The following is a 57,671-nucleotide window of genomic DNA, read 5'->3' on the forward strand; positions in this document are numbered from 1 at the left end:
CTGCTTTAAAAAGAAAGGTGATTGCTGTGACAAACCGTACGGCATTATCGGAAGACTTAAAGGAATTACTTGCATCTGTTGAATATAAAATGCAGATTAATAAAGGAAGTTATATTTTCCAAGAAGGTGTGGAGGCAAAAGAACTCTATATCGTCCGCTCTGGAAAAGTACAGATTAGTAAAATTAGTGCTGACGGACAAGAGTTAACACTTCGCATTTGTTCAAAACACGATATTATCGGGGAGTTGACATTATTTACGGACAATGCAAAATATTTATTAAATTCGAAATGCCTGGAAGATGTTGAAGTTGGAGTCATTAAACGAGATGCTTTAGAAAAGGCATTGCTTGAAAAACCTGCTCTTGCATTTGAATTTATGAAATGGATTAGTGAACATTTACGAAGAATGCAAACAAAATTCCGTGATTTAGTGTTACATGGAAAAAAAGGAGCTCTTTATTCCACGCTCATTCGCATGACAAACAGTTATGGCATATTAAAAGAGAATGGTATTCTTATCGATCTACCTTTAACAAATCAAGAGCTTGCGAATTTCTGTGCAACCTCACGTGAAAGTGTAAACCGTATGTTAAACGATTTAAAAAAACAAGGAATTATTTCTATCCATAAAGGAAAGATTACCATTCATAATTTACAATTTTTAAAATGTGAAATTGCTTGTGAAGATTGCCCTACCTCTATTTGTAGCATTGAGTAGCCTCTCTATTTGAGATGCTACTCTTTTTTCTTTCTCCTTTACTCTACATAAAAAACTCTCTCTGTACTGTGCAAAATGTCACAACTTTTCGGAATTTTTTTTAATATCAATCTGATTTTTGACAATCTGTTGAACTGTGATAGATATCACATCTCTATTTTGCATGCTCTCTTATAGTGAAAATAAGCAAGAGAGACGCAATAAAGGAGTGAACAGTATGAAAAAGAAACCTTCAGCATTAATGAAACGTTTAAAATATTTTTCTCCGATAGATCGCTATAACGACAATCATACACAAGAAACATATGAAGACCGTGAATGGGAAAACGTGTATAGAAAACGATGGCAACACGATAAAGTAATCCGCTCTACACACGGCGTTAACTGCACTGGTTCTTGCAGCTGGAATATTTATGTGAAAGATGGAATTGTAACTTGGGAAGGTCAAGAACTGAACTATCCTTCTACCGGCCCTGATATGCCAGATTTTGAACCGCGTGGATGTCCGCGTGGAGCAAGTTTTTCTTGGTACATTTATAGTCCACTTCGCGTGAAATATCCATATGTACGTGGTGTCCTTTGGAATATGTGGCAAGAGGAACTTCAAAATCACAAATCACCGCTAGACGCTTGGAAAAGCATTGTGGAAAACCCTGAAAAAGCACGTACTTATAAAGAGGCGCGTGGTAAAGGCGGATTCATTCGTGCTAGTTGGGATGAAGTATTACAACTAGTCGCTGCTTCCTTACTATACACAGTGATCAAATATGGTCCAGACCGAAATGTTGGTTTCTCACCAATTCCAGCTATGTCGATGTTAAGTCACGCTGCTGGTAGCCGCTTTATGCAGCTCATGGGTGGACCTATGCTTAGCTTCTACGATTGGTACGCTGACTTACCACCAGCTTCTCCGCAAATTTGGGGTGATCAAACAGATGTACCTGAAAGTAGTGATTGGTACAACTCTGGTTACATTATGACATGGGGTTCAAACGTACCAATGACAAGAACACCAGATGCCCATTTCTTAGCGGAGGTACGTTATAAAGGAACGAAAGTCGTTTCCGTAAGTCCTGACTTTGCTGAATCCACAAAATTTGCTGATGATTGGATTAGCGTAAAACAAGGTACAGACGGTGCGCTTGCGATGGCAATGGGACACGTCATCTTACAAGAGTTTTACGTAGACAACCAAGTGGAATACTTCACAAATTATGCAAAACAATATACTGATTTTCCGTTCTTTGTCACATTAAAACAACAAGGAGACCAATTTGTTGCAGATCGTTTCTTAAACGCGAATGATATTGGTCGTGAAACAAAGCTTGGCGAATGGAAACCTGTTCTTTGGAACGAAAACACCAATAATTTTGCAACGCCTCATGGCACAATGGGGTCACGCTGGGATAACGAAAAGAAATGGAACTTACGTTTAGAAGACGAGCAAACAGGCGAAAAAATTGATCCACGCCTTTCTTTACTTGGCATGGAAGATGCAGTTGAAACTGTACAAATTCCATACTTCTCCGATGACGGAAACAAAATATTAGAACGAACAATTCCAGTGAAAAAAATTGCAACAAAAAAAGGCGACATTTTCGTTACAACTGTGTACGACTTAACGTTAGCAAACTACGGTGTCAACCGCGGACTTGGCGGGCAAGAACCGAAAGACTTCAATGCTGATGTTCCATTTACACCAGCATGGCAAGAAAAAGTGACCGGAGTAAAACGAGAACTGATTATTCAAATCGCTCGTGAGTTTGCTCAAAATGCTGTTGATACAAATGGACGCTCGATGATTATTGTCGGCGCTGGTATTAACCATTGGTTTAACTCTGATACGATTTATCGCGCGGTTCTAAATCTTGTTCTTCTCGTTGGTGCACAAGGTGTAAACGGTGGCGGTTGGGCGCATTATGTTGGGCAAGAAAAATTACGTCCGGCAGAAGGCTGGCAAACAATTGCAATGGCAAAAGACTGGCAAGGTCCGCCGAAATTACAAAACGGTACATCCTTCTTCTATTTTGTAACAGATCAGTGGCGCTATGAAGATACACCAGTTGGCCATTTAGCATCGCCAGTTGTCGGCAACTCACGCTATCAACATCACGGTGATTACAATGTGTTAGCTGCTCGTCTTGGTTGGTTACCTTCTTATCCAACATTCGAGAAGAATGGAATTGAACTATATAAAGAAGCTGTCGCTAGTGGCGCAACAACGGGAGAAGAAATCGGAAAATATGTTGCGCAAAAGCTAAAAGAAAAAGAACTTAAATTTGCAATTGAAGACCCAGATAACAAAAATAACTTCCCGCGCAATTTATTCGTATGGCGCGCAAACTTAATCTCAAGTTCTGGTAAAGGGCACGAGTATTTCTTAAAACATTTATTAGGTACAACAAACGGATTAATGAATGACGATAGCGATTCATTACGACCAGAAGAAATAAAGTGGCATGAAGAAGCACCTGAAGGAAAGCTTGATCTACTGATCAACTTAGATTTCCGTATGGCTGGAACAGCACTTTATTCTGATATCGTCCTTCCTGCCTCAACTTGGTATGAAAAACACGATTTAAGTAGTACAGATATGCATCCGTTCGTACATCCATTTAATCCGGCAATCGGTTCACCGTGGGAAGCACGCTCTGACTGGGATATTTTCTGTTCCCTTTCTAAAGCAGTCTCTGATTTAGCAACAGAACTTCATCTTGATCCGATGAAAGAAGTTGTGGCAACACCACTTCTTCATGATACACCGCAAGAATTAGCACAGCCGCTTGGCAAGATTAAAGATTGGAGCAAAGGTGAGTGTGAACCAATACCAGGAAAGACAATGCCGCAAATTCATGTTGTAGAACGAGATTATAAAACAATTTATGACAAGATGACAGCGCTTGGACCAAACACTGGGAAGCAGCCAATTGGTACGAAAGGGATTTCTTGGTCTGCAGAAAAAGAATATGAACAATTAAAGAGTCGATTAGGCGTTATTCGCACTGACTCTATCGCCAAAGGATGCCCTGATATAACAGAAGCAATCAATGCTGCTGAAGCGGTGTTAACCCTTTCTTCTACAACGAACGGTCATATGGCTGTAAAAGCATGGGAAGCTCTTGAAAAACAAACAGATTTACATCTGCGCGATTTAGCAGAAGAACGCGAAGAAGAATGCTTTACATTCGAACAAATTACTGCGCAGCCAAAAACGGTGATTACTTCCCCTGCCTTTACTGGTTCTGAAAAAGGGGGACGCCGTTACTCACCATTTACAACAAATGTTGAGCGCCTTATCCCTTGGAGAACGATAACTGGACGACAATCGTTCTACTTAGATCACGATATGATGAAGGAATTCGGTGAAACAATGGCAACATTCAAGCCAATCTTGCAACATAAACCGTTCCGTAAATCACGCCCTGAGGTAGAAGGAAAAGAAATTACACTAAACTATTTAACACCGCATAATAAGTGGTCGATTCATAGTATGTACTTTGATTCCTTACCGATGTTAACGCTGTTCCGTGGTGGTCCAACTGTTTGGATGAACAAAGATGACGCCGCCGAAGCTGGTGTTAGTGATAATGACTGGATCGAATGCTTTAACCGTAACGGCGTTGTCGTAGCACGTGCCGTTGTAACGCACCGCATACCAAGAGGAATGGCCTTTATGCACCACGCACAAGACCGTCATATTAACGTGCCTGGTACAAAATTAACGAGCAACCGCGGAGGAACGCATAATAGCCCAACCCGCATTCATGTAAAACCAACACATATGATTGGTGGATACGGTCAATTAAGCTATGGATTTAACTACTACGGTCCAACTGGTAACCAGCGTGACTTAAACGTCGTGATCCGCAAACTGAAGGAGGTAGATTGGCTTGAAGATTAAAGCGCAAGTCGGAATGGTAATGAACCTAGATAAATGCATCGGCTGCCATACTTGTAGCGTAACGTGCAAAAACACCTGGACGAATCGTCCAGGTGCTGAATATATGTATTTCAACAACGTGGAAACAAAACCTGGGATTGGTTATCCAAAACAGTGGGAAGATCAAGAAAAATATAAAGGCGGCTGGGAATTAAAAAACGGTGAAATCCAGCTAAAATCCGGTTCGAAAATGAAACGTCTCATGAACATTTTTCATAACCCAGATCAACCTACAATCGATGATTACTTTGAACCTTGGAACTATGATTATGAAACATTAACAAATAGTCCGCAGCGAAAACATCAACCGGTAGCTCGCCCAAAATCAGCAATTACTGGAGAGTTTATCGACAAAATTGAATGGGGCCCAAACTGGGAAGACGATTTAGCAGGCGGACATATAACAGGCTTGCAAGATCCGAACGTCAAGAAAATGGAAGAAGATATTAAAACAGATTTCGAGAATGTCTTTATGATGTATCTGCCTCGCATTTGCGAACATTGTATGAATCCATCTTGCGTTTCTTCTTGCCCATCTGGAGCGATGTATAAACGTGAAGAAGACGGGATTGTCCTTGTTGATCAAAATGCATGCCGCGCTTGGCGATTCTGCGTTTCTTCTTGTCCATATAAAAAAGTATATTTTAACTGGCAAACAAATAAAGCAGAAAAATGTACAATGTGCTTCCCGCGTATCGAAGCTGGTATGCCAACGATTTGCTCTGAAACATGCGTAGGACGTATTCGTTATATTGGGGTAATGTTATATGACGCTGACAAAGTAAAGGAAGCCGCTTCTGCACCAAACGAAAAAGATTTATATGAATCTCAGCTTACTGTCTTCTTAGATCCAAATGATCCAGAAGTAGCTGCGGAAGCAAAAAAACAAGGTATTCCTGAAGAATGGATTAAAGCGGCTCAAGAATCACCAATTTATAAAATGATTATTGATTGGAAAATCGCCCTTCCTCTTCACCCAGAGTACCGGACAATGCCGATGGTTTGGTATATTCCACCGCTTAGCCCGATTATGAATATGGTGGAAGGGAAAGGAAGCAACTGGCAAGCAGAAGAAATTTTCCCTGCTATTGATAATATGCGTATTCCAATTCAATATTTAGCTAACTTACTTACTGCAGGAGATGAATCACATATTCGTCTTACATTGAAAAAAATGGCTGTTATGCGAACTCATATGAGAGCACTGCAAATTAATAAAGAACCAGATGAAGCTGTATTAAACGAACTCGGTTTAACGAAAGAAGATGTAGAAGATATGTATCGCCTTCTTGCGATTGCAAAATATAAAGACCGTTTCGTTATCCCTACATCTCACCGTGAACAAGTTGCAGATTTATATAGTGAACAAGGAAGCTGCGGCCTTTCCTTCGCAGGCGGCCCAGGTTCTTGTATGACACTCTCTTAAACTAAGGAGGTAATAGCTATGAAACAAGGTTTACAAACTGCTTTTTCTTGTGCTTCCTTCCTTCTCTCCTATCCTGAAACAGGATGGAGAGAAGCTTTACCAGAACTACAAGAAACAATTGATACGATTACGCATGAAGAAATTCACACGTTGCTTACAGCTTTCATCAAACAAGCTCAAGAAAAAACAAACGATCAACTCATTGATTCTTACGTATATACATTCGACTTTGGAAAGAAAACAAATATGTATCTCACTTACATGAACACAGGTGAACAAAGAGAGCGTGGAATTGAATTATTAGAGCTAAAACAACACTATCAAAAAGCTGGCTTTGCGGTAACCGATAAAGAACTACCTGATTATCTACCGCTTCTACTTGAGTTTCTCGCAAACGCAAATGAAGAAGATAGCGAACCAATTATGAGTAGATACACGAAAGATATACAAGCATTGCACGGACAGTTAAAAGAAGCAAATTGTATGTACCAACCAATTCTTGCTACCATTCTCCTCGCCATCGATGCCTGGGGAGTACAAGCGAATTAGAAAGGAGTGTCGTCAAAATGATGGATCAATTTTTATGGGTGCTGTTCCCCTATATCATTTTCGCAATCTTTATCGGTGGACACATTTTCAGATACAACTATGATCAATTTGGCTGGACATCAAAATCTAGCGAACTATTAGAGAAAAAAATGCTCCGAATCGGAAGTTTACTCTTTCACTTTGGCATTATGTTCGTAATCGGTGGACACATCATGGGAATATTAATACCAGAATCTGTATATACCTCTTTCGGTATTTCTGAGCATATGTATCATATGGTCGCTATCGGCTTCGGTCTTCCTGCAGGAATTGCTTCAATTGTTGGTTTAGTGATTTTAATGTATCGTCGCTTTACAGTAAAACGCATTATCGCAACAAGTACAAAAGGAGATTATGTCGCCCTCGTCCTCTTGTTCATTGTAATGTTAGCAGGTCTATCCTCTACATTTTTCAATATTGATGCAAAAGGATTTGATTATCGAACAACAATTGGCCCATGGTTCCGCAGCCTCTTTGTTTTCCAGCCGAAAGCAGAATATATGGCAGAAGTACCTATTTGGTTTAAAATCCATATCATTGCAGCGATGGGGCTCTTTGCAACATGGCCATTTACAAGACTTGTACATGTCTTTAGCGTTCCAGTGAAATATTTACGCCGTAGCTATGTTATTTATCGAAAAAGACAACCTATTGAATCTGAAAAAGCAAAAATCCAATAAAAAATAGCACCTATCTTATAAAAATAAGATAGGTGCTATTTTATTTTTCCGTTAATCTTCCATATTCAATTTACTATTTATTCGGATTCCAAGCACCATTACTTTCGAAATAGTACTTTACTCCTTTAATGAGTTGCCAACCTTTTTGCATTGCCCCACTTCCGTTGAAGTAGTACCATTTTCCATCAATTGCTTGCCAACCTGTTTGCATTGCTCCGCTTCCGTTGAAGTAGTACCATGTGCCGCTAATTGCTTGCCAGCCTGTTTGCATTGCTCCGCTTCCGTTGAAGTAGTACCATGTGCCGCTAATTGCTTGCCAGCCTGTTTGCATTGCTCCGCTTCCGTTGAAGTAGTACCATGTGCCGCTAATTGCTTGCCAGCCTGTTTGCATTGCTCCATTTCCGTTAAAGTAATACCATGTCGTACCTACTTGTTGCCAACCTTTCGCTTTCGTTCCATTTTGATCATAGAAATACCACTTTCCATTTTCTTGTTTCCAATTGTTATGATAATGGTATTCTCCTGTTTCAAGCCCATATTTCCCACAGTTTGTTCGGCAAGTATGTCCACCGTTTTTATCCAATCCACCAGGGCTTGCATAAGCAGCTGTCGTTGATCCCATAATTGTTAGACCAACTGCCATCGCTAAAACTTTCATATTCTTTTTCATAGATTCACTTTCCCCTTCTCTTTATCTATTTATCTACCAAGCATTATTATATGATAACCGAATGATATTAATAAAGAATTGTGTTTTTTACATATTATAAAAATATAAATTCCTAGACTTCTAATATTCTCTATCTACTAAAATAATGCGCTTCCTTTTATAAATCGTTTTACTACGGCAGTATCTGGCACTAACCCAAATAAATAGTGATTTTATATTATTACTAGGTGAACCTCTTGTTTCTATTACAACAAAGGTATTGAACATCCAATTTATCCCGCTATCTGCAGGCAGCAAGCCCCCACCTTTTCCCTCTCCTTGTTCTCCTTGACAACCATATGTACGAAAAAGACGTAAACAATGAAAAAATAAGAAAATCCCCTACTTTTAGTAGAGGACTCTTTCTATAAACCTGGTACAGAATCCAAGCTATCCGCATTCGGAACAGCTTGCATAGTACCTGACGTGTTGGCACTTGGAGAGGTATTCGTGCTCATACTTGTTCCAATCGCTGAACCTTTCGTATACGTCGTTGTCACTACATCCCCTGGGTTCAAGCAAAGATTTGTTGCCGTTCCTATTACAGTCACAACATCAATACAAGTTGGCCCTGTTGCTCCACTATATGTCTTTGATGCAACAAATGAAGTATCCCGCAAGTTATCCCCCGTAAATAAATTCCCATAGTTATTTACAATCACAAACTCTTTAATATTTGCCGGCATGACCAGTCAACCTTTCTGTTATGAACCTAATGTTAATTCACTTGTTTCTAGTGGTGGAAGGAATTCTGGCGTCCTAGGAGTAACTGACGGCATCCGTTTTCCATTCAAAAAAGTAGCGATGCTCGATCCACCAGAACCAGCATATATTTTCAAAGCAGCAAATGGTTCAATAGTATAACAATCACCTACATTAACAGCTCCTGTGTTATTAACAATCTTTATTTTACGAATTCGCGCACTCACCATCCTCCCTCCTTTCTATATAAATCGATTATAATCGCAGGAATTGTTGCTCACTCATATGCGAAAAACAATTCTTGTATACACTGTATGCAAAAGAAAAAAACTTGAAACAGACGCGTTTCAAGTTTTAAAAATGAATTATTGAATTTCACCTTCATATTGCAGCATACCGCCGACCATATTCACTGTTTTAAACCCTTGTTCATTTAAATAATGACATACATTTTCACTGCGCATTCCTGATCGACAAATAAAAATATACTCATTTTCTTTATCAAAGAATTCCACTTTATTTGGAATATCACCCATTTTAATATGTACAGCTTCTGGAATTTTCCCTTGTGCTACTTCCTCATCTTCACGTACATCTACTAAAAATAACGTTTCCCCGTTTTCTAAGCGCTCTTGCACTTCTTCTGTTGTAATTGTTTTTACTTCTGTCATATGTCGTTCCTCCTTAATATAATTAAAACTTTAACGTATTTCCGAAAGAAGTCCCCACTTCAAAACGTGTTCGTATTTAAGTGAGGGGTAGTTGACGTAGTAAATTTTTTCTCTACTCATCTATTCATCACCAATTTTAGCATGGAAAATTACGAACGCAAAGAAGTGAAACTTCCCTCATTTGCATTATTCCTCAACTTAATTGTAAATTTATTACATTTACAAATCTACCTCTCACATTGTATCCTCAATATACTTGTTTTACGAAAGGAGTCGATCGACATGACACTTTTTCTTTTCATTATGGGTCTCATTTTATTAATTCTCGCTATCATTTCACTCGGTATATTTAACAAAAGAAGACCCACACGATCCTCTCAAGAACGAGCATTCTTTTATTTATTACTTAGTATCGCTTGCCTTGGATTGTGCATTGCTACATACGTCTTCCGTTTAAAAATCATCTAAAAAAAGGTGCCTGCTTAGCGACTTGCACCTTTTCTTTTACACATTTCTATATATCCACTTTGGTTTACCGGTACCCACCTGCACTCGTTTTCTCCTTTTGGTTTCACTCGGCATGGGGCTAAAACAGGCACTGACCGCTTCTATCCACGGCCGGACGCTCTCTCCCACCCCTTAAAGATTAGGTTTTTTATTTCAATTTTCACTTACACTTGTCTCTTTAAAAACTCATCCACTTTCTTTTCAAATAAATGAACATCAAATACACCAGCCATATGGCCATTCATACTTTCAATCTCATAAACCTCTGCGTATTTCCCTTGTTTCTGGAGCAGCTCTACCATTTTATAATTATAACGAGAAGGTTGCAGTAAATCTTGTTTACACGGAATCATAAGCACATCTGCCTCTATTTGAGAAAGTGCCCCTTCTAAAGAGGAAAAACCGTGTGCAAGATCATGTAATAACGTTGCTTTCGCTGTATACATCCATGAATTCGCATCCACAAAAGTAATATTTTGAAGTGTCAATGCATTTATATTTTGTTCAAATGAAGTTCGTGCTGAGAAATTCTCATAAGGTAGCGTTTCCGCACTATTACGCGGAAATGTCATTTCATAATAGTGAGCATCAAACCCATTTATAAACATCATTTTCCCTGCTAAATGCAGCCCTTTCGTTGGCTGTTCATCCCCATAATTTCCATCATTCCATTTCGAATCTAACTGAATAGCTTCAATTGCATTTTGCAGAACATTAACCGATGTCACAACCGGATTTTGCGGGTTCGTAATGACACCAATCATTCGCTCTACCATATGGGGATAACGAACAGCCCATTGCTGCGCAATCATTCCACCAGCTGATGGTCCGATTACCGCATGTAACCTTGTAATTCCCATTGCATTCACTAATTCATATTGCACACGTGCTACATCTAAAAATGTAAATACCGGAAACCCCATCCCATATTCAGATCCCGTTATTGGATTAACTGATTTTGGCCCCGTTGTAATCACGTAAGGATTTTTCACTTGGACATTACAAAGATTATCAGTACATATCACAAAATAGCGATCGGTATCAATTGCTTTACCCGGTCCAATCAGTCCGTCCCACCAACCAGGAATGAGATCTTGCTCCGTATATTTTCCTGCCGCATGGCTTGTTGCACTAAAATAATGACAGACTAAAATCGCATTTGATTTATCCCGGTTTAATTTACCGTACGTCTCATATCCAATCTGAACAGGGATCTTTATGCCATTTTCAAATGTAAACTCTTTTAAATGAAAGCTTTCTTTTTTCACTTGTAGCATAATTCTCTCCTTCATTGTGAATTCGTCATTATATATCAATCTTTCATAACAAATCTATTTCGCTTACAAAAACTATTATACGTCTCCAAAAGAAACCCTTCTTTAAACACAGAGAATTTTCGCTTCTCCCTAAACATGTGCATAATATACAAAATACGCCATAAACTAACATTATCTTACATGAGTTAAAGAGGGAATACGTATGATATGGAAATGGTTTCGAAAGAAAAAAAAATCAAGTAAAACAGATTCAAAAGAGCAAAATCAAACTACTGAACAAGAGGAACAAACACAAAACAAACAACATCAATCTGCCCAAGCTACTAAACAAGACCAGCAAACACAAAACAAACAACATCAATCTGCCCAAGCTACTAAACAAGACCAGCAAACACAAAATAAACAACATCAATCTGCTCAAGGTACTAAACAAGACGCGCAAACACAAAACAAACAACATCAATCTGCTCAAGGTACTAAACAAGACCAGCAAACACAAAACAAACAACATCAATCTGCTCAAGGTACTAAACAAGACCAGCAAACACAAAACAAACAACATCAATCTGCCCAAGCTACTAAACAAGACCAGCAAACACAAAACAAACAACATCAATCTGCCCAAGCTACTAAACAAGACCAGCAAACACAAAACAAACAACATCAATCTGCCCAAGCTACTAAACAAGACCAGCAAACACAAAACAAACAGCATCAATCTGCTCAAGGTACTAAACAAGACGCGCAAACACAAAACAAACAACATCAATCTGCTCAAGCTACTAAACAAGACGCGCAAACACAAGGCAAGCAGCAAAATAATAGTAGCAATAGCATTTATGATTTCAGTAAACCCGAGAAAGAAAAGGTTCACTCTCTTCAAGATTTATTAGAAAACCTAAAAACATCTAGTGATTTTGTAAGTTATCACACATCAGATGATGAAACAATGCCGTACTGGATTTCTTATTACCGGCCATCGCTTGATGGTGAAAAATTACAAAAGTATTTAATGCCAGCTTTATTAGAGCATACATGTTCTACATTAGAAGAATTAAAAGAACATATTCCAATGAGCGGGATTACAATTACAAATGATCTTCAAAAAATTGAAGATATGGTTTTAAAAGGTCACGCTATCGTACAGTTACATGAACAAGATCAAAAATGTATCTTAGCAAATATCACAATTGATAATTATCGAGCGCCATCTATTCCATTAAATGAATCTACAGTTGTTGGTCCACAAGAGGGATTTGTAGAGGATATTGATACGAATCTTAACTTAGTACGTAAACGCCTTCCAGTGTTAGCGCTACAAACAAAAGAAGTTATCATTGGGACATTCTCTAAAACAAAAGTTGTCATGATGTATTTAGAGAACCTTGCTGAAAAAGACAGTGTTGATTATTTAGAAGAATCGCTTCGTACCATTGAATACGATCAAATCAACGACAGTTCCTATATTCAAGAATTGATGGGAGAAAAATCAATCTTCCCACTATTTATTAATACAGAACGTACAGACCGAGTAACGACCGCATTAATTGATGGAAAAATCGCTATTTTTGTAGATGGTTCACCGAGCGTCTTACTCACTCCTGTTTCATACTTTGATTTTTTTGTTTCACCAGAGGATTACAACGTATCTTGGCTTTATGCTACGTTCTCAAGATTTTTACGGCTGATTGCTGTTCTATTTTCCATCTGTGCAACGCCTCTATACGTTGCCATTTTAAGTTATCATTACGAATTAATTCCAAGCGATCTACTCGAAACATTAATTTTATCAAGAGCGCAAGTTCCTTTCCCACCTTTAATAGAAGCTCTCTTTCTAGAGCTTGCTATTGATTTGCTTAGGGAGGCTGGTGCTAGACTGCCAATGAAAGTAGGCCAAACACTTGGTATTGTAGGCGGTATCGTGATCGGACAAGCATCTGTTCAAGCAGGACTAACCAGTAATATTTTATTAATTATTGTTGCTTTATCCGCGTTGGCTTCCTTTATCACTCCCATTTATAAAATGGGCAACGCAGTTCGCTTGCTACGCTTTCCATTCCTTTTATTTGCAGAATTAGGTGGACTATTCGGAATTTCACTAGGCTTTATCTTTTTATTTACTCATCTATTCAGACTTTCTTCTTTACGAAAACCATTTGCACTCTTTTATCCAGCAAGGCGACAATCACTAAAAGACTCTTGGATTCGGTTTCCATTATCTATGATTGATACAAGAGATATTCAAGCAAGGCCGCAACACGTAAAAAAATCAGCAAAGGGGATTTCAACAAAACATACATCTGACTTTGACGAATAAGAAATGAGGTGCATTTATGAGTAAAGTCAAAACAAAATATCAAATATCTCCTATCTTTGTTTTCTTCTTGATTCATAGTGCACAGTTCGGCGCTGGAGTTCTCGGATTTGCACGCATTATCGCAAAAGCGGCTGGATATGATGCCTGGATAGGAGTTGTTATAACTGGAATCATCATTCACATTCTCGTTTGGATGATGTATTACTTATTAAAAAATACAGAAGGCAACCTAATAGATCTTCATCAACAAACCTTTGGAAAGTGGCTCGGTAATGGCGTTAATATTGTATTCATGCTGTATTTTTTGGTTGCGAGTATATCCGTTGTTCGAACGTATGTCGAGATTGTTCAAGTATGGATGTTTCCTACCGGGTCCACTTGGATGTTCACCGCCTTTTTATGTTTATTAAGTTACTACGTCATCTCATCAGGATTCCGCATCATCACTGGCATCTGTGTCGTTTCAATTAGTGGGATACTAGGTTATATTTTTCTTAGCCTGTTTATGTTCAAGTACGCACATTGGGAAAATTTACTTCCTGTTTTTACGCATTCTTTGGGACGTATTTTAAAAGCATCTCAATTGTCAATTTATACTATGACAGGCTTTGAAATTTTTCTTATGGTATACCCATTTGTGAAGAATCCCGAGAAATCTCATAAATTTGCACAATATGGTGTATTATTCTCTAACATTTTATATTTATTTAGCACGATTTTGGCATTCGCTTTTTTTAGCGAAAAACAGTTATCAAAAACAATTTGGTCTCAGCTTTCAATGACACAAGTTATTCAATTACCCTTTATCGAACGACTAGAGTACATTGCCATCTCCGGCTATGCACTTGTAATTCTTACAAGTTTTATTCTTCCATTATGGGCTGCTACAAGAGGAACACATGAAATCTTTCATGTAAAGCAAAAATACATTTTACTTTCTTTCATGTTCATTACAATTATTGTGTCACAACTTTTAACAAACAGGCATGATATCAACGATTTTATTAGTTATACTTCCAAAGTTAGTCTTTGGCTTATATATGTTTACATCCCAATCTTATTTCTTATCGTGTGGGTGAAAAGAAAATGGAAAAAATCAAGAAAAAACTAATTCTTCTTTCATGTATTTGTTTATTCACCATAACAGGCTGTTTGCAAAAAAATATTGTTGATGATGTTCAGTTAATTCAAGGGGTTGTTTTTGATACAGCAAAAAACAATAAAGTACAGGTGACATCGGTTTGTCCGGTGCAGCGAAAAGGAAATAAAGTACAGGTCTACGAAGGAGTAGGAAATGCCGTTAAACAAGTAAAAGCTGATACTTCTTTGGAATCTTCTCAACCATTTGCAAGCGGACAAATGCGCATTGCTTTGTTTACTACAAGAATTGCCAAAAAAGGATTGTCGACCTCCTTTGACACATTGGTTCGTGATGTCAGCATCGGAAACTCAGTGTATGTTGGATTATTAGAAGGAAATGGACCTGAGCTGTTAAAAGGAAAATATACAACTTCTTCTAATGTGGCTATCTATATAAAAAAAATGCTAGAGCATAACATGCAAACTGGCCCCGTACCAACTGATAATTTACATTTAGGTGCATTTCGTTATTATCGTGAAGGCCAAGACTCTTATATGCCTATCCTAAAAAAGAGTAAAGACAAAATCAAAATCACTGGCATTGGACTTTTAAAAAAGGATAAGTATGTCGGAAAAATTGATCGACAAGATATGTTCGTATTTAAGGGGTTATTGGAAAAACATCGGTTAGATTCACACGAATTTAAAAGTAATAATGGATATGTAATGATCAATAATATACGCTCCAAGCCAACGTATACTGTAAATATAAAAGCTGGAAAGCCTTCCTTTTTAATTAAAGTAAAAATAGATGCACGCATCTTAGAACTTTCGAAACAAGTAAACCTAGAAAATAAACAGAACACAAAAAAAATATCACAAGAAGTTGAAAAAAGCTTAAATACTAAAGCCACAAAACTCATCAAAAAATTTAAATCTTTAAATGTTGATCCTCTTGGGCTAGGAGCTAAATTTAGACAACACTATCGACCATTTAAATTAGCAGAATGGAAAAAAATGTACAAAGACGTTCCTATCACAGTAAAATATGAAGTTGATATTACAAACTCCGGTGTAATCGAATAATATGAAATATAGTTTCCTCAAAATGTCAGATAATGATTGAACTCCTCTTCCGGGCATGATACAACGGAGAGAGGAGTTTTTTGATAATACTTACATAAAGAAAAAAGATATTTACGGGGGAGCTTATGTCTAAAAAGTTAGTAAAACCTATTTTAAATGGTATTCTGTTTCTCGGCGTCTTTTTATTTGCTCATACATACTTAAAAAATGTTTCATTTACACGTTATTTACTTGTTGTCGTACCGACACTACTTGTTGGGATGTTCGGGATTGATCTCGCTTTATCATTTTTAATAAAGAAAGAAGAGTAGGGAAAGAACATCTTATTTTATAAGGTGTTTTTTTTATTAAACAATCTCCTTATGTTACAATAAAGTTCGGCACAAAACGTGAAAGGATGAAACAACATGGCTAACGAAAAAGGTTTAGATAAAGGATATGAACTTGTTGCAAAAATGCACGAGGTATTTGGACACCCTGTTACAGATGTACCAACAAAATTAACAGAAGAACGCGCAAAAATTCGCGCAAGCTTTATGCAAGAAGAGTTAGAGGAATTTTTAGAAGCTAATACTGTAGAAGATCAATATGATGCGTTAATTGACCTTATCTATTTCGCATTTGGAACATTTGCAGAAATGGGAGTTCGTCCCGATAAAGGCTTTGAAATTGTAAACAATGCAAATATGGCAAAACTATTCCCTGACGGAAAACCACGTTTCCGCGAAGGCGATGGCAAAATTTTAAAACCAGAAGGCTGGCAAGCACCAGAACCACAGTTACGTGCTGAAATTGAGCGTCAACGCCAAGAAGCATTAGCAAAAGCAGGGAAATAAGATTGAATAGGCTACCATTCGCGGGAAGTTAAGCCCCGCACTTATGTCTTATTTTTTCGAGCGAATGATATGTCGTGTCGAAACGCCGATATATCTGAAAAAGGAGCTCTCTTTATGAAGAGAGCTCCTTTTTGTTTATCCCGCATTAACGGGCAGTAATACCCCCACCTCAAAATTCGGTGAAAGCAAATAAGTTAGGTGAGAGATAAACTGCCCGTAAAAGCCCGATTGGTGAGGGCTTTTAATCAGTGGGGGATGAAGAGAACCCCCACTGATTAAAGTTTCACTTTATTTTTTCTTCTTTTCTGTCGGTTGACTTTGTTTAGCGAAATTAGATGAATCATCGAAATTCGGTTGCTTTTTACCAGCATTATTACTTCTACCTTTTCCCATATGTAATGCACCTCCTCTCCTCCTTACTATTCCCAAAATAAAAAATCCCCTTGCGCACAAGAGAATTTTTTTATGTTTTTTATTTACTCTATTAGTGTCCGTGTCCAGCATGCCCTGCCGCGCCCGCTGTTCCTGCAGTACTTCCTGCACTTCCCGCTCCGCCATACCATATTTGCTGTTGTTGATGTTGTTGACCATGGTGTTGATGCTGGCCATGGTGTTGATGTTGTTGACCATGGTGTTGATGCTGGCCATGGTGTTGATGCTGGCCATGGTGTTGATGTTGTTGACCATGGTGTTGATGCTGACCATGGTGTTGATGCTGGCCATGGTGTTGTGTTTGATATAAAACAGCCTGTGGATGAATTTGATGGTGACCATGATGATGTACTTGTTGCTGATGATGACCGTGTTGCTGGTGGTGACCGTGATGTTGGTGGTGACCATGGTGTTGATGCTGGCCATGGTGTTGTGTTTGATATAAAACAGCCTGTGGATGAATTTGATGGTGACCATGATGATGTACTTGTTGCTGATGATGACCATGATGTTGGTGGTGACCGTGATGTTGGTAATGACCGTGATGTTGGTAATGACCGTGATGTTGGTGATGACCGTGATGGACGTGATGACCATGAATCATTTGTGGACCTACTCCTCCTACTAGAATAGGAGCAACACCACCAAATCCTGGTTGCGGACCAACTGGTGCAGGGAAGCCAGATTGTGCCCCGCCTACAAATGTTGGAAATGTAGTTGATGCCCCTACAGGAACTCCTCCTCCTACAAATGCCGGAAATGTAGTTGGCGCTCCTATAGGAACTCCTCCTTGCGCTCCTCCCACGAATGTTGGCATTCCTGTTTGCGCTCCAGCTACAGATGTAGGAACTCCTTCTGATGATCCGCCCATCCATGTTGGGTTCCCGCCATATCCTTGTTGTCCGGCTCCTCCCATTAGCATTTGTGCATAGCCATCCTCACCTATCATAAAGCCGTGCGATGCGTTATTATCCATCCCTTTCATTTCTTTCACCTCTTTCTCTCAATTTAACCTGCCTTTGTTATCATATTTCGCATACAAGAATAGGTGTTTGTCTATAAGGGAATTCCACTCATTTTTCAGTTGTCTCAAAAAAAGAGCAGCCCTCTCATAAGGACTGCTCTTTCCTATTAATTTGCAACGATATTAACAAGTTTTCCAGGAACAACAATTACTTTACGAACTGTTTTCCCTTCAATTTGTTCTTTCACTACTTCGATAGCAAGTTGTTCCATTTCTTCTTTTGATGCGTCTTTTTTCGTTTTCAGTTTCGCACGAACTTTACCCATAACTTGAACAACGATTTCAACTTCATCTTCTACAAGTTTAGACTCATCAAATGTTGGCCAGCTTGCATATGTGATTGTTTCACTGTGTCCAAGCTTGCTCCAAAGTTCTTCCGCAACGTGCGGTGCAACTGGTGCAATCATTTTCACGAAACCTTCTACATATTCTTTCGGAAGTACTTCTGTTTTATATGCATCGTTAATGAACATCATCATTTGAGAAATTGCAGTGTTAAAGCGAAGCTCTGCATAGTCTTCTGTAACTTTCTTCACTGTTTGATGGTATGCTTTCTCAAGTTCTTGATTAGAGGCATCTGTGATTTTCTCACTTAGTTCACCATTATCTTGAACAAATAGACGCCATACACGATCTAAGAAACGACGAGCTCCGTCAAGACCATTTTCAGACCAAGCAATTGAAGCATCTAATGGTCCCATGAACATTTCGTAAAGACGAAGTGTATCTGCACCATGGCTTGCTACGATATCATCAGGATTTACAACGTTCCCTTTTGATTTACTCATTTTCTCGTTATTTTCACCTAGAATCATACCTTGGTTAAATAATTGTTGGAATGGCTCTTTCGTTGGAACCACACCGATATCATATAATACTTTATGCCAGAAACGAGCATATAGTAAGTGAAGTACAGCGTGCTCTGCACCGCCGATATAAATATCAACTGGAAGCCATTGTTTTACTTTTTCAGGATCTACAGGTGCTTCGCTGTTGTTTGGATCGATGTAACGTAGGTAGTACCAGCAGCTACCAGCCCATTGCGGCATTGTATTTGTTTCACGACGACCTTTTTTACCAGTCTCAGGATCGACAACATTTACCCACTCTTCGATGTTTGCAAGTGGTGATTCACCTGTACCAGATGGACGAATGTTTTCTGTTTTTGGAAGAACTAATGGTAATTCTTCTTCTTTCACAGCTGTCATTGTGCCATCTTCCCAATGGATAACTGGAATCGGCTCACCCCAGTAACGTTGACGACTGAATAACCAATCACGAAGACGATATGTTACTTTTTGATTTCCTGCACTTGTTACTTCAAGCCATTCAATCATTTTAGCAATTGCTTCTTCTTTATTTAGACCATCAAGAAATGCTGAGTTTACGTGTGGACCATCACCTGTATATACTTCTTTCGTGATATCTCCGCCTTTTACAACTTCTTTCATTGGAAGGCTAAATACTTGTGCAAACTCATAATCACGCTCATCGTGAGCTGGAACTGCCATTACAGCACCTGTTCCGTAAGTTGCAAGTACATAGTCAGCAATCCAGATTGGTAATTTCTCACCGTTTACTGGGTTAATTGCATAAGCACCAGTGAATACGCCTGTTTTTTCTTTCGCAAGTTCTGTACGCTCTAAATCACTTTTCGCTTTTACAGAATCAATGTACGCTTCTACTGCTTCTTTTTGATCCGCAGTTGTAATTTCTGTAACAAGCGCATGCTCTGGAGCAAGTACACAGTAAGTTGCACCAAATAGTGTATCAGGACGCGTTGTGAAGACTGTAAACTTCTCATCTGTACCATCGATGTTAAAGTGTACTTCTGCACCTTCAGAACGACCGATCCAGTTACGTTGCATATCTTTTAAGCTTTCCGGCCAATCAAGATCATCTAAATCTTCAAGTAGACGATCTGCATATGCAGTGATTTTTAACATCCATTGTTTCATCGGACGACGCTCAACAGGATGTCCACCGCGCTCACTCTTACCGTCGATAACTTCTTCGTTCGCAAGTACTGTACCAAGTGCTGGGCACCAGTTTACAGGTATTTCATCTACGTAAGCTAATCCTTTTTCAAATAGCTGTAAGAAGATCCATTGTGTCCATTTGTAGTAGTTTGGATCTGTTGTATTTACTTCACGGTCCCAATCATAAGAGAAGCCAAGTGCTTTAATTTGGTTACGGAACGTGTTAATGTTTTTCTCTGTAAATTCTGCTGGGCTATTTCCAGTATCAAGTGCATATTGCTCTGCTGGAAGACCAAATGCATCCCATCCCATTGGATGAAGAACGTTATATCCTTGCATACGTTTCATACGAGATAAAATATCCGTTGCTGTATATCCTTCTGGATGTCCTACGTGTAGCCCAGCTCCTGATGGATATGGGAACATATCTAGTGCATAAAATTTTGGTTTTTCTGTCTCATCTGGCGTGCGGAATGTTTTATTCTCTTCCCAATACGCTTGCCACTTCTTCTCAATTTCTTGATGATTAAAACTCATGAGATATCCTCCATTCAAATTGTATTTATTTTCACCGCCTAAAATACAAAAAACCTCTCATCCCTAGAAAGGGACGAGAGGTTATAGATTCCCGCGGTACCACCCTAAATTAATGTAATAAAGGATGTTCAAAACGTCCGGTAAAGATAGCTGTCGCATTTCTTTATCTTCCTTTTGAACAAGCACTAATATATACATTCGCTTAGATCCGTAACGTGGATAGACGGCAATTGCTACTTTGGTTCACAACTGCAACTCAAAGGCGAGTTCATAACGAAACGTGGATTGACTTGCACCAACCGTCAACTCTCTAAACCAGCTTCTATTACTACTACTCCTTCTCACTGTTATTACAAGTATGAGTTAATTTAAATATATTCTAAAACATGTTACATGTTCCGTCAAACTAAACTGCAATTTTTTCTTCTACTGTTTCTTCCACTTTCACTCGTTTATCATAAACACTCGTTGCGATAAGCGCTACTACAAGCATTACCATGATTACTATAAACAATACTTCCATATTGTATAAGTCAACAATTGCTCCGCCAACAACTGGTCCAAACATTTTCCCAACAGTCGCTGCGCTATTTACAACACCTTGATAAAAACCGATCTTATCATTTGGTGCAAGGATATTCGCAATCGTTGGAACAGCTGGCCAAACAAATAATTCACCAATTGTTAATGTCACCATCGCGACAAGGAACATGGTAAATTGCTGCGCTTGACTAAGTACAATAAATGACACTGCAAAAATGCCGATTCCGATCATAATTTGTTGTTTCAAAGAACGCTTCATCGCACGAATAATCATACTTACTAATGGCTGCGCACAAACAATCATCGCCCCGTTTATCGTCCATAACAGGCTGTAATGACGAAGGCTAATATTTAATTCCTGCATATGTGTCGCAATCGCACCTTGCCATTGTACATATGTAACCCAGCATAAAGCATATGCTACACATACGATAAGAAGTGCCTTGAATCCTGGTGTAAGAGACCAACCTTTTTCCGCTTTGACCGCTGTTTGTATACTTTGTTCATTTTTGTCCTCCATACCACGGAATCCGATAAAAGCAATTAAGAAGAAAATAAAGTATAAAATAAAGTTCGCTAAGAAAATATAATCAAAACGATAAGAAGCAACTAAACCACCGCACGCTGTACCAACAGCGATTCCAACGTTTTGTCCAACATACATCGCATTAAATGCTCTCCGTCCGCCTTCTGGCCAAACCGTACCAACCATCGCATACATCGATGGAAAGACCATACCAGAACCGAATCCAATTAACGCAAGCCACACAACATATAATGGCCAACCATGGAAGAATACAAGACCTAAAATCGCTAATAGTGTAATCACAATTCCTACTAAAATCGACTTGTATCCGCCCCATTTATCAAATAAAACACCGCCGAGTAAGTTACCAATTACTCCTGTTAACGAGTTAATCATTAATACCATTCCGGCCACAGATAACGATTTCCCTAAATGATCATGTAAATAAATTGTATTAAATGGCCATAAAAAAGAAGCACCCGTGACATTAATAATCATCCCAGCTACTAATAGCCATACTTTCCTTGGCATAGTTTCCCCTCCTATTCTGTTTTTTTCGTTCTATACATAACAGTAAAATTGTAGTCGTTTTTAAATAGGAAGGCAACTGATTAATAGTTGGTGAAATTCAGATAATGAGATATTGACTATATAAACACAAATTAAAAAATCGATATAAAAACCCTCTTTTTTAGGCAGGCGAGAGCATCTGGTCACGCATAGAAACGGTCAGGGTCTTTCCTGCCACATGCAAGGTTTAAAACAAAAGGAGAATGCAAGTAGCGATCATGGTGTATTCTGCACGGCAGTGACTTATATGTCGAAAAATTAAAATGGATATATATAAAACCCACATCTACATAAAGAGGTGGGTTTTAGTTCACGCTTTACAGCATTGGGAGAATACACTGAAATTTCATCCCCTTATAAATCACGTGATTTAAATGTACGAATCGCTATAAAAATAGCTGCTAACACATATAAAACAGCATAAACAATCATCATATTACTCGGTGTCGAAACACTCCCGAACACTCCTTGTGAAGCTATTGATAAAGGATTGTCTCCTGAATCAAATAAATAGATTGTCATTTTACGATACATTGTATCAATTGGGAATAAAAGGCTTGCAATTATGCCCATGTTTACAAGTGCTGTTTTTTGTGCCAATGTACCGATTTGTTCAACAAATCCGCCAATAAACCCAGTTCCGTACAAAATAATTAACACAATGCCAGCATTTAATGTTGCCATACGCGTGCTTAGTAATATCGCGATGCTAATTAAAATAACAGGCTGGATCAAGAGGAGAGCCAATGCTTTTATAATCTGCGTCGCCGTGAAATCTAAATGAAACGTGCTCCCTCCCATTGTTTGATGGATGAGTACGATACTTATAAACAGGAAGGCTGCGTACGCAATCAGTAAGCAACATAAGCCGATCCACTTTCCCATTAAAAAGGAAAAGCGTGAAATCGGTCTCGTTAGCCATGTATCAATTTGATGACTTTCAATTTCATTTGCAATACTGCCAACACTACTTAAAATAGCTAGCAACGCAGTAATAAACGAAGAAAAGTACAACCCCACTCCAAGAAGCTGTGTAGAAATAAAACTTTTGTTCATAAAATCTTGAGCTGCCGAAAGACCGCTAGATTCTCCTGGAAGGATTTCACTGACGGCGTAATGAATGGCCACTCCATAAAATATTAAAAAGGCAAAAGTCATACATAACGTAATGGTGAAAATACGCTTTAACAAAATTTCTTTAAATGATAATTTGGCGATTGTCCACATGCTGCGTCCCCTCTTTCTTATTTACCCAGTACATAAACACATCTTCCAAATGCGGGTGAACCGGATTTAACTGATACACAGGAATATGTAGTGCTACAAATGCTTCTAACAATCTAGGAATGTCATCTTCTTGTTGTAGCGTGATAATCCAACGCTTACGATTTTGCTGTTCTTCTATCTTCCGTACATTTTTAATAAACGAAGGCAATTGTTTAAAGAATAATTCGCTCTTTTCACCAAGTATTACTTCAACTTCCGTTTGAATCATCATCAATGAGCGCCAATCTCCTTGTACGATTAACTCTCCCTTATTAATAATCGCCACGTGATCACATACATGTTCAATTTCATTTAATAGATGGCTGTTTAAAAATACTGTCTTCCCTTGGTCCCGAAGCTCTTCCATTAAATGACGCACTTCTTTCCGCCCGATTGGATCAAGCGCAGATGTTGGCTCATCTAAAAAAATCAATTCCGGATCAGAAAGCAGAGCACAAGCAAGTCCGATACGCTGCTGCATTCCTTTTGAATAACCGCGAATTTTTTCTTTTTCCCTACCCTTTAAGCCAACTTTTTCAATAACCTCACTCATTTTTGCTTTCCGCTCACGAGAAGGAAGATCGCATAGTTTTGCATGCGTTTCAAGTAACTGCCATCCGGTCAGCCAATCAGGATAGCGAAACAGCTCAGGTAAATAGCCAATACACCGTTTTGATTCTATTGTCCCAATCGGCTGTCCTAACATTTGCGCCATTCCAGAATCCGGATGAATTAAACCAAGCATCGTTCGCACAAACGTACTTTTCCCTGCACCGTTAGGACCTATAAATCCGAATACAGTACCGCGCGGCACATCTAATGAAATGTTGCGGATACCGCCTTTTCCGTTATATTGTTTTGTTAAGTTCTTCGTTTGAATAATCCAGTCTTGTTTCATGTTTTACCCCCGCTCTATACAGGAACAGAGCCGCCCCATTTCGCGGAGCCGCTCTTGTTCAATCATTATTTTAATTCATTTGCAAGTTTAATAAGATCGTTTGCATTCAAATCTTTCTCTTGCTCTTTATGTTGCTCGATCATGTGCATTTTTCCATCTTTCTCCCAAATAAGCACGTTTTCATATTCAGTACTATATAAAACGGTCCTTACTCCTTGAACCTTTGTCTCCGATACTTTTGCACCTTTTGCTACATAAGGAATCGGCAATGTATGTGTCCAATCTTGAATACCTGCAAGTTGTGTTTTCACATTCGCAGGAATAATCGGAAGCTCTAAAACTGTTTTTTGTAATTTCGTAACATTTACACCCTCTGGAACAGAAATTTTTGGTGCATCAATTACATTATAGGAAAAAGCGCTTGATGTTCGATTGCCCTCAACTTCTATTTGAGTACGTACTGATTCCGGAACTGTGATCGAAAACTGCTTACCATTCAAAGCACTTTCAAACTGCGTATTGCTTTGTAGTTGTTTCAATAATTTATTAGCTTTTTCTGTATCGAGCTCAAATTGCATAATAAATGACGGATTCACATCCACATTCGTTACACGATATCCATCTGGCACTTTTGGAACAGCATATCCAGCTTCTCTTGCTTGCTGTTCCGACTGAAAATGAGCATCTTTTTTGCTTCCATTATCTTTGATTCCTATTTTCCCAATTCCTTTAATGGACTTTTCTCCTTCTTCCATGTTAGAGATCCATCCTTCAATTTCACGTAAATCAGAATCTGTAAGTTGAACTAACTGCACATCCTTTACTCGAAAAATCGATAACAAGTTACTTGCTCCTGCCCGTACTTCTGGAACTGTTAAAGACACACACACAACTGCCGCTGCTGCTGCTGCAGTAATCCAACGTTTAGATGATTTCTTCATATTATGCCATCTTCCCTTCTTTTTACTTTCTTCACTGTTTGTTTCTTCCGTTTTATGATTTTGTATATTTTGTTCAAAGGTTTTCCAAGCTTGGTCAACATCGATATCAATCTCTTCACTAACGTTTGTGAATTCATCATCCACTACAACTTCTACCCATTGATTAAGCTTACTTACTTCTTCTAACGCCTTTTGACATGCTTTACATTGGTCAAGATGTTGAATATATTGCTTTCTTTCATCGCGGTTTAATTCTCCATCTAAATACGCCTGTATAAATCCAATATCTTGGCATTTCATTTGTCACTCCTCCTTCATCCCTCTATACATCTTCCGAAATTTCGCTTTCGCTCGTGCTAGCAATGTTCCAACCGAGGAAACTTCCATATGAGTAGCCTCCGCGATTTCTTTATATTGAAATCCCGAAAACTTCATTAATAAGAGGGTACGTTCACGCTCATCCATTTCTTTTAATGTACTTTGTACACGAGTAATTTCTTCTTTTTGAATACATTTTTCTTCCGATGACGGACTGCTAATTGATTGTTTATAATTTGCTTCTTTTTCAATTCTTGCTTGATGCCTTTTTTCAGATCGCAAATAGTTATATGCTGCATAAATGGATGCTTTTGCTAGCCATGCCGATACACTTTCAATCTGTTTCCATTCTGTATGATATAATTGCAAAAATACTTCCTGCGCTAAATCTTCAGCAATTGCTTGATCTCGCACAATTCGCATAATTTGTCTCACAACGTGAGCATAATATTGTTTAAATACATCTTGAAACTGTATATTAGAAACTGAATCTTGTTCATATATATTTAACAATGAAGCTTTCACCTCCACTAATTTCTTCCTCCTTATTAGCCACTCTCACTATAAAGAAACCACAAACTTGCTATTTGTGACAAAAAAATAAAAAATATTTTCTTGTAATGGTTCATCCTTATTATAACCGTGTATTGAAACCAATTTTAATTCCTTGTTCTCTAAGAGATTTTGTTAAGAAGTATAAATCTATATATAAGTTAAAAAACCAACATAAAAACCTCCTTTCTTTTTAGGGAGACGAGAGCATCTGGCCGCGCATAGAAACGGCCAGGTCCTTTTCCCACCACATACAAGGTTTAAAGCAAAAGGAGGCAGCAAGTGCAAGTCATGTTGTATTCTGCATAGCAACGACTTATATGTTAAAAAATTAAAATGGATATATATAAATCGAAAAAAACGACATTACAAACAATGATTTAGGAAAAGCAAGAGATCGACTACATGGTTTAATTCCGACTTATCCCAATGTATTAGCTCTGCGCAAGAAATTAACGAATTGAAAGAATCTATCAATGAATTAAAAGATGAGGTCCGTAGTTTAAAAGAAGAAAAAGAAAAGCTTTGATATCGGTGATAATCTCGGATTTGTTGCTATACTAATTTTTTTGTTGCAATTATGTATATCACTCGTTAATAAAAAAAGGGGCTAACACTCAAAAGACCGCTTTTAGCGGTCTTTTGGGGGCAGCTCCTTTCTATATTGGAATCGATCTCTAAAAAAACAAATCCTGTCCCACATGATTTCCTGTTATAACTTGCATTCTATTTTGTAATTACATCAATAGAGTTATTTTATGAATAATCTTTATATTAAAATTTTTCATAAGAGATTCATCCTATTTTTGATTTTGGCCGTTTTTTAGAACTCCATTTAAATATCTTATCTAATACAGCATATATCCTATTGGATTCCTTCGCTAGTAAAGGTCCTACAGATGCTAATATCAAAACATATAAAGCTGAAAATGGTTTAATTGTAGCCATTAAGCCACCTGCCATCCCAATGTTTGCTAAAATGATAGAAAATTCTCCTCTTGATACAATTGTTAATCCAATATTCACAGAAGCCTTATGGGATAACCCTGCTTTACGTCCAGCAATCATTCCAGCTACAAAGTTTCCGCAGATTGTTAATAGAACCGCTCCTAGTGTTAACCATACAGCCCCACCAAGTGAAAAAGGGTCAATACTTAAACCGAAACTGAAAAAGAAGATGGCTCCAAAGAAATCCCGGAAAGGAACAACAAGATGTTCAATTCGATCACTATGTTCTGTTTCAGAAAAAACTAATCCTAAAAGAAGAGCTCCAATCGCTTCCGCAACACGAATCGTGTATGTTGCCTATTTTCACTAAAGTTATTTATGCACTACACAACTGGGGCAATAGATTTTAATATCCGTAAAAACTCAGGGTATTTATGATTGGGGAATTTAACATTATAAAAATTGGTTGAAATAACAAAAATCACAAGAGATAAGAATGAAAACACTATAACATCTTTTGATTTCAGCATGGTACCAACTAGACGAAATAACGATTCATTTTGTGTATTCAAAATTGTTTCCTCCTATCTTCTAAAAATAGGTTTCGTAATACGTTGTTTCATAATTCTTATCCCTTATTTATGTTTTACTAAACAATACTTGTTCATCTCTCCTTTCTTCACCTTTATGTTTTTTCTTATTAATAGATTTTTTGAAATTAGGTCCGTATACTTATAAAAAAAATCGCCCGAAACGTTCAAGGCGACTTTTTTATAAGGTAACTTTACATATTTACTTTGATAGGTTATGAGATTTATGAAACGTTTTAATCAAAAAAATACCGAGCACCCTCTGCTCGGTATTTTCCTATCTTAGTCTTCTTTCGGAAGAACAATTCCTTTATACAATTGAACTGTAATGAAGTAATAAATCGCGTAAATGACTATGAAAATAACAATTGGAAGCCAAATACGGAAGTACGGGTCAATTAAGATAAATCCGAAAATATTCATACCAACTAATACGTGAGCGATACCCACAATCGCTGGGAATAAGAATACTAAGAATAATTCTTTATAGATAGACTTCGTTAATAATTCACGGCGAACACCGATTTTACGAAGCATTTGATAACGCGTAATATCGCTTGATGCACCCGATAGAATTTTAAACATTAAACAACTTGCCATCATTGCTAAGAAAGCAATTCCTAGGAAGAACCCCATAAATACTGTTCCACTAGCGATGCCGTAAAATCCAGTATAAAATTGGTTCTTACTTTGCAAGGAATTTTCTTTTACATTTTTATATTTAACTAGCTGCAACTCGTCAATTTTTTTCCACTCTTTTTTATATGTTAAGAAATCATCTACTTTTCCAAGTAATGCAACGCCCTCTTTACCTTGCAAACCATCATACATTTTTTGGTCTACAATTTTAATTGTTTGATTAGGGGATACATAAATTGGATGAATCGTGCTTAATGCCTGATCCCACTCTTTTGGAATCACATTATCAGATTTTTCTTGACCGGAACTCAAAATCGCACCTACTGGCAATTCTTCAGAAGCTCGTTTCACTTTACCAATATCTTTCATTCCTTTAAAATCTTTTAAATCTTGTACTAAAGGACGATTTTTCTCTAAATCTTCTTTTAAATAATAGACATATTTATCGTCTGTTTTGTAACGATACTCACTTTTCTCTTTAAATGTAATACCATCTAAAATTTTCTTCTCTTCGGCTGTTGGATTATGAATCGTAACATCATAAATTGCCAAACCATCGACAGTAAGCATAACGTTATTTTTGAACGCCATACCGCCTGAAATCGCACCTGCTCCAAGCGCCACTAACATCGCTACTGTAGCTAGTACTTTTGTTAAGCTATTGATGCGGAAATTTAACTGGGCAAATGTAAAAGCATTAAGTCCTTTTTCAGTACGCTTTTTATTACTCTTTAGCTTTTTAATAATAAGCGGAAGGAATGTTCCAAATAACATGTAAGTTCCGGACGTTACAGTGATTAATGCAATAATAATCCCCATTTGCGCCAACTTACCCATGTAAACCATAGAAGCATAGCCGATTGCTAATAGAATAATTCCAACGAATGCAGCTATAACAGTCTTTACTCCTGCTTTAGAAACACGATCCGTTTTAGAATCTGCATGAACCAGTTGTAGAACCGTAATACGTGATAATTTGATACTATTCATAATTGCCGATAAAACAAATAGTATTAAGAAGAAAATACATGTAACAAGCATAGATGGAACATAAAATGCATGATAGCCACCTGCAGTAAATTCAAGCTGCTGCATAAGTAGTTTACCAATTCCTTGCGCGAGCCCTACACCGACTGCAATACCAACTACAAGAGATGCTGCTCCTAATACAATTGTTTCAATAAACATAAGCAGTGTCACCTTATGCTTTTTGGCTCCTAACATCATATACATACCAAATTCTTTTTGACGAAGTGATAGCAAGAAAGAATTAGCATATAAAATATAGAAGAATGTAATGATGGCTAATAGTACCGCACCAGCATGGAAGACGAATTGAATACTACTGATTACAGAATTCGCTTCAATAAATGCTTTATTCAATGCTAACGTTTGGAACATGTAAAAGATCGAAATTGACATTACAAGACCAACAAGTAAGACAATGTAATCTTTCAGCTTACTTTTCAGTCCTGACATAGAAAGCTTAAATAACATGTCTGAACCTCCTTTCTTATGCTTTTTGTGTGCCTAAGTCTGCAAGCACATCTAAAATTTCTTTATAGAACGCTTCACGCGTACCACCGCGGTGAATCTCTTTATATAACTCGCCGTCTTGAATGAATAAAATACGCTGACAGTAACTTGCGCTATATGGATCATGTGTAACCATCATAATAGAAACACCTTGTTCTTCATTTAAGTTTGTCATCGCATCTAAAAGACTCGCTGCATTTTTAGAATCAAGCGCTCCTGTTGGTTCATCTCCTAAAATGATCGCTGGTTCATGTACAAGTGCGCGCGCTGCTGCTGAACGCTGTTTTTGTCCACCAGATACTTCAGATGGGTACTTTTGAAGAATTTCTGAAATCCCTAACATTTTAGCTACCTTTTCTACTTTTGTTCCGATTTTACGTGATGGAACACCTTGTAGAGAAAGTGGCAGAGCAATATTTTCATAGATTGATAAGTTTTCTAATAAGTTAAAGTCTTGGAAGATGAATCCTAACTTTTGTGAGCGGAAATCAGATAGTTCTCCTTGCTTCATTTTTGTAATATCCGTACCTGCAATTTCAACAACGCCGCCCGTTGCTTTATCCAGTGTTGAAATTACATTTAATAACGTTGTTTTCCCTGAACCAGATGGTCCCATGATTCCAACAAATTCACCCTCTTGAATAGAGAATGATACACCTTTTAAGGCGTGTGATTGGCTCTCACCTTTTTTACCGTATACTTTTTGGACGTTTTGGACGTCTACAACTGGTCTGTTCATACATATCCTCCTACGTTTGTTTTCTCTTTTCCCATTTTGCGCCTTTCCAGGGTTATCTGCCATTGTTTTACATTACATTTACCTTACATTTTTGTAAGATGACAAAATAAAACCAGGTCATACTGCGACCTGGTTTACTCTGATTGCTTCGATTTTTGTGGTTGTCCTTTTTTACGATTACGTTGTTTTGCTTGTACCACTGGATCGAGTTCATTTGAAAACTCTGCGTTATGCCCATTTTGTGTTTTTTGCTCTGGGTTGTTTTGATCTGAACGCTTTGCCATGCCTATCACTCCTTATTAGTGCGGTGTAATAATCATTTGATGCTGCAATTGACGAACTGCCATACGAGCACGGTTTAGCTGCTCACGCTGTTCATCATTCGCATGTTGCTGCATGATTTGTAAATCATTATAGGCTTGCTCTAATTGTAATTGCGCATCAGAATACTCCATTGTATTGTAATGCTCTTGTCTACTTCCGATATCTAATTGCTCTTTTGCATACTCTATTGCTTGCTCTGCTTGCGTAATGTATTCTTCAAGTGATTGACGCTCTGCCATGATGTAGCCTCCTTGCCTTTAGTTCTCCTTTAGTGTGTCCCTTCCATATCGACCTTATGAGTATGTTATAATGGATTTTGTTTCATTTTAGGCTTTAGGAGGGATATGTAATGAAGGTTCAAAACCCTTTTCCATATACAAATGACAATAAACGTTACCATACGTGGAATTATCACTTACGAAAAGAGTTCGGCGAAAAAATCTTTAAAGTTTCATTAGATGCTGGATTTGATTGCCCCAACCGCGATGGCACAGTCGCATACGGCGGATGTACATTTTGTAGCGCTGCTGGTTCTGGTGACTTTGCTGGTGACCGCCGCGATGATGTTATAACGCAATATCATGAAATGAAAGAAAAAATGCACTCGAAATGGAAAGATGGAAAGTGTATTGCTTATTTCCAAGCGTACACGAATACCCACGCTCCTGTTGAAGTATTAAAAGAAAAATTCGAACCACTTTTAGCTGAAAAAGACGTTGTTGGTCTTTCCATCGCAACTCGTCCTGACTGCTTACCTGACGATGTTGTTGAATATTTAGCTGATTTAAATAAACGGACATATCTTTGGGTAGAACTTGGGTTACAAACTGTCCATGAACGTACAGCGAACCTCATCAACCGTGCCCATGACTATCCATCATATGTCGAAGGTGTAAACAAGCTTCGTAAGCACGGTATTAAAGTATGTTCACATATTATTAACGGTCTTCCTCTTGAAGATTATGACATGATGATGGAAACGGCTCGTGAAGTCGCAACACTTGATGTGCAAGGGATTAAAATTCATTTGCTTCATTTATTAAAAGGAACGCCAATGGTGAAGCAGTATGAAAAAGGACAACTTGAATTCCTTTCTCTTGAGGATTACGTAAGTCTCGTTGTCGACCAACTTGAAATCATTCCAGCAGATGTCATTGTGCACCGCATCACAGGTGACGGTCCGCCTGACTTAATGATTGGTCCAATGTGGAGCTTGAATAAATGGGAAGTATTAAATTCCATCGATGCGGAATTTGTACGCCGCGGAAGTTGGCAAGGAAAATATGCAAACGAGGTGAAACCCGTATGAAATTAGAACGTGTATTACCGTTTGCACGCACGCTTTTGCAAACAGCTGTCAAAGAAGGTGATTATGCCGTAGACGCAACACTTGGCAACGGTCACGATACTTGTTTTTTAGCGGAGATTGTTGGAGAACACGGGAAAGTATTTGGATTTGATATTCAGCGTGAAGCAATTGAAAGTTCGGCTACTCACCTAAAAGAAAGAGGACTTGAAGAACGAACTGTTCTCGTTCATGATAGCCACGATACTTTGTTATCTGTATTACCAGAAGAAGCAAAAGGCAAAGTAACCGGAGCCATTTTCAACTTAGGTTACCTTCCTGGCGGTGACAAGCATATCGTTACCAAACCAAACTCAACGATAGCTGCCATCGAACAATTATTAGAAGTCATGGCACCAGAAGGAATTATCGTTCTTGTCATTTATCATGGACATCCAGAAGGACAAGTAGAGCGCGATGCTGTCCTGCAATTCGCCGAAGAGCTGGATCAAAAACAAGCTCACGTACTTCGTTACGGCTTCATCAACCAACAAAATAACCCGCCATTTATTGTGGCGATTGAGAAACGCTAAATATATCGGCGATTCAACAAGAATCGTTATAAAAAACGTGCATGTGCTGCACGTTTTTTATTGTTCCGAGAATAAAATATGCCATATAATGGATGTGCGAAATCTATAAAGAAGGAGGCAATCATTTTGTTATTAGAACTAAAGGAAATACAAAAGGCCTATGGCAAACAACTGATACTAAAAGACATTCATTTATCACTGGTCTCCTTGCACATTTTTCTTTATCCATACTCGTTATTTCAATCGCAACATTATTTACACGAAATATCATTAAAAAAGCAAGTACAGCTTGGCTTAGTCTTTCTTTTGTACTACTTATCACAATTGCTTCCATTCGTCTCAAAAAAGAAATGCCGGAACTATTATGGGTTTTTCCGCCTATCAATAGTTTTCTGATGCTTGGACAATATGAACATCATTTGCTTGTTCACGTGCTTTGGCTTACTGCATGGGCACTTATATACTCGCTCTTATTAATTACTCTATTCCTTTTTCTCGTTCAAAAAAAACGATTTTAAAGAAGGAATATACGATGAAAATCGAGAAGTTTTAAATTCATATATTAAAATTTACCAACATAAGGAGAACTAACAATGATCGGAATATTAGCAGGAATGGGACCAAAGTCAACAGGCCCATTCGTTGATACAGTAGTCGAGCAATGCCAAAAAATATACGGTGCGAAACATGATATGGACTTTCCACATATGATGATTTATTCCTGTCCAACACCTTTTTATATGGATAAACCTATTGATCATAAAGCTATGGAAAATGCTATTATAAATGGCGCACAAAAACTTGAAAACACAGGTGTCGATTTTATTGCCATGCCTTGTAATACAGCGCACTTATATTTTTATGAACTACAAAATTCAATTTCAGTTCCCATTTTAAATATGGTGGATGAGACGATAAAAGAAATACCCGATCACGTAAGGAAAGTAGCTCTCTTAGCAACCGATGCGACTGTTCAATCCGGTATATATCAAGATGGGATTGCAAAACGTGGTATGGACTATATACATAAAAATAGCTGGCAAACCGCTATCACTCAAATTATCTCTAACATAAAAACAGGGAACCTAAATAAAGCAAACGAATTATGGTATACACTTTGTATAGAATTATCTGAAGCAGTAGATGCTGTTATCGTGGCGTGCACAGATTTAAATGTCGTATCGAAAACAGTGCCATATAACTTTTACTTGGTTGATTCATCTACTTGTCTTGCGCAAGCTGTTGTAAATAAATATTTATCCTCTCAAAAAAGTTAGGAGGATTCCATGAAAATAGAAAACAGCCCTTTCGAAATGGACTATACATTCGATGAAAACCTTCGTGAAAAACCAGTATCCCTTACGCAAATGAAGCAAGGAATCACATTTTTAAAAATAAACTTGCCTGATTCAGATTTATCATATGCAAAGCAATGCGGTTTAATCGGCGTTTACGAACGAATAGTAGGAGACCTTGCCGAAAGTAAATACTACTTACAACAAGCTATAGAGCAATATGAAACCTTACAACATATACAAGGAATTTTTATTAACAAACTCCGCCTTGCACATGTATATCACTGGGAAAAAGATTTTGAAAAAGCAAATGAGATTTTCACTGAACTCTTTCACATGTTACAGCAAAATGATTTAGCGCATTACGAGGATTTTCTCTATCAACATTACGGAAAAAGCAAATTAGATGAAGGGGATCTAAAAGCAGCTTTCTCTTACTTTCAAAAAGCACTGCAAATTCGATTAGAAAAAGGAAATGAAGAACTGATTCGCTCGACAAAACTATGTATCCAACATTGTTCTTCGTACCTATAAATATATCAACCCCTCGACAGAAATCGCTAAAAAGACGTGCGCATGCTGCACGTCTTTTTTATATGCCCCTAAAACTTTTAACATTTTTCACAATTCTTTCAAAATAATCACACTTTATCCCGATATATTAAATGAGCATTCATTTTATAAAAGGTTGGACGGGGGATTTAAAATATGAAAAAAAATCGATCGCTTCATTATATTTTCTGGAGATGGCATTTTTACGCCGGTCTCTTCATAGCACCGCTACTCATTACTTTATCACTCAGTGGCATTGGTTATTTGTTTCGAGAGGAAGTTGAGAATTTCATCTATAAAGATTTATATTTTGGAAATAGTAGGCAAACAGAATCTCTTTCTATGTCTGAATCCATTTCAACAACAGAAAAGAAATATCCTCACTATAACGTGACGAAAATTAGCTATTTCAAAGATGATCATAATACAAGACTCACAATGGCAAATGAATATACGGGTGATCAGAAGTATGTTTACTTAGATAAACATAACCAAATTATTGGGGATCAAAATGCTGATGCAACGTTTGCAAATATTATGCGAGAACTACATAGCTCTCTTCTAGTAGGCGGTACCGTTGTAAACTACTTAGTCGAACTAGCCGCTTGCTGGACGATTTTTTTAATTGTTACTGGTTTATATATGAGTATAAAACGCTTCAAGAAACCCCTGGTATCAAACGCTAGAGAGAGGTCCAAACGACTTCATAGCATAATTGGTATTGTATTCACAATTCCACTCATTCTCCTAGTATTAACAGGATTACCTTGGTCTGCTTTTATGGGAAAACAAATTTATAACATAGCAACTTCCAATGAATCACTAGGATATCCGAAATTATATATGGCTCCTCCAGAGTCTAAGTTTAAAGAGTTACCGTGGGCGACTAGACAAGAAACACCGCCACAATCAGATTCAAACGAACAGACAGCTCTTTCAATTGATGAGTTAGAGAAATCGATTCAAATTGAAAAACCATATGTCATTTCATTACCAAATGAGCCAAAAGGAGTATTCACTATTTCAAAATCTAGCGGTTCTGGTATTACAGGAATGCACGTATCACCAAATGAAGAAATTACTGCTTATTTTGATCAATATAGCGGCACTCTCATTTCAAAAATTGACTATCGTGATTATGGCTTATTTGCACAGTGGTTTTCTTATGGTATCCCCCTTCATGAAGGACATTTATTTGGATGGCCAAACAAAATACTATGCTTACTTACAACCTTGTCCTTACTATTCCTCATTTATTTCGGTGTTAAAATGTGGCTAGCAAGAAAGCCACAAGGTAAGGTAGGAGCACCATCAAAACAAAAAGATAAAAAAAGCATATTTGCCTTTATACTTATTATGATTTTATTAGGAATTGTCATGCCTTTATTCGGTTTATCTGTTCTTATCATTTTTGTAATTGAGTTTTTACTATATCTATTCTCTAAAATATGGGTAAAAAAAGTATAGAAAAAAGCATTTGTACAATTCATCTTGTACAAATGCTTTTTATTTCTGACTCAATTTTTTTCTTTCTCTCACGAATTAAAAAAAGAACATCACCAATAATAATAGTCCCTATAATAGCCTGCGCTACATAATCCATCGTAGTTGGATCACCAGTTCTGTTTATCATCGTATACACTCCAAGCAAGAATGAAACCGAAAGACATACTAACAAGATAATTTCTATATGTTCATATAGTTTTTTTAAGAACTGTTTCATTGTGATTCCCCCTTCAAACCACCATTATCTCTTCTAACTTTCGAACAAATACACCAGGGTCTGCATTTTGAATATATTTTACTTTTATCCATTCCGTACCATGTTGAATTGAAATTTTAATTCCAAACAAACCTTTTTTCACCTTTATAGCGGATATTTTGTCAAATAAAAATTCTTCAAATAATGTATTTCCAGCAATATCGGGTCCACAGAAAAAGAGTCTTTTATTAGTCAAAACGAGTATGCCTGGTCGTGGAACGCTCCGATATATAAAAATTTCCAAAGAACATTGAATATACAATACAATGTTTTCATCATCATGTAGCATCTCTTTGGCTTGATTTAATATATTCTCCACTTTAATCCCCGCCTTTTTAAACTGTTATACTTTAATTATCCGAAGATTAAAATATAAAGTCAAAAAAAAATAGCTACAATAACATATCGACGATTCGACATAGAATATCGACCGTTCGCCAAAAATCAACATAGAAAAAGACATGCACCAAATGCACATCTTTTTCTATTTCTATCACTGCGCCCTTTTCTTTCGGTACATCTTCCCGTTCCAATAGAAGAATCGTGAAGTGAATCCACCATATTTCACGATGCGCCGTGCCATTTGCTGCATATTTTTTTGCTCTGATACCTTTTGATCAGATAAATAAATCCCAAGGAGACCGCGGCTAATAAGGCGATGAAACTTCGCATGTGGTAAGTCACCAATATTTCTTTCTGCTTCTTCCACAAAATGCTTCATTCGCTCTAATACGACTTGTTCATTTTCATAATAACTACAGAAATTTAAGTCCCCGCCAAGTCGGTCTTCTTCTTGATCAATAAAGTAATCAAGCAAAATATGAAGCCCTTGTACGTACGGGAAATAACCTTGCTTAATCTTTGCAATATCTTCATCAAGTAATTCATCATGAAACGCATACGCCACGAGACAAAAGATTCCAAGTGTTGATCCTGCACATGCCGAAAATTCAAACCAGCTCATTGGGGGTACATTTTCCTTATGAGCCTCAAACCATGTTTGTAAGCGCGGTTCTCTTTCTTCTAGTTTCACATGCTTATGAATTTGTAAATCACAATAATAACAAGCAAGTTCGTGAAGAATCGGAGCGATTTTATCATAGTGCTTCGTTTTCTTTAAAACATCTTGGCATGTTGCAACAAGCTCATCTAAATAACCACCATCATCTTGATCATCTCGATAACGATAGTAATTGCTTCCTTCACTCTCTGGTGTTAATGCAGTCAGCATTGATTCATGCAGTGCAGCAAAATCATTCGGATCAAGCGATGTACTACGATCACATAAATTATCTAAGTAATCACTAATCGTCTGATACGCCACAATAAAACGAATACATTCCTCGCGTTGTTCATTTGCGAGCAGCGCTAAAATACCACCGCCTTCACAATGAAATGTTTTATGCTCAATACTTGCAATCGCTTGACTATGAAGTTCGTCATTTGGAATATGGTAGGCACGCTCTTTCCACATCGCTAGCTCATGGTGTACAACCGGAAACACATCACGGTATACTTTCGCCATGAGCGTTATGGGATTACTCGGTACGTTCACTTCTTCCTTCATCTCCTCTATTAAATGTACAAATAATTATTTATTTGTTTCTATTATGTTATTTACATGTATTTCAGTAAATGACTTGATATAGTTCAAAATCTCATCTCGCTCATACTCATTTAATAGCTCATGGTAACAATTTGGCCATTCTTTATATGCCTTATCACTAATCTTTAAGTTATCAAACCATTTACGGACACGTGTTTTATCTACAAGTTTATCCTCACATGCCTGCATTAGCAAGAGCGGAACGTCTGGAAACTCATCTATTTTGTCATGAGCAATCTCAATAGATTTTATCAATTCACTATACCAACGAACCGATACCTTGCGCAAGAACAATGAATCATTTTCCATCGCATCGCGAACTTCTTTATTTCTCGTTGACATGTTTACTGTAAGTTTGGTGGGAAATTGAAGTTTTGGCGTGAGAATATTTAACACCTTTGAGACAGCTCGAAGCGGAGCAGCAGGTACAGCTAATACACCTAAGCATGGCGAGCTTAATATAATTCCATCTATATCGTCTCTCTTCGTTTCTTCCATCATTCGAATGACAATAAGACCGCCCATACTATGTCCAAATAAAAAAATAGGTAGCCGATACTTTCTTGCTTCTTTCACCCATAATTTTATTTCTTCTATGTATTCATCAAATGAGTCAATATGTCCTCTATTTCTTGAAGTTGTTCCATGAGCTGGAAGGTCTCCCATGACAACATGATACCCGAAATGATTCCACATTTCTGCTAGCGCCTCATAACGTCCGTGATATTCCATCGCACCGTGCACAATCACGATTACCGCTTTGGCTGCTTCCGCTTCATAATTCCACATACGAAACTCCTCCATTTCACTCTTTCCCTTAATTTGATACACTAAAACTAGTTTCTAGGAAAGGAAGGCTTTACATGATATATCCTTATAAAGATAAAAATCCGAAAATTGCGAGTAGTGCTTTTATCGCTGACTATGTTACGATTACAGGCGACGTCACAATTGGTGAAGAATCAAGCATTTGGTTTAATACAGTCATTCGTGGTGATGTGTCTAAAGTAATAATTGGAGACCGCGTAAATGTACAAGATCAATGTACACTTCATCAAAGTCCACAGTACCCTCTTCTTTTAGAAGATGATGTAACAGTTGGACATCAAGTTATTTTACATAGCTGTACCTTAAAAAAAGACTCTTTAATCGGGATGGGATCTATTATTTTAGACGGTGCTGAAATTGGTGAAGGTGCATTCATCGGTGCTGGTAGTTTAGTTTCACAAGGAAAGAAAATTCCACCTAATACACTGGCCTTCGGTCGTCCGGCAAAAGTCATTCGCGAATTAACAGATGAAGATCGCAAAGATATGGAACGCATTCGCAAACAATATGTTGAAAAAGGACAGTACTATAAGTCACTGCAAAAATAGTCTCTACTTGCTGCCACCATGATGGCAGCTTTTTTCGTTAAAACTCTAACGTTTTCTTTACAAAATCTTATTATTCCCTCAATAAAACCTTATTAAAATAGAAGATATAATCTCAATATATATGTAAATGCGGGGGAGAGATTTCATGAAAGCTAAATCCGTCAGCTCCTTATATAAAATAGAATGTTACATTTTTAAAGGAATTAACCGTTACTTTGATCAAAAAACATTAAATATCTTTTTCCGTACCATTACACATATCGGTGGTGCAATCTTTTCCATCTCGCTTACGTTATGCTTTCTTATATTTTCACAGGGTCCTCTACACGATGCAGCAATTGCAGCAGCTCTTTCATTAACAATTAGTCATATTCCTGTGCAAATATTAAAAAGGTGGTATCCACGCAAACGGCCTTATTTAACAATTCAAGATGCAAAATATCCATCGCATCCATTAAAAGATCATTCTTTTCCGTCAGGTCATACAACAGCTATTTTTTCGGTAGTTGTTCCATTTATTTGTTATGATCCAAACTTATTAGTCGTTTTACTTCTATTAGCAATTATTGTAGGAATTTCCCGCATCTATCTCGGGCTTCATTATCCATCAGATGTATTTGTAGGTATGTGCCTTGGCACATGTTCTGGCATCATCTCTTTTTATCAATTCATTCCATTTTTCATGTAAAGGAGAGATTGGATGAGAGTCGCCATATTTACTGATACATTTACACCGCAAGTAAATGGCGCGGCGTAGATTGTTCACTCTTCCATCAGGCTTACAATAAAGACCTATTCCGAAAAAAATATAATATTACTGCTCCATACATTCTTTCCTATGTCGGACGCATTGCCCCTGAAAAAGATATCGAAACATTGCGTACACTGATTCACACACCAATAAAAGAACGAAAAGATAATATTCATTGGCTCATTGCAGGAGATGGTCCCCTTGCTGAAGAATTACGTAAAACTTTACCAGCAAACGTTACGTTTACAGGATATTTACAAGAAGAAAATTTAGCAGAAGCTTATGCATGCTCCGATCTCATGGTATTTCCATCGGCCACAGAAACGTTTGGCAATGTCGTTCTTGAATCGCTCGCATGTGGTACACCAGTCGTTAGTGCGAATTCTGGCGGAGTAAAAAATATTATTACAGATGGAAAAACAGGTTTTCTTTGCGAACCCAAAAACTCGAACTCATTTTTATCATCTATTTATCAGTTGTTAAATAACGAAGAAATGCGTAAACAAATGGGCATAGCCGCTAGATTCTACGCCACTACACAAAGCTGGGATGAAATTTTTCATGGTTTATACATGCAATATGAAGAGGTGCTTCACCAAAACAATACCGAACTACTTGCGTAATAAAAAAATTGACCTCAAAACATATAGCAATGAACTCATCCATCGTATTCATAAAGAGCAAAAAGGTATGACTCTATAACGTCATACCTTTTTGCTCTTTTTCTCATTCAGTAACCGCGTATATTCCTCTTTTGTATTTACATTCACAAATAATTCTCTCGCTACATTCCATTCCTCTTCCATCACATATTTTACGTTGCACTGTGATAAAAGTTGTTCCATACTTCGTTTTTCTTCATTTAGTAATGCGTATATTTTTTCTTTTACACGATAATGATACGCTGCTAATAACGGCTGCTTTCTTCCATCAATAACCGGAACAATTGCCTCATATTCACCACTTATTTGTCCTACTAATGCTGTAATCCACTCATTTGAAAGGTTCGGTGCATCACAAGGCGAAACGATATACCACTCCGTCTCTATATGCTCCATCCCCGATACAATTCCAGCAAGCGGTCCATCTCCTTTATAGAGAGAAATATCTTCTATAACAGGAACGTCTACTAAGGTAACAATTCTTTCTTTTATATCAGGATGACTAATCACAACTACATCTTGTATAGTATCCCGCATCATTTGAACAATCTGTTCGATAAAAGTATGTCCTTGCCAGCTTGCCAATGCTTTCGGCTCACCAAATCGTCTCGACATACCACCAGCTAATACAATCCCAGCGAGCTTTTTCATTGACGATGCAGCTCAAATGTAATGTGTCCTAACTCTGGTAAAATTAATTTATTCATCGCAAGGCGAACTGCCCCGCTAGAACCTGGCATCGAAAAGACAACTTTCCTTCCAATTGTTCCGCCAATTGCTCTACTTAGCATTGCAGCGCTGCCGATATCTTCTAAATAACTAATCATCCGAAACAATTCACCAAATCCAACAATTTCTTTATCTAATAATGCCGAAACTGCCTCAATCGTAACATCACGCTTTGTAATACCAGTCCCTCCATTTGTTAAGACAACATCAACATCTTCTTGATGATATCCACTTAATACAGCTTGCCTAATACTTTCTTTATTATCTTTTACAATTTCATAAGCGGTTACTATATGGCCCGCTTCTAATAATAATTCTTTTAACAATTTACCACTCTTATCCGTCTCTTCTGTACGTGTATCAGAGATCGTAATAATTTTACAACGAACCTCTGTGGGTGCTTGTTTTTTATGTTCTATTACGCTCATTTTTATTCGCCCCTTCTTATGAACTACTCATAATTTTATCATATCGTATAGAAATTTTATTACATATGAAATACATCACATATCCACAATTATCTATTACATGACCGAAACATCATGATACAATATAAGTATATATAACCATAAAAAGGGAGTTTATCTATACCTCTATTTTATAATCCTAAACAACCTGTCCCATGAATTCCTTTTCTTATAATCCTAATTCCCTTCCAATTCATTACCTATAGATTAGATATCAATTTTCTAAAATGATACGTATTCATGCTAGACGACTCTATTGGCTATTATCGAGAACCGTGGTTCCTCTTGCTTTATTTTATTTCAATGGATTAGGAATCGCACGAAATAACCAGATACATACTAAATAAATTTTCATACTTAGGAGGTTCATTCATGGAACTTTATCGAAAACTCACAACGGTATTTATCCTTCTATTTGTCGCTTCCATCAGTGCTGGGATGGCATTAAAGGATGCTGTTCCATATTCAGCAATTGGCGGCTGGGGATTTGCGACACTCTTTTTACTATGCAGTGCATTTTGTGCTGGAAAAGCGCGTCAAAAGAAAGGCTGATGACCATTATTTCGCAAAAAACCTACAATTTGCAGATCATGCGGAAAAGAGATTCAAACATATGAAAAAGCATGGGTTCATATGCCGTTCCCTCCAAGCGGGATGACAAATATGAAAAAATATATTGAGCTTGATGGAGAAGTATATTGTGGTTCGTGTGTTGGAGTATTCACGAAACAAAATAATGAGGTGAAATAGGAGATATACCGAATTGTTCGAATCAAATCGAATTCGCTTACGAAAGTTTTCAAAAGACGATATTCCCATCTATCACCTTTGGCGAAACGATATAGAAGTTATGAATACCACTATCCTTAGTCTTGATGTCCATTCCGTTCAAGAAACAGAAGCGTTTTGCAAACAAATCATCCACTCTCCCACTTCTAAAAGTTATATCATTGAACAAAAAGATAGTCATCTTCCCATTGGCCTCACTTCTTTAATTAACATCGATCCACACAATCGAAATGCGGAATGTATTATTGATATCGGTAAAAAGAATTGCTGGGGACAAGGATACGGGAAAGAAGCCTTAACAGTGTTATTAAATTATGTTGCTTGTAACTTCACTACTTGCTTTTTGTTGTAAATGCTTGAATACTACAACCACTCTTATAATAGGCAATATATTATCTCCAATAATCTCATATTATTTTATCCATGTAACACGTGATGAATATTTTTGGGGATATTTTAAACCATTAACACCCATCTAATTATTCACAGTAGTTAGCTTCCTAAATTTGATTTCATAATTATGTGCAATCAAATTAGCCAATATATATTTGAATAAAGTTCAAGATTAACTTTACCCAAATATGTGTTAACATGCCTAAAAAAAAGCTTTGCGCCTTCGCGCAAAGCTTTTTTCTTCTTATATTATAGACCAGCTTGCTCTTTTAAAGTTGCTGCTTTGTCTGTACGTTCCCATGAAAGGTCTACATCAGTACGTCCGAAGTGGCCGTAAGCTGCTGTTTGTTTGTAAATCGGGCGACGTAAGTCTAACATTTTGATGATACCAGCTGGGCGAAGATCGAAGTTGTTACGAACTAGTTCTACTAGTACTTCTTCAGATACTTTACCAGTGCCGAATGTATCAACTGAAATTGATACTGGTTGTGCCACGCCGATTGCGTATGCAAGTTGTACTTCTGTTTTTTCAGCAAGACCAGCTGCTACGATGTTTTTCGCAACATAACGAGCTGCGTATGCTGCAGAACGGTCAACTTTTGTTGCATCTTTACCAGAGAATGCACCGCCGCCGTGACGAGCGTATCCGCCGTAAGTATCAACGATAATTTTACGTCCTGTTAAACCAGCATCCCCTTGTGGTCCACCGATTACGAAGCGGCCTGTTGGGTTAATGAAGAATTTCGTTTCCTCATCCATTAATTCTGCTGGTACTACAGCTTTGATTACGTGCTCTTTTAAGTCGCGATCGATTTGTTCCCATGTAGCTTCTGGATGATGCTGTGTAGAAATTACAATTGTATCGATGCGTACTGGTTTACCATTTTCATCATACTCAACTGTAACTTGCGTTTTACCGTCTGGACGTAAATATTCTAATGTTTCATCTTTACGAACTTCCGTTAAACGGCGAGCTAATTTGTGAGCAAGTGAGATTGGAAGTGGCATTAATTCTTTTGTTTCATTACATGCGAAACCAAACATTAAACCTTGGTCCCCTGCACCAATTGCCTCAATCTCAGCGTCAGTCATTTGACCTTCACGTGCTTCTAATGCTTGGTCAACACCCATAGCGATGTCAGCAGATTGCTCATCGATAGATGTTAAAACTGCACAAGTTTCTGCATCGAATCCATATTTTGCACGAGTGTAACCGATACCTTGAATTGTTTCACGAACGATTTTTGGAATATCTACATAAGTAGAAGTCGTAATTTCCCCCGCTACCAATACTAAACCAGTTGTTACTGTTGTTTCACAAGCTACACGTGCATTTGCGTCTTTTGCTAAGATCGCGTCTAAAATTGAATCAGAAATTTGGTCACAAATTTTATCTGGATGTCCTTCAGTTACAGACTCAGATGTGAACAGATGACGTTGTTTTGTCATGTGGTAAACCTCCCTACAGTAATCGTATATATTGTACGGAACTCATCCTTAATTTGCCACAAACTGCGACATTCATTTATTCTCCCACACAAGTATAAAGAAAAACCTTTCCTATATAGAGGAAAGGTTTGATTTGCTACTTGCATACTGCTTTTTGCCCTTCGCTCTTATCGTTCGAGACCGTTCGCCTCGCACAGGTTTTAGCACCTATTCACTTGTTTATTACCGTTACAAGTGAGGTTGCTGGGCTTCATCGGGCCTGTCCCTCCGCCAGCTCGGGATAAGAGAGTATCCGTCCCAACCTATACTAAAGAAATGATATTCATTTGTCAATTAATATTCACATATTCCTACAAGTTTTTCGCATTATTTGTCGGACAAAATATAAATAGGAAAATAATACATTCGCACAAACAAAAATAAATAAATAGTATACATTATTTATATGATTGTGTTATACTCTTGATGGGGATTACGAGAAATATTTCATTAAAATGAAAAGGATGGTATATAAATATGAGTACTGTGAATGTCCAAATTGGATTACACGAATTACTGAACGGAAGCAATGCACAGGTTCAATTAAGCGTTCCACAATTAGTGGAAAAAGTACTAATGAGAAATGAAGGAAAATTAACTTCTACTGGTGCCGTCTCTGCTTCTACAGGAAAATATACAGGACGTTCTCCTAAAGATAAATTCATTGTGAAAGAAGCGTCGGTTGCCGATAAGATTGCTTGGGGATCTGTAAATCAACCGATTTCTGAAGAACATTTTAATAAATTATATACAAAAGTATTAGAATACTTAAAGGAAAAAGAAGAATTATTCGTATTTAAAGGATTCGCTGGTGCTGATCGTAACTATCGTCTTCCATTACAAGTTGTTAACGAATATGCATGGCACAATTTATTTGTACATCAATTATTTATTCGTCCAACTGAAGAAGAATTAACAAATCATGAAGCTGAGTTCACAATTGTTTCTGCACCAAGCTTTAAAGCAGATCCAGAGATCGACGGTACAAACTCTGAAGCATTCATCATGGTTTCATTTGAAAAACGCATCGTATTAATCGGTGGTACGGAATACGCTGGAGAAATGAAAAAATCAATCTTCTCTATTATGAACTTCTTACTTCCAGAACAAGATATTTTATCTATGCACTGCTCTGCAAACGTAGGTGAAGAAGGCGATGTCGCTTTATTCTTCGGTTTATCTGGAACAGGTAAAACAACATTATCTGCTGACCCACACCGTAAATTAATTGGTGATGATGAGCACGGTTGGTCTGATAACGGTGTATTCAATATTGAAGGCGGTTGCTACGCAAAATGTATTAACCTTTCTCATGAAAAAGAGCCGCAAATTTTTGATGCCATTACATTCGGATCTGTACTTGAGAACGTTGTAATTGATGATCAAACACGCGTTGCAGATTACAATGATACTACATTAACAGAAAATACACGTGCTGCATACCCAATTGATGCGATTGATAATATCGTCGTACCAAGTGTTGCTGGACATCCAAATACAATTATTTTCTTAACTGCTGATGCATCTGGGGTATTACCTCCAATCAGTAAATTAAATAAAGAGCAAGCTATGTACCATTTCTTAAGCGGTTACACTAGCAAACTAGCTGGAACAGAGCGCGGCGTAACATCTCCACAAGCGACATTCTCAACTTGCTTCGGTTCTCCATTCTTACCACTTGATGCATCTCGCTATGCTGAAATGCTTGGTGAGAAGATCGAGAAACATGATGCAAAAGTATTCCTAGTAAACACTGGCTGGACTGGTGGCGAATACGGCGTTGGAAAACGTATGAACTTAGGTTACACTCGCGCAATGGTGCAAGCCGCATTAAACGGCGAGCTTGATAACGCTGAAACAGTGAAACATGACATCTTCGGTCTTGAAGTACCACTTCATGTACCAGGTGTACCTGATGAAGTATTAATGCCTGAACAAACATGGGCTGATAAATCTGCTTACAAAGCAAAAGCAATCGAACTTGCAGGTGAATTCACAGAAAACTTCAAGAAGTTCGAGAACGTTTCTGAAAACATGATCAAATTAGGCGGTCCAATCGCTTAATTTAACCTTTACTGTTTGAATACCCCTTTACTCATATGAATAAGTATGTTGTAGCCTAAAAAGTGCGCGTACTCACCGACAAAACCCATGCGGCTTAATAGGTTACACATACTTACAATAAAAAAGAAGCTTACGATAAAAACGTAAGCTTCTTTCTATATATATTTTGATTTTCCAACGTATAAATCGCGGCTTCGGAAATAAAAGTGGATTCCCCTCTCACTTGCTCTTTTTGTTTTCACACGGCATGGGGCAAAAAAAGGCACTGACCGCTTCTATCCATGGACGGACGCTCTCTTCCACCCCAAAAGAAAAGGTTTTATACCGTTTTTTCAATTTGTATTTATCTATTTCCTCGCATCTTTCATGCTATAGTATCCTAAATTAATAACGATTAAAAAATAACCACCCATAATCCCAACAGCAAATGCCCACATGACCATATGATGTTCAATCTCATACATAATAATCGCACCGAGTATCGCTGCTGCAAAGCGATTAATCATACCAAGTGTTGGTGCCTTACTCTTTTTTACAATACTATCTCCAAGCTTTTCAATACGTCTTCCTAAAATCCAAACACAATACATACTAACGAGTAAACCAATCCCCACACCTAAAAAGTGAGCAGAAAAAGGTGTCATCGCCCAGCCTAATAGCATCGCGCCTAGCAAATAATACATTTGGATTTTAAATGACCTTAGTGACATACTAATCATGCAATTCTCCTTTATCATTATCATCTTATTTACATATCATCAGACTTCATCTGTTACATTCAAAGAAAAACAACATAATCACTACGCTTATGTTGTTAAAATATTTTTCGGAAATAACATTATACAAGATTTCTAGTTTGAAAGCAGGATCATTTTGTGACGTTTTTGCAAACATTTTTTCATAGATTTATAAAAAAGTGATATCAATCTATAAGATTATGGATATGATGTATATATATCCGCTTTAATTTTCCAACATATAAAATCGCTGCCACGAAGCACCAAAATTCACCTGCACTCTTTTCCTCTCTCTGTTCTAACTTGACATGGGGTAGGAAAGGACTCTGACCGCTGCTACGCATAGCCGGGTCCTCTCTCCCACCTAAAAAGAAAGGTTTTACGTCAGTTTTTCAATTTACATGCATGTAGTAAGTACACAAAAAAGGGGGCGTATAATGATTTATTTTTTAATGGCTCTCATTCACCTCATTATCCCTGCACTTATAGGACTCTCATTATATTGGTACACAAAAAAACATAGTATCTTCTATGCTGTCCTCGGTGTTCTTCTCTCCGGAATTATTCTCATTGCACTGTTCCGCACACCTTTTCTTAACTTAATCCCACTTATTACTGCCATTTTGTTCCTCATATTTCTACCCAAAATAAAAAAATAGGAAAGCAGATCATGACTGATCTGTTTTCCTATTTTGATATATGTTCTGACACGACAGGCTGCGTCCTAAGTTTTTCGGATTTCACAAACCATAAACCGAAAAAAATAACACACCCACCAATTATTTGTTGTAATGAAATCTGTTCTTTCGCCCATACCGCTGCAAATACAACCGCAACAAGCGGTGTAATATACATATATACCATCGTATGAGAAGCTCCAATTTTTTGAACACCAATATACCACATAACTAAACCGAATACCGTTACAAAGAAAATAGAATATAATAGTGCAAACCATGTCATTCCTTGTTCAATTTGAAACGGCATCGAAAAAATATGCCATCCGCTTAGTATAACAAGAGGAATCGCTCCAACAACTGCTGACCATGCAGTCACACGAAGCGCTGAATATTTTTTAATAAGTGGTCCTGCTAACACTGGATATAGCCCCCAGCACATTGATGTAATCAGTCCAATTCCATTTCCGTAAAAAGACCCAACAAGCGAATGTCCAGCTAATAAAACGAGAGCGGCTCCCCCACAGGCTATGGTAGAACCAACTAATTTTCGCGAAGAAAATTTCTCTTGCTTAAGCAAAATGGCAAACATCGTTGTAAAAATAGGTGAAATAGAAATGAGTAAAGAAGCGTTCGTAGCGGATGTATATTTAATAGTTTCCATAAATAACGTTTGATACAATACGATACCGACAATACTCACAACAATGAGCCTTAGTATGTCCCTTCTCTCCATATACAATGACTTTTCAATATAAAATGTAAGTAGTAATAATAACGGTGCTGCTGCAATCATACGGAGCGCAGTAAACTCAACTGCTGAAAACTCCTCAAGTCCGTATTTCCCGATCGTATAATTTATCCCCCAAATGATAACAACATTTAAAAGTAATAATTCAATCCCCCATCTTCTCATGCGTAATCCCCTCCGCACAGATGATTATACAGAAAATTTAATTAAATGTACATTTTATAAACTAAAGAATTTCATAAGAAAAAGGAGCGTACAGTTTGCTCCTTTTTTCATAAGTTATACTCGAATATGAAGTTTCATATTCGGATTATAAAACTGATTCGGACTCTTCAATTGAAAATGTCCACCTGATTCATGTAAATCAACAGTCAATTTATCATCCATAAAAACAAGCTTTGTGCGATCCGCAATAAACTGTAGTTTATTTGAATCAATATCTACATCACGTTCATCTTTCTCTGATACAGCCACCAAATCAATAATTCCACTCATCACACAGCCGCATCCTTCATTATCATAAAATAATTTTATAAACTTCGCTTCACTTGGAATCGTATCCATAATCTTTTTATATGCTGCATCCGTTACAGTAACGTACATATATTGTCCCTCCTACCTCAGTACATAATTCTTATATTGTACCATTCTTTTTATAAATTCTATCCATTTATTGTATACAGAAAATTAAGACTAATATAAAATGTATGTGATAAAGGAGGATGAATTATGCCAGCTTTACAAGAAATCAAAGATAAAGACCTTTCTATTTATACATGCCATGTTCCAATGGATCATCATCAAACATATGGAACAAGCATTGCGATTGCAAAAGCTCTAGAGGCCGATATAGTAGATGGTTTTGCTTATGATGGTAAAGATATACCATGTGGACTCATTTGCAAAATTCCTGAAACAACAACAAGAAAACTCGAAAAACAACTAAAAGAACTCTTTCACATTCCGTATATAGACTTTGAAGGCAAACGACATGAATTTATCACAAAAATTGCAATTATCGCTGGATGCGGTGATAAAATAGATCTTCTTAAAGAAGCAGAAGAAAAGGGCGCTGAGGCGTATATTACAGGTGAAATTCATTGCCATATTGATAACGAATACGGCAAACATAAGTATTCACTAATTATGGACTATGTGAAAGAAACGAATATGTCGCTTATCGGTGTGTCACATTCTGCTTCTGAATACTTAGTGAAGGAAACATTGATGCGTAATTGGTTTATAGAAAACTTTGATGTGGATGTTGTTTTACTTCCGCAAAAGAAATGGTGGTATTAAATGCGCATTCGAAAAATTTTTTTCATATTTCTCATTCTTACCTGTTTTTTATTAGGTGCATGTAAAAATAACCCTGAAGACGAATTAAGAAAAACAGTGTGGGATCAATTATCTGAACATACGAAAGAAGAACTAAGTGATGGCTGGAAGCATGCTACAATTACAACTGAAACATTGCAAGCCGGAATATCTTCGGTCAAAGATTCCTCTTATATAGGAAAAGAGGTTTTTCGTATTTCGTTCCCATCTGATCGTTCTTACAAACTTGGAAATGTAGATGCATTTGTTGATATGAAAACAAAGAAAGTAATTGGATTTGGTCTACGAGATTAAAAAAGATTGGCTAATACTGCGGATCCTTTAATTATCAGGAATAGATAATTAATCTAATAAGGTATATGTAACGATCATTTTAAATAAAAAGAGAGGATTTACTTCCCTCTCTTTCTCATTCATCAGTGAATTGGTAACACAATCTCAACTGTAGTCCCTACTCCAACTTCACTCTCAAATTGTATCTTTCCTTGATGTTCTTCAATTATCTTATAGGTAACCATTAATCCTAAACCAGTTCCATCATCTTTCGTTGTATAAAAAGCTTCGCTTAGTTTAGGCATTTTGTCTTTCGGTATGCCACATCCCTCATCCTTGATTCGAATTATCATTGCATCTTTTAATGTAACTTCAATGATAATTATTCCACCATCTTGCATAGATTCAATCGCATTTTTTATTAAATTTAAAAACACTTGTTTTAAACGTTTTTCATTACATGTTATACTTGGTAACTCACCTTTATAAATGGTATGTATTTTAATTCCTCGTTCCGAAGCAGACTGTCCCATAATTCTTACCACGTATGAAAGAATGTCTTTTATATTATGATTCCCGCATTCCATTGGCTTAGAATTTCCAAGCTCCACCAGTTCGGTGGCAATTGTATCGATTCTTTCGATTTCTTGCTCCATAATATCACAATAGGCTTTATCCTCAGGATACTTTTCTTTTTGTCCTCTAACAAAACCGTTCAACAGCATCAATGGATTACGCATTTTAAAACCGATAACTGTTGCCACCCTTCCAATTACAGCCATCTTCTCCGATTGTTGCAATTCCTTATGTGTCATTTCAATTGTGTGTATATAAGATTGGAATCTCAATAAAATAATCCATCCTATAATGGAAAACAAGCTACAAAGAACAATAGGAATGAGAACAATAAAAGAATTCACAATGAATCCCATTAAAACATACTTTACTATTGTCCCTCCCGTTACTAACCAAAAATAGCGTTTATTTACAAATAATGGTGCGAAAAGAAAGAAAAACCCTTCCACTATATTCCCTGCATCAAACTCTAAATCTGTTCCATAGTAAATGATAAAATTATGAATGAAATCTAATATATTATATCCTATGAAAATAATATATTTCACAGCATATGGGTTCTGTCGCTTCGCCACATATATTCCCACAAACACCAATATAACCATGAGAATATACAACCATATCCCTAAACCCCTTTCTAGAATTGGCCCCCCATCTCCTCCCCCTTCTAGCTTAGGCATAATATAATAATATGCAACATCATAAATAAAAAAAGTTGTAAAGAACAAACTTAAAAACAGCTTTAACGTTCGAATCTCTTCCCTTGTTAATTTATAAACACTGTCCATGTAGTAACTCCTCTATTCACAATACACATACTTCACGAATCTTGCCTTCTATATAAATCCATTTTGATTTTTTAACATAAATTATGTTTTCTGTCGATTTTTCAATTTGTATTTATATAAAGTGAAACTTCCATCACCCGTCGAGCTTTTGCGGGATAACTCCTTTTTGATTTTTCACATATAAGCTGCTATGAAAAACAAAAGGTGACCTGCATTCGTTTTCTCTCTTTGTTTTCACTTGGCACGGGGCTGGAAAAGGATCTGACCGCTTCTATCCATGGCCGGATGCTCTCTCCCACCTAAAAAGAAAGGTTTTATGTCGGTTTTTCAATTTTCTTATATAGGTAAAATAATGTCTACTTTCGTTCCTACGTTTCTTTTACTCGTAATGTGTATTTTCCCATCATGTTCTTCAATAATCTTGCAAGCAACAGTAAGCCCTAAACCGATGCCATTTTTCTTTGTCGTATAAAAAGCTTCTGTTATACGCTGCAAATTCTCTTCCTGCACACCGCACCCATTATCTACAATACTTACTATTGCACCATCTTCATTTCTTTTGTTTATATGTATTTGAAGTGTTCCGCCATGTTCCATCGCTTCAATTGCGTTCTTTATTATGTATAGAAATACCCCTTTTAATTTACGATGATCACAATCTATTTTTATTTGATCAGGTGCAACATCATAAATGAGATACAGCTGTTTCCTATTGATTTCTGCACTCATTTCTTTCAACGCATTTGATACAATTTCTTCTATTAAATAACTACTGTAGGTAGAGGGTTTATAAGTTGCCATTACCATAAGCTCACTTATCATATTGTTTATATGCTCAATTTCATCAATCATATGTTCATACACTTTATCATCTACATATTTCTCTTTCTGCAATTGTGTAAATCCCCTTAATGATGAAAGTGGATTTTTAATTTCATGTCCAACAGATGCTGCCATTTTTCCAATAACTACGAGCTTTTCAGACTCTCTTTTTTCTATCATCACATTATTTACAGTAGAAAGATACTGTAGAAATCGATTCAATAGGAGATACGTTACAAATAATAAAAGACTATACATAACTAACCGCATAAATGCCTCTTTTTCCCCCAGGGCCAAAAATGCACTATACTTTCCCATAACAATCAAAAATAGCCACAGTAAATACCTTTTACTCATAAAAATAGGCACAAATAAAATAAACACAAATTCAAGTATATTCCTATCATCAAATGCTACCTTATTGTGAATTGCATACCAATACAAATTAAAGCCTTCCGAAAACATATAAGCTATTAAACATATGTACTTAACACGATATGCCTGTTCTCTTTTTATCAGATACATACTGCCTGCGATTAAGCAAGCTCCATACAAAAACTTTGGAACTTGAACATCTAATCTTATAAGTGATACAGAATCTCCTAGCATAATAGAATAAACTATTTCATATATAACCCATACAATATTCAATACCCATAAAAAGAGGCGGGCATTTTTCTTTTCTTCTTGAAATGAGATAAAGTTTCTTTTCACTTTCACACTTCCTCAAAAGCTATATACTTTCTCTATATGATTACTAACACACATTATTATAATAAACGACAATAGTGTTTGACCAAAATAATATCAAATAATGTAGAAAAAGTTTACCCCGACTTATCAATTTGATAAGTCACATAATTTTCAATAATATGTACTAAAAAACGATATTATGTGTTATATACTGAACTTGTCAGGTTAACTGTAAAGAGAACTCCCCGTTCTTTGTGTTTGAACTATTTTGTCTGGCTACCCCGTTATTAAATATAAGTCAAAAAGAACTTGTAGCGTATCTACAAGTTCTTTTTTGATTTCAATCAATCTATTGCATCACACTTTGAAGTTATGTCAAAGTGTGATGCAAATCAAATTATTGATTCACCGCTTTTGCTACAAGCGCAGCATATGCTTCTGCACCTGTTTTCGTTAAATGCACACCATCTGGCTCAAAGTATGCCTTATTATCAGCACTTGCTGAATACCAATCGACTAGTGTTATATTTTTGTAAGCCGATGCTACTTCTTTTAACTTCTCATTCACTAATGATTCCCACGGACGTGGTACCCTCGTATTGATTAATATAATTTTACGTTCATTCCCAATCACTTTTATTAATGATACGAGTTGATCCTTTGTAAAGGCACCATTTGTACCTAATCCAATAATGACATGATTCCCTAAATTCCCCTCATTCTTTAGCTGTTCCACCGCAGGAATTGCTTTAGATAGTTGTCGACCAATTTTTGCATCAATCCTAATATTAGGAAATGAATTTTTCAAATACGGGGCGACGTCAATCATAATGGAATCACCTACAGCTGTAACGGTTTGAGGATCTTTAGGCTTCGCAGCAGCTTCTTGTTGTTCTTTTTTTTGAGGTGGCTCATCAGCTGGTTTTTCCCTAACTGCCACTGGATGTTTCGGTTTTTCTTTTTGTTCCGTTTGTACTGCTTCCACCTTATCTTTTTGAGGATTATCCTTCGCTTTACTAGCTGTTGATAATCCAAAAACAGCGGTCGTAGAAACGAATAGTGCGCATACTAAGGCTAGCTTACCACTTAATGCTAAGTTTTTTATTCCCCAATTCCTAGAGCGAATATTCTTCAATGCCCCTTGTCGGATTGGATTTTCAATAAACTTCCATGAAATTTGTGCAGCTACTATAATAAGTAAAAATTGAAGAATTGCTCTTGTAAGCGAAAACTCTCCAGCATTTACCTTCGGAGTCGTTAACGTGATAATCGGATAATGCCAAAGATATATCCCATACGATCGTACTCCCATCCAACGCAGTGGTCTAAACCTTAAAAATTGAGCAATTCGGCTAGCTGGGTGAGCAAGGTTCGCCACTAATAAGGCAGTAGCAATTGATAAAATGACCATTCCTCCGCGATATAGAAACGGATCATATTGATTCGTCTTCCAAAACATAACGAGGATAATAATAAGAGCAATTCCTCCAACTACGTCAAGAATAAGACGTGCTTGTGGAATAATTTTATTTGCAAGCCTACTGCTCGGCCAAATTAAGGCAAGTGCCGCTCCAATCAATAAGGAAAAAGCTCTCGTATCAGTGCCGTAATAAATTCTGCTTGGGTCAATTCCTGGTTCATACAGAATTGCCATTGCTAGTGCAGAAGCAGCTGCCCCTAAAACAATGAATAAAATGATATGTGATTTCTTTTTTATGTAACGAAACGCCAAGCTAATAATAAATGGCCAAATTACATAGAACTGTTCTTCAACAGCTAACGACCAAAAATGATTCAGTGGAGAAAGTTGGCTAAAACTATCAAAGTACGATAATTTATGATAAATATACCACCAGTTACTGAAATATAATAAAGCTGCTAGCGAATCCCCACGCATTTTTCCTAGCAAAGAACTATGAAAAATTGTAATCCATGCTAAAACAATTACAAGCATGACAAGCATTCCAGGAAGTAATCTCCTTGCCCTACTGAGCCAGAATTTCTTCAAGTCAATCCTCTTATTTCTTTTCCATTCTATAGCTAGAATATCTGTAATTAAATAACCCGAAAGTACAAAAAATACAGTAACACCTAGGAATCCTCCAGGCATCCAATTAAAATTAATATGATATAAAATGACGCCTAGTATAGCTAGACCCCTTAGACTGTCCAATCCAACCATATAGCGACTACTTTTCTTTAATGGTTCGGGCATCCGCCAGTCACCCCCGTATTTCTCTAAAATTACGTGAATATTTACAATATAAAACTCTATCAATATGTATTATCTCTAAAAAATATGAACCGAATCAAAATATTACAAAACCTATTAACAAACACACTCGATTTTTATGATTGCATGCACAGTAACTAAAATTTTACCATGTTATGTATTAACATGAAATAGTCTCATTTATGAACTTTCATGTAAAAAAGGAGGTTATCCTAAAAATTCTCTTTCTAGGATAACCTCCTTTCTTATTAACCGACACTCTGAACTCTACCAATTTTCCCATCTTGTAATCGTACTTTAATACCGTATGTATGCGTCTCCGTGTTTGTTAAAATATCTTTTACAACACCGCTAACACGTTTACTACGATCACTATCCAATACAATCTCTACATGAGAACCAACTGAGATTTGTGATCTTGTTGGTTTGTCTCCACTTGTTTGTACCGACTGTGCTTGTTCTCTTTAATGAAAAAACAGAAAGTTCCGGCTTACTTAAAAACCGTACCGGCATTCTAGTAGTACCAATACCACGATTCACATACAACTGTAATGGCTTACTCTTTCCTTCCAATGAATAAAGCCCTTCTACATATTTATTTGCTAGTGAAGTAGTAATCATAGAACCTATGAACGGAAGCTGTAATATCATAAATCCTGCTACAACTATCAGTAACAAAACGAGAAAGTCAATCACTCTATTTCTGCACTGATTTCTCTAATATACGATGTTCCAAAAGCCATTCTTCAAACTTAGCACTTCCAAATTCCCAGCTTAAGTCATTGGCATGTACAGAAAAAACGCGATACCCGGAATAGTCATCCATAAATTCATCTTCCTGTACCTGTACTAGCGGAATCCCATAAAAAGCAAAGTTAAAAAATACATCCCACACATCTTCATGTTTTCTTTTATAAGCAATCGATTCCACATCAAATTCATCTCCAAAATAATCAAGATGTAAATGCATGCTATCATCATATTCATATTTCATTTTATCACCCCTTATATTTGTACTTCTTTATCATCCAAAAAATTCCTTCTATATCCACTCACATCTAGGCACTTACCTACATACTATGGCAGTAGATTCATTTCTAGGAGGTGTCACATTTTGAAAAAATTTATAGCTGTTTTTTGTATACTTGTACTTACTGTTTTTACGTTTGTGGCTTGTAGTAAAAAAGACGATGCGAAGCAACAAGTGCAAAAAATTCGCATTGGTGAAGTTACACATTCCCTCTTCTACGCACCGTTATATGTTGGGATTGAAAAAGGATTCTTTAAAGACGAAGGATTAGATATCGACCTACAAACGACAGCTGGTGGCGATAAAACCATGACTGCGCTGTTATCTGGTGGAATTGACATTGCACTTGTCGGCTCTGAAACATCCATTTATGTTCACCAGCAAGGAGCAAAAGACCCGGTCATTAACTTTGCTCAGCTCACGCAAACTGATGGTACATTTTTAGTTTCTCGCAAAAAATTAGACTCTTTTAATTGGAACGATGTGAAGGGCGTTACTTTCCTTGGTCAACGTAAAGGTGGTATGCCGCAAATGGTTGGGGAATACGTTTTGAAGAAAAATGGCATTGATCCACACAAAGATACAAATTTAATTCAAAATGTTGAGTTTGCTAATATCGCTAATGCCTTCGCGTCTGGTACAGGCGAATTTGTCCAGTTATTTGAACCAACAGCGAGTATTTTTGAAAAAGAAGGAAAGGGCTATATCGTTGCTTCTTTTGGTACTGAATCTGGAACTGTTCCATACACAACATTTATGGCAAAAGAAAGCTTTTTAAAGAAAGACAAAGCAGCAGCGGAGAAATTCACACGTGCATTATATAAAGCACAACAATGGGTTGATACGCATAGTCCAGAAGAAATTGCCGAGGCTGTTACACCACTTTTTAAAGATACTTCAAAAGATATTACAGTAAAAGTAATCGAGCGCTACAAAAAGCAACATTCGTATGCGACGAATCCATTATTAGACGCGGAAGAATGGAAACAACTACAAAAAATTATGAAAGAAGCTGGAGAATTACAAAAAGAAGTTCCGCAT

54 protein-coding genes, 8 pseudogenes, 1 riboswitch and 1 other annotated feature (1 of these 64 only partly in view) are annotated in these 57,671 nt (G+C 37.1%); of the genes and pseudogenes, 28 read left to right on the forward strand and 34 right to left on the reverse strand.

Annotation, left to right across the window (positions count from 1 at the left end):
- Nucleotides 1–26 precede the first annotated feature (26 nt).
- The 5 genes from ACM6HU_RS03760 to narI all read left to right on the forward strand — a co-directional run bounded on the left by ACM6HU_RS03760 (nucleotide 27) and on the right by narI (nucleotide 7,353).
- Nucleotides 27–719, forward strand: coding sequence for a Crp/Fnr family transcriptional regulator (locus ACM6HU_RS03760; RefSeq protein WP_016116713.1), 693 nt, complete (start codon nucleotides 27–29; stop codon nucleotides 717–719).
- A 217-nt stretch (nucleotides 720–936) separates the two neighbouring features.
- Nucleotides 937–4,620 carry a nitrate reductase subunit alpha gene (locus ACM6HU_RS03765; protein ID WP_016116714.1) on the forward strand — a complete coding sequence of 1,228 codons (3,684 nt, stop codon included), beginning with the start codon at nucleotides 937–939 and terminating at the stop codon, nucleotides 4,618–4,620.
- On the forward strand, nucleotides 4,610–6,085 hold the full coding sequence (gene narH / locus ACM6HU_RS03770; protein ID WP_016116715.1) for a nitrate reductase subunit beta: 1,476 nt from the start codon (nucleotides 4,610–4,612) through the stop codon (nucleotides 6,083–6,085). Before ACM6HU_RS03765 ends, narH begins: the two co-directional genes overlap by 11 nt.
- A gap of 18 nt (nucleotides 6,086–6,103) precedes the next feature.
- Nucleotides 6,104–6,634, forward strand: coding sequence for a nitrate reductase molybdenum cofactor assembly chaperone (gene narJ, locus ACM6HU_RS03775; protein WP_016116716.1), 531 nt, complete (start codon nucleotides 6,104–6,106; stop codon nucleotides 6,632–6,634).
- 17 nt (nucleotides 6,635–6,651) lie between these two features.
- Nucleotides 6,652–7,353, forward strand: a complete 702-nt coding sequence (gene narI / locus ACM6HU_RS03780) for a respiratory nitrate reductase subunit gamma (protein ID WP_006096259.1) — start codon at nucleotides 6,652–6,654, stop codon at nucleotides 7,351–7,353.
- A 73-nt stretch (nucleotides 7,354–7,426) separates the two neighbouring features.
- On the opposite strand, the gene ACM6HU_RS03785 is transcribed toward narI, so the two are convergent.
- From ACM6HU_RS03785 to ACM6HU_RS03800, 4 genes are all read right to left on the reverse strand, one after another.
- Nucleotides 7,427–8,023, reverse strand: coding sequence for a YHYH domain-containing protein (locus ACM6HU_RS03785; protein ID WP_414847999.1), 597 nt, complete (start codon nucleotides 8,021–8,023; stop codon nucleotides 7,427–7,429).
- Nucleotides 8,024–8,427: 404 nt separating this feature from the next.
- Nucleotides 8,428–8,748 carry a hypothetical protein gene (locus ACM6HU_RS03790; protein ID WP_016116719.1) on the reverse strand — a complete coding sequence of 107 codons (321 nt, stop codon included), beginning with the start codon at nucleotides 8,746–8,748 and terminating at the stop codon, nucleotides 8,428–8,430.
- A gap of 18 nt (nucleotides 8,749–8,766) precedes the next feature.
- A complete protein-coding gene (locus ACM6HU_RS03795) occupies nucleotides 8,767–8,994 on the reverse strand; it encodes a spore germination protein (protein WP_003201173.1) in 228 nt (75 codons plus the stop codon).
- Nucleotides 8,995–9,129: 135 nt separating this feature from the next.
- Entirely contained in the window at nucleotides 9,130–9,435 is a 306-nt protein-coding gene (locus tag ACM6HU_RS03800; protein WP_003201171.1) for a rhodanese-like domain-containing protein, read from the reverse strand.
- A gap of 282 nt (nucleotides 9,436–9,717) precedes the next feature.
- Between ACM6HU_RS03800 and ACM6HU_RS03805 the strand changes: the two genes are divergently transcribed.
- Entirely contained in the window at nucleotides 9,718–9,903 is a 186-nt protein-coding gene (locus ACM6HU_RS03805; RefSeq protein WP_098116769.1) for a hypothetical protein, read from the forward strand.
- Between the two features lie 203 nt (nucleotides 9,904–10,106).
- Here the strand turns inward: ACM6HU_RS03805 and ACM6HU_RS03810 are convergent, their stop codons facing one another.
- The gene (locus ACM6HU_RS03810; protein WP_098116768.1) at nucleotides 10,107–11,219 is read right to left on the reverse strand and encodes an alpha/beta fold hydrolase; all 1,113 of its coding nucleotides are present in this window, start codon (nucleotides 11,217–11,219) and stop codon (nucleotides 10,107–10,109) included.
- Between the two features lie 202 nt (nucleotides 11,220–11,421).
- On the opposite strand from ACM6HU_RS03810, the gene ACM6HU_RS03815 reads away from it, so the two are divergent.
- The 5 genes from ACM6HU_RS03815 (at nucleotide 11,422) to ACM6HU_RS03835 (ending at nucleotide 16,538) form a co-directional block, all read left to right on the forward strand.
- Complete coding sequence (locus ACM6HU_RS03815; protein ID WP_414848000.1) at nucleotides 11,422–13,536, forward strand: spore germination protein; 2,115 nt, start codon at nucleotides 11,422–11,424, stop codon at nucleotides 13,534–13,536.
- Nucleotides 13,537–13,552: 16 nt separating this feature from the next.
- Nucleotides 13,553–14,647: a spore germination protein gene (locus ACM6HU_RS03820; protein ID WP_016116723.1), complete on the forward strand. Its 1,095-nt coding sequence runs from the start codon at nucleotides 13,553–13,555 to the stop codon at nucleotides 14,645–14,647.
- Nucleotides 14,623–15,702 carry a Ger(x)C family spore germination protein gene (locus ACM6HU_RS03825; protein WP_016116724.1) on the forward strand — a complete coding sequence of 360 codons (1,080 nt, stop codon included), beginning with the start codon at nucleotides 14,623–14,625 and terminating at the stop codon, nucleotides 15,700–15,702. The genes ACM6HU_RS03820 and ACM6HU_RS03825 overlap by 25 nt, the downstream gene beginning before the upstream one ends.
- A gap of 125 nt (nucleotides 15,703–15,827) precedes the next feature.
- On the forward strand, nucleotides 15,828–16,013 hold the full coding sequence (locus ACM6HU_RS03830; protein WP_003201353.1) for a hypothetical protein: 186 nt from the start codon (nucleotides 15,828–15,830) through the stop codon (nucleotides 16,011–16,013).
- Nucleotides 16,014–16,109: 96 nt separating this feature from the next.
- Entirely contained in the window at nucleotides 16,110–16,538 is a 429-nt protein-coding gene (locus ACM6HU_RS03835) for a haloacid dehalogenase (RefSeq protein ID WP_003201351.1), read from the forward strand.
- Between the two features lie 484 nt (nucleotides 16,539–17,022).
- Here the strand turns inward: ACM6HU_RS03835 and ACM6HU_RS03840 are convergent, their stop codons facing one another.
- From ACM6HU_RS03840 to ACM6HU_RS03870, 7 genes are all read right to left on the reverse strand, one after another.
- Nucleotides 17,023–17,955, reverse strand: coding sequence for a hypothetical protein (locus ACM6HU_RS03840; RefSeq protein WP_414848001.1), 933 nt, complete (start codon nucleotides 17,953–17,955; stop codon nucleotides 17,023–17,025).
- Between the two features lie 146 nt (nucleotides 17,956–18,101).
- Entirely contained in the window at nucleotides 18,102–20,510 is a 2,409-nt protein-coding gene (leuS, locus tag ACM6HU_RS03845) for a leucine--tRNA ligase (RefSeq protein WP_016116728.1), read from the reverse strand.
- Between the two features lie 66 nt (nucleotides 20,511–20,576).
- Nucleotides 20,577–20,864, reverse strand: a binding site (T-box leader).
- Between the two features lie 52 nt (nucleotides 20,865–20,916).
- Nucleotides 20,917–22,110, reverse strand: a complete 1,194-nt coding sequence (locus ACM6HU_RS03850) for an MDR family MFS transporter (RefSeq protein ID WP_016116729.1) — start codon at nucleotides 22,108–22,110, stop codon at nucleotides 20,917–20,919.
- A 393-nt stretch (nucleotides 22,111–22,503) separates the two neighbouring features.
- Complete coding sequence (locus ACM6HU_RS03855; RefSeq protein ID WP_077295508.1) at nucleotides 22,504–23,376, reverse strand: ABC transporter permease; 873 nt, start codon at nucleotides 23,374–23,376, stop codon at nucleotides 22,504–22,506.
- On the reverse strand, nucleotides 23,348–24,313 hold the full coding sequence (locus ACM6HU_RS03860; protein WP_016116731.1) for an ABC transporter ATP-binding protein: 966 nt from the start codon (nucleotides 24,311–24,313) through the stop codon (nucleotides 23,348–23,350). Before ACM6HU_RS03860 ends, ACM6HU_RS03855 begins: the two co-directional genes overlap by 29 nt.
- A gap of 65 nt (nucleotides 24,314–24,378) precedes the next feature.
- Nucleotides 24,379–25,554 carry an anti-sigma factor family protein gene (locus ACM6HU_RS03865; protein WP_016116732.1) on the reverse strand — a complete coding sequence of 392 codons (1,176 nt, stop codon included), beginning with the start codon at nucleotides 25,552–25,554 and terminating at the stop codon, nucleotides 24,379–24,381.
- A 3-nt stretch (nucleotides 25,555–25,557) separates the two neighbouring features.
- On the reverse strand, nucleotides 25,558–26,085 hold the full coding sequence (locus ACM6HU_RS03870; protein WP_033671567.1) for an RNA polymerase sigma factor SigX: 528 nt from the start codon (nucleotides 26,083–26,085) through the stop codon (nucleotides 25,558–25,560).
- Nucleotides 26,086–26,474: 389 nt separating this feature from the next.
- On the opposite strand from ACM6HU_RS03870, the pseudogene ACM6HU_RS03875 reads away from it, so the two are divergent.
- Nucleotides 26,475–26,579: pseudogene (locus ACM6HU_RS03875) on the forward strand (DUF6584 family protein); the annotation flags it as partial.
- A 340-nt stretch (nucleotides 26,580–26,919) separates the two neighbouring features.
- Here the strand turns inward: ACM6HU_RS03875 and ACM6HU_RS03880 are convergent.
- From ACM6HU_RS03880 to ACM6HU_RS03905, 6 genes and pseudogenes are all read right to left on the reverse strand, one after another.
- Nucleotides 26,920–27,420: pseudogene (locus ACM6HU_RS03880) on the reverse strand (cation:proton antiporter); the annotation flags it as partial.
- Between the two features lie 35 nt (nucleotides 27,421–27,455).
- Nucleotides 27,456–27,644, reverse strand: a complete 189-nt coding sequence (locus tag ACM6HU_RS03885; protein WP_016116735.1) for a hypothetical protein — start codon at nucleotides 27,642–27,644, stop codon at nucleotides 27,456–27,458.
- 300 nt (nucleotides 27,645–27,944) lie between these two features.
- Nucleotides 27,945–29,798, reverse strand: coding sequence for an FtsX-like permease family protein (locus tag ACM6HU_RS03890; RefSeq protein WP_016116736.1), 1,854 nt, complete (start codon nucleotides 29,796–29,798; stop codon nucleotides 27,945–27,947).
- Between the two features lie 16 nt (nucleotides 29,799–29,814).
- Nucleotides 29,815–30,576: an ABC transporter ATP-binding protein gene (locus tag ACM6HU_RS03895; RefSeq protein WP_016116737.1), complete on the reverse strand. Its 762-nt coding sequence runs from the start codon at nucleotides 30,574–30,576 to the stop codon at nucleotides 29,815–29,817.
- A 134-nt stretch (nucleotides 30,577–30,710) separates the two neighbouring features.
- A complete protein-coding gene (locus tag ACM6HU_RS03900; RefSeq protein ID WP_003208774.1) occupies nucleotides 30,711–30,860 on the reverse strand; it encodes a hypothetical protein in 150 nt (49 codons plus the stop codon).
- Nucleotides 30,861–30,875: 15 nt separating this feature from the next.
- Nucleotides 30,876–31,139 (reverse strand): YtzC family protein, encoded by a 264-nt coding sequence (locus ACM6HU_RS03905; protein WP_003208776.1) that lies wholly within the window; start codon nucleotides 31,137–31,139, stop codon nucleotides 30,876–30,878.
- Nucleotides 31,140–31,249: 110 nt separating this feature from the next.
- Between ACM6HU_RS03905 and ACM6HU_RS03910 the strand changes: the two genes are divergently transcribed.
- From ACM6HU_RS03910 to ACM6HU_RS03935, 6 genes and pseudogenes are all read left to right on the forward strand, one after another.
- Entirely contained in the window at nucleotides 31,250–32,209 is a 960-nt protein-coding gene (locus ACM6HU_RS03910) for a TIGR01212 family radical SAM protein (RefSeq protein WP_016116738.1), read from the forward strand.
- Nucleotides 32,206–32,778, forward strand: a complete 573-nt coding sequence (locus ACM6HU_RS03915) for a class I SAM-dependent methyltransferase (protein WP_016116739.1) — start codon at nucleotides 32,206–32,208, stop codon at nucleotides 32,776–32,778. Before ACM6HU_RS03910 ends, ACM6HU_RS03915 begins: the two co-directional genes overlap by 4 nt.
- A gap of 191 nt (nucleotides 32,779–32,969) precedes the next feature.
- Nucleotides 32,970–33,296: pseudogene (locus ACM6HU_RS03920) on the forward strand (hypothetical protein); the annotation flags it as partial.
- 75 nt (nucleotides 33,297–33,371) lie between these two features.
- Nucleotides 33,372–34,055 carry an aspartate/glutamate racemase family protein gene (locus tag ACM6HU_RS03925; RefSeq protein ID WP_016116741.1) on the forward strand — a complete coding sequence of 228 codons (684 nt, stop codon included), beginning with the start codon at nucleotides 33,372–33,374 and terminating at the stop codon, nucleotides 34,053–34,055.
- 9 nt (nucleotides 34,056–34,064) lie between these two features.
- Nucleotides 34,065–34,607, forward strand: coding sequence for a tetratricopeptide repeat protein (locus ACM6HU_RS03930; protein WP_016132133.1), 543 nt, complete (start codon nucleotides 34,065–34,067; stop codon nucleotides 34,605–34,607).
- 174 nt (nucleotides 34,608–34,781) lie between these two features.
- A complete protein-coding gene (locus ACM6HU_RS03935; RefSeq protein WP_016116743.1) occupies nucleotides 34,782–36,092 on the forward strand; it encodes a PepSY-associated TM helix domain-containing protein in 1,311 nt (436 codons plus the stop codon).
- Nucleotides 36,093–36,111: 19 nt separating this feature from the next.
- Here ACM6HU_RS03935 and ACM6HU_RS03940 read toward each other — a convergent pair whose 3' ends face one another.
- From ACM6HU_RS03940 to ACM6HU_RS03955, 4 genes are all read right to left on the reverse strand, one after another.
- Nucleotides 36,112–36,348 carry a hypothetical protein gene (locus ACM6HU_RS03940; protein WP_016116744.1) on the reverse strand — a complete coding sequence of 79 codons (237 nt, stop codon included), beginning with the start codon at nucleotides 36,346–36,348 and terminating at the stop codon, nucleotides 36,112–36,114.
- A gap of 13 nt (nucleotides 36,349–36,361) precedes the next feature.
- Complete coding sequence (locus tag ACM6HU_RS03945; protein ID WP_033671570.1) at nucleotides 36,362–36,676, reverse strand: PH domain-containing protein; 315 nt, start codon at nucleotides 36,674–36,676, stop codon at nucleotides 36,362–36,364.
- A gap of 204 nt (nucleotides 36,677–36,880) precedes the next feature.
- On the reverse strand, nucleotides 36,881–37,942 hold the full coding sequence (locus tag ACM6HU_RS03950) for a tetraprenyl-beta-curcumene synthase family protein (RefSeq protein ID WP_016116746.1): 1,062 nt from the start codon (nucleotides 37,940–37,942) through the stop codon (nucleotides 36,881–36,883).
- A 36-nt stretch (nucleotides 37,943–37,978) separates the two neighbouring features.
- A complete protein-coding gene (locus ACM6HU_RS03955; protein ID WP_016116747.1) occupies nucleotides 37,979–38,782 on the reverse strand; it encodes an alpha/beta hydrolase in 804 nt (267 codons plus the stop codon).
- A 74-nt stretch (nucleotides 38,783–38,856) separates the two neighbouring features.
- On the opposite strand from ACM6HU_RS03955, the gene ACM6HU_RS03960 reads away from it, so the two are divergent.
- The 3 genes and pseudogenes from ACM6HU_RS03960 to ACM6HU_RS03970 all read left to right on the forward strand — a co-directional run.
- Entirely contained in the window at nucleotides 38,857–39,369 is a 513-nt protein-coding gene (locus ACM6HU_RS03960) for a gamma carbonic anhydrase family protein (protein ID WP_016116748.1), read from the forward strand.
- Between the two features lie 145 nt (nucleotides 39,370–39,514).
- Nucleotides 39,515–40,057, forward strand: a complete 543-nt coding sequence (locus ACM6HU_RS03965; protein WP_016116749.1) for a phosphatase PAP2 family protein — start codon at nucleotides 39,515–39,517, stop codon at nucleotides 40,055–40,057.
- Between the two features lie 59 nt (nucleotides 40,058–40,116).
- Nucleotides 40,117–40,743 (forward strand): annotated as a pseudogene (locus tag ACM6HU_RS03970) (glycosyltransferase); the annotation flags it as partial.
- Nucleotides 40,744–40,824: 81 nt separating this feature from the next.
- On the opposite strand, the gene ACM6HU_RS03975 reads toward ACM6HU_RS03970, so the two are convergent.
- Together ACM6HU_RS03975 and ACM6HU_RS03980 are read right to left on the reverse strand one after the other, a co-directional pair.
- Nucleotides 40,825–41,433, reverse strand: coding sequence for a molybdenum cofactor guanylyltransferase (locus ACM6HU_RS03975; protein ID WP_016116751.1), 609 nt, complete (start codon nucleotides 41,431–41,433; stop codon nucleotides 40,825–40,827).
- A complete protein-coding gene (locus tag ACM6HU_RS03980; protein WP_016116752.1) occupies nucleotides 41,430–41,939 on the reverse strand; it encodes a molybdenum cofactor biosynthesis protein B in 510 nt (169 codons plus the stop codon). The genes ACM6HU_RS03975 and ACM6HU_RS03980 overlap by 4 nt, the downstream gene beginning before the upstream one ends.
- Before the next feature lie 411 nt (nucleotides 41,940–42,350).
- Here ACM6HU_RS03980 and ACM6HU_RS03985 point away from each other — a divergent pair, with 411 nt between their 5' ends.
- Nucleotides 42,351–42,530, forward strand: a complete 180-nt coding sequence (locus tag ACM6HU_RS03985) for a hypothetical protein (RefSeq protein ID WP_016116753.1) — start codon at nucleotides 42,351–42,353, stop codon at nucleotides 42,528–42,530.
- A 211-nt stretch (nucleotides 42,531–42,741) separates the two neighbouring features.
- Nucleotides 42,742–43,083 (forward strand): annotated as a pseudogene (locus ACM6HU_RS03990) (GNAT family N-acetyltransferase); the annotation flags it as partial.
- A gap of 326 nt (nucleotides 43,084–43,409) precedes the next feature.
- Here the strand turns inward: ACM6HU_RS03990 and metK are convergent.
- Nucleotides 43,410–44,609 (reverse strand): methionine adenosyltransferase, encoded by a 1,200-nt coding sequence (gene metK / locus ACM6HU_RS03995; protein WP_016116755.1) that lies wholly within the window; start codon nucleotides 44,607–44,609, stop codon nucleotides 43,410–43,412.
- Nucleotides 44,610–44,773: 164 nt separating this feature from the next.
- Nucleotides 44,774–44,896, reverse strand: a riboswitch (SAM riboswitch).
- A 229-nt stretch (nucleotides 44,897–45,125) separates the two neighbouring features.
- Here metK and pckA point away from each other — a divergent pair.
- Nucleotides 45,126–46,712, forward strand: a complete 1,587-nt coding sequence (pckA, locus tag ACM6HU_RS04000; RefSeq protein ID WP_016116756.1) for a phosphoenolpyruvate carboxykinase (ATP) — start codon at nucleotides 45,126–45,128, stop codon at nucleotides 46,710–46,712.
- A gap of 347 nt (nucleotides 46,713–47,059) precedes the next feature.
- Here pckA and ACM6HU_RS04005 read toward each other — a convergent pair whose 3' ends face one another.
- Nucleotides 47,060–47,431 carry an ATP synthase subunit I gene (locus ACM6HU_RS04005; RefSeq protein ID WP_016116757.1) on the reverse strand — a complete coding sequence of 124 codons (372 nt, stop codon included), beginning with the start codon at nucleotides 47,429–47,431 and terminating at the stop codon, nucleotides 47,060–47,062.
- A 455-nt stretch (nucleotides 47,432–47,886) separates the two neighbouring features.
- On the opposite strand from ACM6HU_RS04005, the gene ACM6HU_RS04010 reads away from it, so the two are divergent.
- Complete coding sequence (locus ACM6HU_RS04010) at nucleotides 47,887–48,108, forward strand: hypothetical protein (RefSeq protein ID WP_016116759.1); 222 nt, start codon at nucleotides 47,887–47,889, stop codon at nucleotides 48,106–48,108.
- A gap of 28 nt (nucleotides 48,109–48,136) precedes the next feature.
- Here ACM6HU_RS04010 and ACM6HU_RS04015 read toward each other — a convergent pair whose 3' ends face one another.
- Nucleotides 48,137–49,042 carry a DMT family transporter gene (locus tag ACM6HU_RS04015; protein WP_016116760.1) on the reverse strand — a complete coding sequence of 302 codons (906 nt, stop codon included), beginning with the start codon at nucleotides 49,040–49,042 and terminating at the stop codon, nucleotides 48,137–48,139.
- A 114-nt stretch (nucleotides 49,043–49,156) separates the two neighbouring features.
- Nucleotides 49,157–49,480, reverse strand: coding sequence for an iron-sulfur cluster biosynthesis family protein (locus ACM6HU_RS04020; protein WP_016116761.1), 324 nt, complete (start codon nucleotides 49,478–49,480; stop codon nucleotides 49,157–49,159).
- Nucleotides 49,481–49,615: 135 nt separating this feature from the next.
- Between ACM6HU_RS04020 and ACM6HU_RS04025 the strand changes: the two are divergent.
- Together ACM6HU_RS04025 and ACM6HU_RS04030 are read left to right on the forward strand one after the other, a co-directional pair.
- Nucleotides 49,616–50,176 (forward strand): annotated as a pseudogene (locus tag ACM6HU_RS04025) (Nif3-like dinuclear metal center hexameric protein); the annotation flags it as partial.
- The gene (locus ACM6HU_RS04030) at nucleotides 50,177–50,509 is read left to right on the forward strand and encodes a hypothetical protein (RefSeq protein WP_016116763.1); all 333 of its coding nucleotides are present in this window, start codon (nucleotides 50,177–50,179) and stop codon (nucleotides 50,507–50,509) included.
- 122 nt (nucleotides 50,510–50,631) lie between these two features.
- On the opposite strand, the gene ACM6HU_RS04035 is transcribed toward ACM6HU_RS04030, so the two are convergent.
- From ACM6HU_RS04035 to ACM6HU_RS04060, 6 genes and pseudogenes are all read right to left on the reverse strand, one after another.
- On the reverse strand, nucleotides 50,632–51,852 hold the full coding sequence (locus ACM6HU_RS04035; RefSeq protein ID WP_016133316.1) for an ATP-binding protein: 1,221 nt from the start codon (nucleotides 51,850–51,852) through the stop codon (nucleotides 50,632–50,634).
- Between the two features lie 336 nt (nucleotides 51,853–52,188).
- Nucleotides 52,189–53,388 carry an ATP-binding protein gene (locus ACM6HU_RS04040; RefSeq protein ID WP_016116765.1) on the reverse strand — a complete coding sequence of 400 codons (1,200 nt, stop codon included), beginning with the start codon at nucleotides 53,386–53,388 and terminating at the stop codon, nucleotides 52,189–52,191.
- 376 nt (nucleotides 53,389–53,764) lie between these two features.
- The gene (locus tag ACM6HU_RS04045; protein WP_016116766.1) at nucleotides 53,765–55,582 is read right to left on the reverse strand and encodes an acyltransferase family protein; all 1,818 of its coding nucleotides are present in this window, start codon (nucleotides 55,580–55,582) and stop codon (nucleotides 53,765–53,767) included.
- Nucleotides 55,583–55,848: 266 nt separating this feature from the next.
- Nucleotides 55,849–56,034, reverse strand: a pseudogene (locus tag ACM6HU_RS04050) (YwbE family protein); the annotation flags it as partial.
- Nucleotides 56,035–56,053: 19 nt separating this feature from the next.
- Nucleotides 56,054–56,245, reverse strand: a pseudogene (locus ACM6HU_RS04055) (metallophosphoesterase); the annotation flags it as partial.
- A gap of 52 nt (nucleotides 56,246–56,297) precedes the next feature.
- On the reverse strand, nucleotides 56,298–56,594 hold the full coding sequence (locus ACM6HU_RS04060) for a DUF3986 family protein (protein ID WP_006096292.1): 297 nt from the start codon (nucleotides 56,592–56,594) through the stop codon (nucleotides 56,298–56,300).
- Between the two features lie 120 nt (nucleotides 56,595–56,714).
- On the opposite strand from ACM6HU_RS04060, the gene ACM6HU_RS04065 reads away from it, so the two are divergent.
- A protein-coding gene (locus ACM6HU_RS04065; RefSeq protein ID WP_016116767.1) for an ABC transporter substrate-binding protein crosses the window boundary here: on the forward strand, nucleotides 56,715–57,671 show its 5' portion. 48 nt of this gene lie beyond the right edge of the window; only the first 957 of its 1,005 coding nucleotides appear in the window; its start codon is at nucleotides 56,715–56,717; the stop codon falls past the right edge of the window.

The organism is Bacillus sp. IT-79MI2 (assembly GCF_949768135.1).
In the GTDB taxonomy this organism is placed as follows: domain Bacteria; phylum Bacillota; class Bacilli; order Bacillales; family Bacillaceae_G; genus Bacillus_A; species Bacillus_A pseudomycoides.

Bases quoted from the DNA above. Each gene is read 5' to 3' on its own strand.
- ACM6HU_RS03900 (WP_003208774.1), bottom strand. From the start codon at position 30,860: ATGGCAAAGCGTTCAGATCAAAACAACCCAGAGCAAAAAACACAAAAT.
- ACM6HU_RS04045 (WP_016116766.1), bottom strand. From the start codon at position 55,582: ATGCCCGAACCATTAAAGAAAAGTAGTCGCTATATGGTTGGATTGGAC.
- ACM6HU_RS04005 (WP_016116757.1), bottom strand. From the start codon at position 47,431: ATGATTAGTATGTCACTAAGGTCATTTAAAATCCAAATGTATTATTTG.
- narI (WP_006096259.1), top strand. From the start codon at position 6,652: ATGATGGATCAATTTTTATGGGTGCTGTTCCCCTATATCATTTTCGCA.
- ACM6HU_RS04015 (WP_016116760.1), bottom strand. From the start codon at position 49,042: ATGAGAAGATGGGGGATTGAATTATTACTTTTAAATGTTGTTATCATT.
- ACM6HU_RS03840 (WP_414848001.1), bottom strand. From the start codon at position 17,955: ATGAAAGGGATGGATAATAACGCATCGCACGGCTTTATGATAGGTGAG.
- ACM6HU_RS04010 (WP_016116759.1), top strand. From the start codon at position 47,887: ATGATTTATTTTTTAATGGCTCTCATTCACCTCATTATCCCTGCACTT.
- ACM6HU_RS03915 (WP_016116739.1), top strand. From the start codon at position 32,206: ATGAAATTAGAACGTGTATTACCGTTTGCACGCACGCTTTTGCAAACA.
- leuS (WP_016116728.1), bottom strand. From the start codon at position 20,510: ATGAGTTTTAATCATCAAGAAATTGAGAAGAAGTGGCAAGCGTATTGG.
- ACM6HU_RS03855 (WP_077295508.1), bottom strand. From the start codon at position 23,376: ATGTGGACAATCGCCAAATTATCATTTAAAGAAATTTTGTTAAAGCGT.
- ACM6HU_RS03850 (WP_016116729.1), bottom strand. From the start codon at position 22,110: ATGCCAAGGAAAGTATGGCTATTAGTAGCTGGGATGATTATTAATGTC.
- ACM6HU_RS03940 (WP_016116744.1), bottom strand. From the start codon at position 36,348: ATGAAACAGTTCTTAAAAAAACTATATGAACATATAGAAATTATCTTG.
- ACM6HU_RS03825 (WP_016116724.1), top strand. From the start codon at position 14,623: ATGGAAAAAATCAAGAAAAAACTAATTCTTCTTTCATGTATTTGTTTA.
- ACM6HU_RS03795 (WP_003201173.1), bottom strand. From the start codon at position 8,994: ATGGTGAGTGCGCGAATTCGTAAAATAAAGATTGTTAATAACACAGGA.
- ACM6HU_RS03975 (WP_016116751.1), bottom strand. From the start codon at position 41,433: ATGAAAAAGCTCGCTGGGATTGTATTAGCTGGTGGTATGTCGAGACGA.
- ACM6HU_RS03815 (WP_414848000.1), top strand. From the start codon at position 11,422: ATGATATGGAAATGGTTTCGAAAGAAAAAAAAATCAAGTAAAACAGAT.
- narJ (WP_016116716.1), top strand. From the start codon at position 6,104: ATGAAACAAGGTTTACAAACTGCTTTTTCTTGTGCTTCCTTCCTTCTC.
- pckA (WP_016116756.1), top strand. From the start codon at position 45,126: ATGAGTACTGTGAATGTCCAAATTGGATTACACGAATTACTGAACGGA.
- ACM6HU_RS03960 (WP_016116748.1), top strand. From the start codon at position 38,857: ATGATATATCCTTATAAAGATAAAAATCCGAAAATTGCGAGTAGTGCT.
- ACM6HU_RS03905 (WP_003208776.1), bottom strand. From the start codon at position 31,139: ATGGCAGAGCGTCAATCACTTGAAGAATACATTACGCAAGCAGAGCAA.
- metK (WP_016116755.1), bottom strand. From the start codon at position 44,609: ATGACAAAACAACGTCATCTGTTCACATCTGAGTCTGTAACTGAAGGA.
- ACM6HU_RS03765 (WP_016116714.1), top strand. From the start codon at position 937: ATGAAAAAGAAACCTTCAGCATTAATGAAACGTTTAAAATATTTTTCT.
- ACM6HU_RS04035 (WP_016133316.1), bottom strand. From the start codon at position 51,852: ATGGACAGTGTTTATAAATTAACAAGGGAAGAGATTCGAACGTTAAAG.
- ACM6HU_RS03980 (WP_016116752.1), bottom strand. From the start codon at position 41,939: ATGAGCGTAATAGAACATAAAAAACAAGCACCCACAGAGGTTCGTTGT.
- ACM6HU_RS03785 (WP_414847999.1), bottom strand. From the start codon at position 8,023: ATGAAAAAGAATATGAAAGTTTTAGCGATGGCAGTTGGTCTAACAATT.
- ACM6HU_RS03865 (WP_016116732.1), bottom strand. From the start codon at position 25,554: ATGAAATGCCAAGATATTGGATTTATACAGGCGTATTTAGATGGAGAA.
- ACM6HU_RS03935 (WP_016116743.1), top strand. From the start codon at position 34,782: ATGAAAAAAAATCGATCGCTTCATTATATTTTCTGGAGATGGCATTTT.
- ACM6HU_RS04060 (WP_006096292.1), bottom strand. From the start codon at position 56,594: ATGAAATATGAATATGATGATAGCATGCATTTACATCTTGATTATTTT.
- ACM6HU_RS03895 (WP_016116737.1), bottom strand. From the start codon at position 30,576: ATGAACAGACCAGTTGTAGACGTCCAAAACGTCCAAAAAGTATACGGT.
- ACM6HU_RS03985 (WP_016116753.1), top strand. From the start codon at position 42,351: ATGGAACTTTATCGAAAACTCACAACGGTATTTATCCTTCTATTTGTC.
- ACM6HU_RS03800 (WP_003201171.1), bottom strand. From the start codon at position 9,435: ATGACAGAAGTAAAAACAATTACAACAGAAGAAGTGCAAGAGCGCTTA.
- ACM6HU_RS04030 (WP_016116763.1), top strand. From the start codon at position 50,177: ATGCGCATTCGAAAAATTTTTTTCATATTTCTCATTCTTACCTGTTTT.
- ACM6HU_RS03955 (WP_016116747.1), bottom strand. From the start codon at position 38,782: ATGTGGAATTATGAAGCGGAAGCAGCCAAAGCGGTAATCGTGATTGTG.
- ACM6HU_RS03790 (WP_016116719.1), bottom strand. From the start codon at position 8,748: ATGCCGGCAAATATTAAAGAGTTTGTGATTGTAAATAACTATGGGAAT.
- ACM6HU_RS03965 (WP_016116749.1), top strand. From the start codon at position 39,515: ATGAAAGCTAAATCCGTCAGCTCCTTATATAAAATAGAATGTTACATT.
- ACM6HU_RS03910 (WP_016116738.1), top strand. From the start codon at position 31,250: ATGAAGGTTCAAAACCCTTTTCCATATACAAATGACAATAAACGTTAC.
- ACM6HU_RS03820 (WP_016116723.1), top strand. From the start codon at position 13,553: ATGAGTAAAGTCAAAACAAAATATCAAATATCTCCTATCTTTGTTTTC.
- ACM6HU_RS03810 (WP_098116768.1), bottom strand. From the start codon at position 11,219: ATGCTACAAGTGAAAAAAGAAAGCTTTCATTTAAAAGAGTTTACATTT.
- ACM6HU_RS03830 (WP_003201353.1), top strand. From the start codon at position 15,828: ATGTCTAAAAAGTTAGTAAAACCTATTTTAAATGGTATTCTGTTTCTC.
- ACM6HU_RS04020 (WP_016116761.1), bottom strand. From the start codon at position 49,480: ATGTACGTTACTGTAACGGATGCAGCATATAAAAAGATTATGGATACG.
- ACM6HU_RS03945 (WP_033671570.1), bottom strand. From the start codon at position 36,676: ATGCTACATGATGATGAAAACATTGTATTGTATATTCAATGTTCTTTG.
- ACM6HU_RS03805 (WP_098116769.1), top strand. From the start codon at position 9,718: ATGACACTTTTTCTTTTCATTATGGGTCTCATTTTATTAATTCTCGCT.
- ACM6HU_RS03835 (WP_003201351.1), top strand. From the start codon at position 16,110: ATGGCTAACGAAAAAGGTTTAGATAAAGGATATGAACTTGTTGCAAAA.
- ACM6HU_RS03925 (WP_016116741.1), top strand. From the start codon at position 33,372: ATGATCGGAATATTAGCAGGAATGGGACCAAAGTCAACAGGCCCATTC.
- ACM6HU_RS03860 (WP_016116731.1), bottom strand. From the start codon at position 24,313: ATGAAACAAGACTGGATTATTCAAACGAAGAACTTAACAAAACAATAT.
- ACM6HU_RS03930 (WP_016132133.1), top strand. From the start codon at position 34,065: ATGAAAATAGAAAACAGCCCTTTCGAAATGGACTATACATTCGATGAA.
- ACM6HU_RS03890 (WP_016116736.1), bottom strand. From the start codon at position 29,798: ATGTTATTTAAGCTTTCTATGTCAGGACTGAAAAGTAAGCTGAAAGAT.